Source organism: Polynucleobacter sp. HIN7 (assembly GCF_030297595.1).
In the GTDB taxonomy this organism is placed as follows: Bacteria; Pseudomonadota; Gammaproteobacteria; order Burkholderiales; family Burkholderiaceae; genus Polynucleobacter.
The window spans coordinates 1542627-1597363 of sequence record NZ_AP028138.1; the positions used below are offsets into that span (position 1 = coordinate 1542627).

At 46.7% G+C, this 54737-nt stretch carries 67 protein-coding genes and 1 tRNA gene (2 of these 68 cut by a window edge); 24 read left to right on the forward strand and 44 right to left on the reverse strand.

The genetic code is table 11. The features are described from left to right. Window positions 1-210 carry the final stretch of a response regulator gene (locus QUE64_RS07700; protein ID WP_286225200.1) on the forward strand. Its footprint begins 2133 nt before the window's first position, so only the last 210 of its 2343 coding nucleotides appear in the window; its start codon lies off the left edge, out of view; it ends in the stop codon at window positions 208-210. Window positions 211-254: 44 nt separating this feature from the next. On the opposite strand, the gene QUE64_RS07705 is transcribed toward QUE64_RS07700, so the two are convergent. Further along, the gene (locus QUE64_RS07705) at window positions 255-533 is read right to left on the reverse strand and encodes an HU family DNA-binding protein (protein ID WP_108509010.1); all 279 of its coding nucleotides are present in this window, start codon (window positions 531-533) and stop codon (window positions 255-257) included. 143 nt (window positions 534-676) lie between these two features. On the opposite strand from QUE64_RS07705, the gene dacB reads away from it, so the two are divergent. Beyond that, window positions 677-2245, forward strand: coding sequence for a D-alanyl-D-alanine carboxypeptidase/D-alanyl-D-alanine endopeptidase (dacB, locus tag QUE64_RS07710; RefSeq protein WP_286225201.1), 1569 nt, complete (start codon window positions 677-679; stop codon window positions 2243-2245). Here the strand turns inward: dacB and QUE64_RS07715 are convergent. From QUE64_RS07715 to QUE64_RS07750, 8 genes are all read right to left on the reverse strand, one after another. Further along, window positions 2191-3267: an L-threonylcarbamoyladenylate synthase gene (locus QUE64_RS07715; RefSeq protein WP_286225202.1), complete on the reverse strand. Its 1077-nt coding sequence runs from the start codon at window positions 3265-3267 to the stop codon at window positions 2191-2193. The genes dacB and QUE64_RS07715 overlap by 55 nt on opposite strands. A gap of 8 nt (window positions 3268-3275) precedes the next feature. Continuing rightward, the gene (locus QUE64_RS07720; protein ID WP_286225203.1) at window positions 3276-4478 is read right to left on the reverse strand and encodes a 5-(carboxyamino)imidazole ribonucleotide synthase; all 1203 of its coding nucleotides are present in this window, start codon (window positions 4476-4478) and stop codon (window positions 3276-3278) included. Between the two features lie 18 nt (window positions 4479-4496). After that, on the reverse strand, window positions 4497-4985 hold the full coding sequence (gene purE, locus QUE64_RS07725; RefSeq protein WP_286225204.1) for a 5-(carboxyamino)imidazole ribonucleotide mutase: 489 nt from the start codon (window positions 4983-4985) through the stop codon (window positions 4497-4499). A 60-nt stretch (window positions 4986-5045) separates the two neighbouring features. Further along, on the reverse strand, window positions 5046-5939 hold the full coding sequence (locus QUE64_RS07730; protein ID WP_458574683.1) for a phosphoribosylaminoimidazolesuccinocarboxamide synthase: 894 nt from the start codon (window positions 5937-5939) through the stop codon (window positions 5046-5048). A 2-nt stretch (window positions 5940-5941) separates the two neighbouring features. Further along, complete coding sequence (gene pyk / locus QUE64_RS07735) at window positions 5942-7378, reverse strand: pyruvate kinase (protein WP_286223483.1); 1437 nt, start codon at window positions 7376-7378, stop codon at window positions 5942-5944. A gap of 2 nt (window positions 7379-7380) precedes the next feature. Continuing rightward, window positions 7381-8580: a phosphoglycerate kinase gene (locus QUE64_RS07740; protein ID WP_286226206.1), complete on the reverse strand. Its 1200-nt coding sequence runs from the start codon at window positions 8578-8580 to the stop codon at window positions 7381-7383. 61 nt (window positions 8581-8641) lie between these two features. Continuing rightward, window positions 8642-8989 (reverse strand): AzlD domain-containing protein, encoded by a 348-nt coding sequence (locus tag QUE64_RS07745; protein ID WP_286223484.1) that lies wholly within the window; start codon window positions 8987-8989, stop codon window positions 8642-8644. After that, entirely contained in the window at window positions 8986-9747 is a 762-nt protein-coding gene (locus tag QUE64_RS07750; RefSeq protein WP_286225205.1) for an AzlC family ABC transporter permease, read from the reverse strand. The genes QUE64_RS07745 and QUE64_RS07750 overlap by 4 nt, the downstream gene beginning before the upstream one ends. A 130-nt stretch (window positions 9748-9877) precedes the next feature. Here QUE64_RS07750 and QUE64_RS07755 point away from each other — a divergent pair, with 130 nt between their 5' ends. From QUE64_RS07755 to QUE64_RS07770, 4 genes are read left to right on the forward strand one after another with little or no spacing between them, the layout of a single operon-like run. Continuing rightward, entirely contained in the window at window positions 9878-10798 is a 921-nt protein-coding gene (locus QUE64_RS07755) for a branched-chain amino acid transaminase (RefSeq protein WP_286224764.1), read from the forward strand. Window positions 10799-10810: 12 nt separating this feature from the next. Continuing rightward, window positions 10811-11008, forward strand: a complete 198-nt coding sequence (locus tag QUE64_RS07760) for a zinc-finger domain-containing protein (protein WP_286223486.1) — start codon at window positions 10811-10813, stop codon at window positions 11006-11008. Window positions 11009-11033: 25 nt separating this feature from the next. Continuing rightward, window positions 11034-12068: a lipopolysaccharide heptosyltransferase II gene (gene waaF / locus QUE64_RS07765; protein ID WP_286225206.1), complete on the forward strand. Its 1035-nt coding sequence runs from the start codon at window positions 11034-11036 to the stop codon at window positions 12066-12068. 7 nt (window positions 12069-12075) lie between these two features. Next, window positions 12076-12507: a nuclear transport factor 2 family protein gene (locus tag QUE64_RS07770; protein ID WP_286223488.1), complete on the forward strand. Its 432-nt coding sequence runs from the start codon at window positions 12076-12078 to the stop codon at window positions 12505-12507. On the opposite strand, the gene QUE64_RS07775 is transcribed toward QUE64_RS07770, so the two are convergent. Beyond that, window positions 12504-14156 carry a M48 family metalloprotease gene (locus QUE64_RS07775; RefSeq protein WP_286225207.1) on the reverse strand — a complete coding sequence of 551 codons (1653 nt, stop codon included), beginning with the start codon at window positions 14154-14156 and terminating at the stop codon, window positions 12504-12506. The two genes, QUE64_RS07770 and QUE64_RS07775, sit on opposite strands and share 4 nt — an antisense overlap. A 23-nt stretch (window positions 14157-14179) precedes the next feature. Between QUE64_RS07775 and moaC the strand changes: the two genes are divergently transcribed. Then, window positions 14180-14656: a cyclic pyranopterin monophosphate synthase MoaC gene (gene moaC / locus QUE64_RS07780; protein WP_286225208.1), complete on the forward strand. Its 477-nt coding sequence runs from the start codon at window positions 14180-14182 to the stop codon at window positions 14654-14656. Between the two features lie 22 nt (window positions 14657-14678). Here moaC and QUE64_RS07785 read toward each other — a convergent pair whose 3' ends face one another. From QUE64_RS07785 to QUE64_RS07855, 15 genes are all read right to left on the reverse strand, one after another. Further along, complete coding sequence (locus QUE64_RS07785) at window positions 14679-15182, reverse strand: pilin (protein ID WP_286225209.1); 504 nt, start codon at window positions 15180-15182, stop codon at window positions 14679-14681. Between the two features lie 97 nt (window positions 15183-15279). Next, window positions 15280-15987 carry a TerC family protein gene (locus QUE64_RS07790; RefSeq protein WP_286223492.1) on the reverse strand — a complete coding sequence of 236 codons (708 nt, stop codon included), beginning with the start codon at window positions 15985-15987 and terminating at the stop codon, window positions 15280-15282. 78 nt (window positions 15988-16065) lie between these two features. Then, window positions 16066-16959, reverse strand: a complete 894-nt coding sequence (sucD, locus tag QUE64_RS07795; RefSeq protein ID WP_108509027.1) for a succinate--CoA ligase subunit alpha — start codon at window positions 16957-16959, stop codon at window positions 16066-16068. A gap of 27 nt (window positions 16960-16986) precedes the next feature. Next, complete coding sequence (sucC, locus tag QUE64_RS07800; RefSeq protein ID WP_286225210.1) at window positions 16987-18153, reverse strand: ADP-forming succinate--CoA ligase subunit beta; 1167 nt, start codon at window positions 18151-18153, stop codon at window positions 16987-16989. Window positions 18154-18305: 152 nt separating this feature from the next. Further along, window positions 18306-18803 carry a recombination regulator RecX gene (recX, locus tag QUE64_RS07805; RefSeq protein ID WP_286223494.1) on the reverse strand — a complete coding sequence of 166 codons (498 nt, stop codon included), beginning with the start codon at window positions 18801-18803 and terminating at the stop codon, window positions 18306-18308. Beyond that, window positions 18803-19897 (reverse strand): recombinase RecA, encoded by a 1095-nt coding sequence (recA, locus tag QUE64_RS07810; RefSeq protein WP_234409737.1) that lies wholly within the window; start codon window positions 19895-19897, stop codon window positions 18803-18805. Before recA ends, recX begins: the two co-directional genes overlap by 1 nt. A 187-nt stretch (window positions 19898-20084) precedes the next feature. Beyond that, window positions 20085-20621 (reverse strand): DUF2878 domain-containing protein, encoded by a 537-nt coding sequence (locus tag QUE64_RS07815; RefSeq protein WP_286224765.1) that lies wholly within the window; start codon window positions 20619-20621, stop codon window positions 20085-20087. Between the two features lie 10 nt (window positions 20622-20631). Then, window positions 20632-21189 carry a DUF3833 domain-containing protein gene (locus QUE64_RS07820; protein WP_286225211.1) on the reverse strand — a complete coding sequence of 186 codons (558 nt, stop codon included), beginning with the start codon at window positions 21187-21189 and terminating at the stop codon, window positions 20632-20634. Between the two features lie 20 nt (window positions 21190-21209). Then, a complete protein-coding gene (locus QUE64_RS07825; protein ID WP_286225212.1) occupies window positions 21210-21779 on the reverse strand; it encodes a chalcone isomerase family protein in 570 nt (189 codons plus the stop codon). A gap of 109 nt (window positions 21780-21888) precedes the next feature. Then, window positions 21889-24030, reverse strand: a complete 2142-nt coding sequence (locus QUE64_RS07830; protein ID WP_286225213.1) for a sodium:solute symporter family protein — start codon at window positions 24028-24030, stop codon at window positions 21889-21891. 2 nt (window positions 24031-24032) lie between these two features. Then, window positions 24033-24296, reverse strand: a complete 264-nt coding sequence (locus QUE64_RS07835) for a DUF4212 domain-containing protein (protein WP_286223498.1) — start codon at window positions 24294-24296, stop codon at window positions 24033-24035. A 63-nt stretch (window positions 24297-24359) separates the two neighbouring features. Then, entirely contained in the window at window positions 24360-24932 is a 573-nt protein-coding gene (locus QUE64_RS07840; RefSeq protein WP_286223499.1) for a tetratricopeptide repeat protein, read from the reverse strand. Continuing rightward, entirely contained in the window at window positions 24923-25219 is a 297-nt protein-coding gene (locus QUE64_RS07845; RefSeq protein WP_108509036.1) for a hypothetical protein, read from the reverse strand. The genes QUE64_RS07840 and QUE64_RS07845 overlap by 10 nt, the downstream gene beginning before the upstream one ends. A 141-nt stretch (window positions 25220-25360) precedes the next feature. After that, window positions 25361-26008 carry a 3'-5' exonuclease gene (locus QUE64_RS07850; RefSeq protein ID WP_286225214.1) on the reverse strand — a complete coding sequence of 216 codons (648 nt, stop codon included), beginning with the start codon at window positions 26006-26008 and terminating at the stop codon, window positions 25361-25363. Beyond that, complete coding sequence (locus QUE64_RS07855) at window positions 25998-27902, reverse strand: DUF294 nucleotidyltransferase-like domain-containing protein (protein WP_286225215.1); 1905 nt, start codon at window positions 27900-27902, stop codon at window positions 25998-26000. The genes QUE64_RS07850 and QUE64_RS07855 overlap by 11 nt, the downstream gene beginning before the upstream one ends. Before the next feature lie 123 nt (window positions 27903-28025). Between QUE64_RS07855 and QUE64_RS07860 the strand changes: the two genes are divergently transcribed. Further along, the gene (locus tag QUE64_RS07860; RefSeq protein WP_286225216.1) at window positions 28026-28724 is read left to right on the forward strand and encodes a haloacid dehalogenase type II; all 699 of its coding nucleotides are present in this window, start codon (window positions 28026-28028) and stop codon (window positions 28722-28724) included. On the opposite strand, the gene QUE64_RS07865 is transcribed toward QUE64_RS07860, so the two are convergent. Continuing rightward, window positions 28714-28959: a hypothetical protein gene (locus QUE64_RS07865; RefSeq protein ID WP_286223503.1), complete on the reverse strand. Its 246-nt coding sequence runs from the start codon at window positions 28957-28959 to the stop codon at window positions 28714-28716. The two genes, QUE64_RS07860 and QUE64_RS07865, sit on opposite strands and share 11 nt — an antisense overlap. 71 nt (window positions 28960-29030) lie before the next feature. Between QUE64_RS07865 and QUE64_RS07870 the strand changes: the two genes are divergently transcribed. The 3 genes from QUE64_RS07870 to QUE64_RS07880 all read left to right on the forward strand — a co-directional run bounded on the left by QUE64_RS07870 (window position 29031) and on the right by QUE64_RS07880 (window position 32541). Then, window positions 29031-29678 carry a VTT domain-containing protein gene (locus tag QUE64_RS07870; RefSeq protein WP_458574684.1) on the forward strand — a complete coding sequence of 216 codons (648 nt, stop codon included), beginning with the start codon at window positions 29031-29033 and terminating at the stop codon, window positions 29676-29678. A 102-nt stretch (window positions 29679-29780) separates the two neighbouring features. Next, entirely contained in the window at window positions 29781-31292 is a 1512-nt protein-coding gene (locus QUE64_RS07875; RefSeq protein WP_286225217.1) for a glycosyltransferase, read from the forward strand. A gap of 79 nt (window positions 31293-31371) precedes the next feature. Next, entirely contained in the window at window positions 31372-32541 is a 1170-nt protein-coding gene (locus QUE64_RS07880; protein ID WP_286225218.1) for an FAD-dependent oxidoreductase, read from the forward strand. On the opposite strand, the gene QUE64_RS07885 is transcribed toward QUE64_RS07880, so the two are convergent. Both QUE64_RS07885 and QUE64_RS07890 read right to left on the reverse strand, forming a co-directional pair. Continuing rightward, window positions 32538-32954 (reverse strand): peptidase associated/transthyretin-like domain-containing protein, encoded by a 417-nt coding sequence (locus QUE64_RS07885; RefSeq protein ID WP_286225219.1) that lies wholly within the window; start codon window positions 32952-32954, stop codon window positions 32538-32540. The two genes, QUE64_RS07880 and QUE64_RS07885, sit on opposite strands and share 4 nt — an antisense overlap. A 25-nt stretch (window positions 32955-32979) precedes the next feature. Next, window positions 32980-33669, reverse strand: a complete 690-nt coding sequence (locus QUE64_RS07890; protein WP_286223507.1) for a DUF3313 domain-containing protein — start codon at window positions 33667-33669, stop codon at window positions 32980-32982. Window positions 33670-34075: 406 nt separating this feature from the next. On the opposite strand from QUE64_RS07890, the gene QUE64_RS07895 reads away from it, so the two are divergent. Continuing rightward, window positions 34076-34252 carry a hypothetical protein gene (locus QUE64_RS07895; protein ID WP_286225220.1) on the forward strand — a complete coding sequence of 59 codons (177 nt, stop codon included), beginning with the start codon at window positions 34076-34078 and terminating at the stop codon, window positions 34250-34252. Window positions 34253-34293: 41 nt separating this feature from the next. Then, window positions 34294-34557 carry a hypothetical protein gene (locus tag QUE64_RS07900; RefSeq protein WP_286225221.1) on the forward strand — a complete coding sequence of 88 codons (264 nt, stop codon included), beginning with the start codon at window positions 34294-34296 and terminating at the stop codon, window positions 34555-34557. Here the strand turns inward: QUE64_RS07900 and QUE64_RS07905 are convergent, their stop codons facing one another. The 4 genes from QUE64_RS07905 to QUE64_RS07920 all read right to left on the reverse strand — a co-directional run bounded on the left by QUE64_RS07905 (window position 34558) and on the right by QUE64_RS07920 (window position 37254). Continuing rightward, window positions 34558-34737 carry a hypothetical protein gene (locus tag QUE64_RS07905; RefSeq protein WP_286225222.1) on the reverse strand — a complete coding sequence of 60 codons (180 nt, stop codon included), beginning with the start codon at window positions 34735-34737 and terminating at the stop codon, window positions 34558-34560. Window positions 34738-34754: 17 nt separating this feature from the next. Next, entirely contained in the window at window positions 34755-35174 is a 420-nt protein-coding gene (locus QUE64_RS07910; RefSeq protein WP_286223510.1) for a DUF2452 domain-containing protein, read from the reverse strand. Between the two features lie 160 nt (window positions 35175-35334). Next, on the reverse strand, window positions 35335-36111 hold the full coding sequence (locus QUE64_RS07915; protein WP_286225223.1) for a ferredoxin--NADP reductase: 777 nt from the start codon (window positions 36109-36111) through the stop codon (window positions 35335-35337). Between the two features lie 54 nt (window positions 36112-36165). Beyond that, entirely contained in the window at window positions 36166-37254 is a 1089-nt protein-coding gene (locus QUE64_RS07920; RefSeq protein ID WP_286225224.1) for an alkene reductase, read from the reverse strand. Window positions 37255-37317: 63 nt separating this feature from the next. On the opposite strand from QUE64_RS07920, the gene QUE64_RS07925 reads away from it, so the two are divergent. From QUE64_RS07925 to modA, 3 genes are read left to right on the forward strand one after another with little or no spacing between them, the layout of a single operon-like run. Next, the gene (locus QUE64_RS07925) at window positions 37318-37518 is read left to right on the forward strand and encodes a DUF1653 domain-containing protein (RefSeq protein ID WP_286225225.1); all 201 of its coding nucleotides are present in this window, start codon (window positions 37318-37320) and stop codon (window positions 37516-37518) included. Window positions 37519-37525: 7 nt separating this feature from the next. Beyond that, window positions 37526-37966: a hypothetical protein gene (locus QUE64_RS07930; protein ID WP_286225226.1), complete on the forward strand. Its 441-nt coding sequence runs from the start codon at window positions 37526-37528 to the stop codon at window positions 37964-37966. Beyond that, entirely contained in the window at window positions 37963-38715 is a 753-nt protein-coding gene (gene modA / locus QUE64_RS07935; RefSeq protein ID WP_286225227.1) for a molybdate ABC transporter substrate-binding protein, read from the forward strand. The genes QUE64_RS07930 and modA overlap by 4 nt, the downstream gene beginning before the upstream one ends. A gap of 297 nt (window positions 38716-39012) precedes the next feature. Here modA and QUE64_RS07940 read toward each other — a convergent pair whose 3' ends face one another. From QUE64_RS07940 to QUE64_RS07950, 3 genes are all read right to left on the reverse strand, one after another. After that, on the reverse strand, window positions 39013-40104 hold the full coding sequence (locus tag QUE64_RS07940; RefSeq protein ID WP_286225228.1) for a sensor histidine kinase: 1092 nt from the start codon (window positions 40102-40104) through the stop codon (window positions 39013-39015). A gap of 268 nt (window positions 40105-40372) precedes the next feature. After that, window positions 40373-41035 carry a response regulator transcription factor gene (locus QUE64_RS07945; RefSeq protein ID WP_286225229.1) on the reverse strand — a complete coding sequence of 221 codons (663 nt, stop codon included), beginning with the start codon at window positions 41033-41035 and terminating at the stop codon, window positions 40373-40375. An 11-nt stretch (window positions 41036-41046) separates the two neighbouring features. Further along, complete coding sequence (locus QUE64_RS07950; RefSeq protein ID WP_286225230.1) at window positions 41047-41352, reverse strand: PepSY domain-containing protein; 306 nt, start codon at window positions 41350-41352, stop codon at window positions 41047-41049. 103 nt (window positions 41353-41455) lie between these two features. On the opposite strand from QUE64_RS07950, the gene QUE64_RS07955 reads away from it, so the two are divergent. The 3 genes from QUE64_RS07955 to QUE64_RS07965 are packed head-to-tail and all read left to right on the forward strand — an operon-like array spanning window position 41456 to window position 42890. Continuing rightward, the gene (locus QUE64_RS07955; protein ID WP_286225231.1) at window positions 41456-41854 is read left to right on the forward strand and encodes a DUF1924 domain-containing protein; all 399 of its coding nucleotides are present in this window, start codon (window positions 41456-41458) and stop codon (window positions 41852-41854) included. A gap of 46 nt (window positions 41855-41900) precedes the next feature. Beyond that, window positions 41901-42383 (forward strand): diheme cytochrome c, encoded by a 483-nt coding sequence (locus QUE64_RS07960; RefSeq protein WP_286225232.1) that lies wholly within the window; start codon window positions 41901-41903, stop codon window positions 42381-42383. 9 nt (window positions 42384-42392) lie between these two features. Further along, a complete protein-coding gene (locus tag QUE64_RS07965) occupies window positions 42393-42890 on the forward strand; it encodes a hypothetical protein (RefSeq protein WP_286225233.1) in 498 nt (165 codons plus the stop codon). 327 nt (window positions 42891-43217) lie between these two features. On the opposite strand, the gene QUE64_RS07970 is transcribed toward QUE64_RS07965, so the two are convergent. Together QUE64_RS07970 and QUE64_RS07975 are read right to left on the reverse strand one after the other, a co-directional pair. Next, window positions 43218-44045, reverse strand: a complete 828-nt coding sequence (locus QUE64_RS07970) for a class I SAM-dependent methyltransferase (protein ID WP_286225234.1) — start codon at window positions 44043-44045, stop codon at window positions 43218-43220. Window positions 44046-44205: 160 nt separating this feature from the next. Beyond that, window positions 44206-44538 carry a hypothetical protein gene (locus QUE64_RS07975; RefSeq protein WP_286225235.1) on the reverse strand — a complete coding sequence of 111 codons (333 nt, stop codon included), beginning with the start codon at window positions 44536-44538 and terminating at the stop codon, window positions 44206-44208. 294 nt (window positions 44539-44832) lie between these two features. Here QUE64_RS07975 and QUE64_RS07980 point away from each other — a divergent pair. Both QUE64_RS07980 and QUE64_RS07985 read left to right on the forward strand, forming a co-directional pair. Further along, a tRNA-Met gene (locus tag QUE64_RS07980) sits at window positions 44833-44909 on the forward strand. 62 nt (window positions 44910-44971) lie between these two features. Continuing rightward, complete coding sequence (locus QUE64_RS07985; RefSeq protein ID WP_286225236.1) at window positions 44972-45118, forward strand: hypothetical protein; 147 nt, start codon at window positions 44972-44974, stop codon at window positions 45116-45118. 99 nt (window positions 45119-45217) lie between these two features. Here the strand turns inward: QUE64_RS07985 and QUE64_RS07990 are convergent, their stop codons facing one another. From QUE64_RS07990 to QUE64_RS08005, 4 genes are read right to left on the reverse strand one after another with little or no spacing between them, the layout of a single operon-like run. After that, window positions 45218-46489, reverse strand: coding sequence for a Coenzyme F420 hydrogenase/dehydrogenase, beta subunit C-terminal domain (locus tag QUE64_RS07990; protein WP_286225237.1), 1272 nt, complete (start codon window positions 46487-46489; stop codon window positions 45218-45220). Beyond that, on the reverse strand, window positions 46479-47804 hold the full coding sequence (locus QUE64_RS07995; RefSeq protein ID WP_286225238.1) for a TRAP transporter large permease: 1326 nt from the start codon (window positions 47802-47804) through the stop codon (window positions 46479-46481). Before QUE64_RS07995 ends, QUE64_RS07990 begins: the two co-directional genes overlap by 11 nt. Next, complete coding sequence (locus QUE64_RS08000) at window positions 47797-48321, reverse strand: TRAP transporter small permease subunit (protein ID WP_286225240.1); 525 nt, start codon at window positions 48319-48321, stop codon at window positions 47797-47799. The genes QUE64_RS07995 and QUE64_RS08000 overlap by 8 nt, the downstream gene beginning before the upstream one ends. Before the next feature lie 20 nt (window positions 48322-48341). Continuing rightward, window positions 48342-49442 (reverse strand): TRAP transporter substrate-binding protein, encoded by a 1101-nt coding sequence (locus QUE64_RS08005; RefSeq protein ID WP_286225242.1) that lies wholly within the window; start codon window positions 49440-49442, stop codon window positions 48342-48344. A 212-nt stretch (window positions 49443-49654) separates the two neighbouring features. Between QUE64_RS08005 and QUE64_RS08010 the strand changes: the two genes are divergently transcribed. Next, window positions 49655-51253 (forward strand): gamma-glutamyltransferase family protein, encoded by a 1599-nt coding sequence (locus tag QUE64_RS08010; protein WP_286225243.1) that lies wholly within the window; start codon window positions 49655-49657, stop codon window positions 51251-51253. Further along, the gene (gene maiA / locus QUE64_RS08015; protein ID WP_286225244.1) at window positions 51253-51924 is read left to right on the forward strand and encodes a maleylacetoacetate isomerase; all 672 of its coding nucleotides are present in this window, start codon (window positions 51253-51255) and stop codon (window positions 51922-51924) included. Before QUE64_RS08010 ends, maiA begins: the two co-directional genes overlap by 1 nt. On the opposite strand, the gene QUE64_RS08020 is transcribed toward maiA, so the two are convergent. The 3 genes from QUE64_RS08020 to QUE64_RS08030 are packed head-to-tail and all read right to left on the reverse strand — an operon-like array spanning window position 51917 to window position 54607. Then, window positions 51917-52849 carry an AEC family transporter gene (locus tag QUE64_RS08020; RefSeq protein ID WP_286225245.1) on the reverse strand — a complete coding sequence of 311 codons (933 nt, stop codon included), beginning with the start codon at window positions 52847-52849 and terminating at the stop codon, window positions 51917-51919. The genes maiA and QUE64_RS08020 overlap by 8 nt on opposite strands. 7 nt (window positions 52850-52856) lie before the next feature. Further along, window positions 52857-53381 (reverse strand): gamma carbonic anhydrase family protein, encoded by a 525-nt coding sequence (locus QUE64_RS08025; protein WP_286225246.1) that lies wholly within the window; start codon window positions 53379-53381, stop codon window positions 52857-52859. Window positions 53382-53404: 23 nt separating this feature from the next. Beyond that, window positions 53405-54607 carry an ammonium transporter gene (locus QUE64_RS08030; protein WP_286225247.1) on the reverse strand — a complete coding sequence of 401 codons (1203 nt, stop codon included), beginning with the start codon at window positions 54605-54607 and terminating at the stop codon, window positions 53405-53407. 111 nt (window positions 54608-54718) lie between these two features. On the opposite strand from QUE64_RS08030, the gene QUE64_RS08035 reads away from it, so the two are divergent. Further along, window positions 54719-54737: the beginning of a Rap1a/Tai family immunity protein gene (locus QUE64_RS08035; protein ID WP_108509406.1), read on the forward strand. It continues 338 nt past the right edge of the window; 19 of the gene's 357 nt are visible here — the first part of the coding sequence; it begins with the start codon at window positions 54719-54721; its stop codon lies off the right edge, out of view.

The window sequence follows — 54737 nt, forward strand, 5'->3', positions numbered from 1 at the left end:
CTCAAAGAGAGAGTTGATCGTAGCTTACTCATGAGCTTGATTCATAAAATTAAAGGGGGCGCACTACTCAGCAAAGATCAATTACTCTATGACCAATGCGTTCATTTGGAAAAATCAGATGGTGAGCTGACGATACTGCAGCAATCCCTCCAAGAAAGTCTTACTGCTAGCAATCATCGCCTAGATAAACAGATCAACGCGCAGCGCTAATCCAAACAAATTCATCTGCTCATCTAGGTCTTTTTGTATCAGAGTTAGCGTTTATTCACTGCATCCTTAAAGGACTTACCAGCAGAAAATTTGACTGTTTTTGAGGCTGCAATCTTAATCGCTTCACCGGTTTTTGGGTTACGCCCCATGCGGGCTGCGCGCGAACCCAAGGAAAAGCTTCCAAAGCCCACTAATTGCATGGTATTGCCCTTGGCAACACTCGCCTTGATCGCATCGAGAGCTAAATTAAGCACCTCCTCCGCTTTGGTTTTGCTTAAATCCGCTCCATCTGCAATCACATCCACTAAGTCTGCTTTTGTCATGATCAATTTCCTTTAATAGGGTGTTGTTTATCGAGAAGCGGATTGCCATTCATTGGCTAAACTGGATCTCCACGTTTATCCTAGCAAAGATATGCAGAAAATCTGTAAATACTTTTAGACAAAGTAAAAAAATAATGAGATTTATGAACTTTAGTGGGCTAAGTTGTATTTTTTTAACTCGAAATCTAGGGTTAGTACTAGCACTTTTCTGCTTCGCCCCTTTTCTTGGTCATGATGCTGCAGCCCAATCTACCCTTCCCACTGGCGTTGAACAGGCAATTAAACGTAGTGGCATTCCGAAAGATTCGATCAGCATTGCGGTTAGCGAAATTCCATCGGCAGCCAATCCAAAGCTAAGCTCACCTTCGATTATTCGTTGGCGTGATGAAGTTGCCATGAATCCAGCCTCCACGATTAAATTACTCACCACCTTGGTTGCCCTGGATATTTTGGGGCCAAAGTACCGATGGAAAACGGAACTCTTCGCCGATGGTGCGATCAAAAATGGGACCTTAAAAGGTAATATCTATTTTGTGGGCCACGGTGATCCGAAATGGATCCCAGAAGAGCTTGATCGCCTAACAAAACAATTGCGTGCCCTTGGCATCCAACGCATTGATGGAAATTTGGTTTTTGATCGAAGCGCGTACGCTAAGCAAGTGATGGAAGAGATCACGATTGATGGTGAAACCTTGCGTGCCTATAACGTTCCCCCAGATCCTTTGTTGTATGCCTTTCGCACCCTCTCTTTTCAGATTAATCCGAATAAAAATGGTGACGGCTTTCAGATTAGTTATACCCCGAAGTTAGCCCGCCTCTCAATTCAAAATGACATTATGACGAGCTCGGCTCCATGTGATGGGGCAAGGCGTAATCTTCGGCTGGAGATGGTTCCGAATCCATTAGAGATTGCAAACTCTCAAGTGAAGAATAAATCGGCAATTCAGTGGCAAGCTATTTTTTCTGGCGAACTACCTCAGAACTGTCGCGGGGTTACATTCAATGTGGTCAAGTTCGATCCCGATACCTTCCTAACTCTAGGATTTACAGCAGCATGGGAAGAGGCGGGAGGGCTATGGGTTCGACCACCTCGTGGTCAAGCTGGATCAGTCCCTGTATATGCCCGCCCTCTATTGAGTATTGAAGGCTTAAGTCTTTTGGAGGCTGCTGAGGATATCAATAAGTTCTCAAACAATGTAATGGCCCGACAAGTTTTTTTGACCCTCGCCCTTGAAAAAATTGGGAAGCCTGCTGATATTGAATCAGCAAAAGGTGTAGTCCAAGCTTGGCTGAATCAGCGCGGATTGGATTTTCCGGAACTCGTGATTGAGAATGGTTCGGGCTTATCCCGTAACGAAGCGATCTCTGCACGCAACCTAAATAGCCTTTTGATTTCGGCTCAAAACTTACCGATTGCCGAGACCTTTGCTGCCACCTTGCCAGCCGCAGGATCCGAGGGAACCATGCGAAACCGCTTGATTACTCAATTGCGTAAATTTTTACACCTCAAGAAAAAGCCAGAGGCCCGCATCAAAACAGGTTCTCTAAACAATGTACGCACCATCTCAGGTTATGTCTATAGCAAATCAGGTCGGATCTATGCAGTGACCTCGTTCATCAATGACCCTAAAGCCAATCGAGGCCAAGAGGTTCACGATCAATTACTTACATGGTTATTGGAGGACGGCCCAGATCCAAAAGATGCGCGCTGAAGCCGATCACGTACTGCATCCCACGCCTCAGTCTTTGGAGGGCTTGGAATCAAAATACCCTGATATTGGCCTTGATCAAGATCTCTTAAGAGGCGATAGAGTTGCTTTGCAACTAATGCGGGATCCATCGCAAGTGCTATAAAAGTTAGATTATTCAAATAGGCTATAAGTAGAGCCTCATGCTGTGAATAGTCCTGCTCCCAAACAAGCACAGCAAATTTAGCATCAGGCGCTTCACGAATCAACGCATCCAGTTGCGATGCTAGATCAGAAGCTGAATATAAATACAGAGGGGTATGGGGTGCGTAGTGAGCCAGATGGGTGCCCGATACTCGGGGCTGGTTTACGGTATTTCCGGAACTCACCACATCAATCCCGATGCTTGCCTTAATCATGGATGGGCTAATTGATCCTGGGCGAAGTAATTTAGGCGACCCTTCGCCAGAGACATCCAAAATGGTTGACTCTATCCCATGCTCACAAGGGCCGCCATCCAAAATCAATAGATCTGGATTATTTGGAAACTCAGCCTCAACGTCGGCAGCCGAAGTTGGTGAGATGCGCCCATAACGATTCGCTGATGGCGCAGCAATGCCGCCTCCAAAACGATGCAATAGCTCTTGGGTCAATGGATGAGCCGGTGAACGAATCGCCACGGTGGTCTGTCCTCCGGTCACAGAATCCAAAACCGATCTACTTTTTTCAAAAACCAAGGTCAGAGGCCCCGGCCAAAAGTGCTTGATCAAAATCAGTGCGCTCTCTGGAATATGCCGAGTCCAGGGACTTAAGATGGTCAACCACTCTTGTTCAAGATCTTTACTGCCACTTGGTGGCGCCTGAACATGAACAATTAGAGGATGATCGGTAGGCCTTCCCTTGAGTTGGTAAATTTTTTGGATTGCATCGCGATTACTCGCATCAGCACCCAAACCATATACGGTCTCGGTGGGAATGGCTACGAGCTTCCCGGTCCGAATTGTATCTAGAGCACAATCGATTAAGGACGAATTTGGCTTGGTCATTACCAAATTTAAGGATCAATCCCCAAATGAGTGGCAACTTCCGCACACGCTTGCTTTGCTTCCTCAATGGTATGACCTAAGCAATTAATATGACCCATTTTGCGCCCAGGCTTGGGGCTTGCTTTGCCATACAAATGCAATTTAGCACTGGGATGATCGAGTACTCGATTCCAGGCAGGCTCTTGCGTCGCCCCAGAACTAAACCACGCATCACCCAAAATATTGAGCATGGAGACATTGGTTAGTAGACGTACATCCCCTAAGGGTAGGCGCGCCATAGCTCGCACTTGTTGTTCAAATTGACTGGTTACACAAGCGTCCATGGTGTAATGCCCCGAATTATGGGGCCTTGGCGCAATCTCGTTCGCGATCACGGTTTGATCGTCTAACACAAAGTATTCCACGCACAAAACGCCGACATAGCCCATTTCTTTAGCAATCAACTGACTCGCATGAATGATTTTGGGTACTAAGCTCGCCAGAAGAGATGGGGATGGAACGGTACTGGTATGCAAAATCCCGTTTCGATGAACGTTCTCCGAAATCGGATACGCAACGCATTGCCCATCGTGACCACGCACTACTAATGCCGAAACCTCAAATGCTAGCGGCATCCGTTTTTCAAGTACGCAAGCCACACGACCTAAATCGTGCCAAGCCTTCGTTAGATCATTGCGTTGATGAACAGTGACCTGTCCCTTGCCGTCATAACCTAAGCGCGCGGTCTTTAAGATCCCTGGAAATAAATGATCGGGCAGTTGTGCAAGATCACTTTCTGAACGAATCACTGCATGGGGAGCTGGGCCAATCCCAGAGAGGCGTTGGCATTGTTCTAAAAACTGCTTTTCCACAATTCGGTCTTGCGCAATCGAAACACAAGAGCCACGGGGAGCAACAAAGATTCCTTGTTCTTCAAAATAGTCTAAGGTCTTCGCAGGAACATTCTCAAACTCAGTGCTAATGGTTGCGCAAAGTGCTGCCATTTCTTGTAAAGCAGCTGCATCATCGTAATTAGCGCAAAGGTGCTTTTCTGCAACAGCGCCCCCCGGACTCAAGGGATCGGGATCCAAGACGCAAACCTTATAGCCTAGGGATTGCGCCTCGTGCACAAACATGCGTCCTAATTGACCGCCACCCAAAATACCAAGCCATGCCGGTGGAAGAATTGCGGATTGATGCTTCAAATTAGTACTATGCGATGAACTCATCATGCGTTCAGATTGGGCAACTTAAGGTAACTTCATTGCGCGGGCAGCTTGGGTTTGCTCCTCACGAAACGCATGCAATTTTTTTGCTAGCCCTGGATCGGAATGCGCTAGCATGCCGACAATATGTAAGGCTGCGTTTGCTGCGCCAGCCTCGCCAATCGCAAACGTTGCTACCGGAATGCCTTTAGGCATCTGCGCAATAGAATATAAGGAATCCTCTCCTCGCAAATATTTACTGGGAACAGGCACGCCCCACACCGGCACAATCGTTTTAGATGCCAGCATTCCGGGCAAATGAGCTGCACCGCCTGCTCCAGCAATGATGGCTCTCAAGCCCCGTGCCTGCGCAGATTCAGCGTAAGCGAACATTTCATCGGGCATGCGATGGGCAGACAGAACTTGTTTTTCATAGGCAATCCCAAAATGTTCAAGCATCTGGACCGCGTGTTGCATCGTATCCCAATCGGAATTGGATCCCATTACCACGCCTACGATGACCGGACTCGTCATGAATACTCCAAGAATCTTAAATTTGTATTATCGCAGTCTTTAAAGGGGTCTAGGTCCCTATCACTGGGTTAGGCGCTGCCATGCCTCACGGTATTTTTCTGCCGTTTTACGAATAATCTCATCGGGTAAATGAGGGGCTGGCGCAGTCTTATTCCAAGCTTGGCCCTCAATCCTGACAGACTCGAGCCAATCGCGCAGAAATTGCTTATCAAATGAGGGTGGATTGGAGCCAACTTGATAGGTATCTGCGGGCCAAAATCGAGAAGAGTCGGCCGTTAGGATCTCATCCATCAATACCAACTGTCCCGCAGTATCTAATCCAAACTCAAATTTTGTATCCGCAATAATGATTCCGCGCCGACGTGCATAGTCTGCAGCCTCGGTATACAAACGAATACTGGTGTCCTTAATCTTTTTGGCTAACTCACTTCCAATGCGACGCTCAACCTCTGTATAAGAGATATTTTCATCGTGGTGACCCATCTCGGCTTTCGCTGCAGGAGTAAAAATGGGCTCTGGTAGTGCCTGTGCATTTTTCATTCCCTTGGGCAAGGCAATTCCACAAACGGAACCCGTCTCCTGATAGTCTTTCCAACCACTGCCCGCCAAATACCCTCTAACAACTGCCTCAACCAAAATGGGTTTTAAGCGCTTCGTAACTACCGCTCGACCACGCACTTGATCAACTTCAGAAGCACTCACCATAGTGGCGGGGTCGATACCAGTCAAGTGATTTGGAATGACGTGGGCCAAATGAGAAAACCAAAAATTACTCATTTGATTGAGCACAACACCCTTCTCAGGGATGGCTTCTTGCATCACCACATCGAACGCGGAGATACGATCACTCGTAATCATCAATAAACGATCCTGATCAATCGCATATACATCGCGTACCTTACCTCGCGACACTAATGGCAACGAGGAAATCGAAGTGGTGTGTAAGGCATTCATGATTAACGAACTTTAATGATTTTCAAGGTATTCGTGCCACCAGGCTGATCCATGGGCTCACCAATCGTTAAAACAATCGTGTCACCTGATTTCACAACCCCTAACTTCTTTAAGCGCTCCTCAACCTGAAGCAAAGCCGCCTCTCGATCGACTCCCTTGCCGATACTAAAGGGTCTGACATTACGATACGTGCTTAAGGCCCGCTGGGTTTCCACACGACTCGTTAAGGCAAATATGGGTACCCGAATATTATGTCGACTCATCCAAATCGGCGTTGAGCCGGAGTCAGTCAAAGCTGCAATTGCTGTGGCGTTGAGATGGTGGGCTGTAAAGAGTGCGCCAAGGGCAATCGCTTGATCAATTCGTTCAAAGCGCTGGTCCAAGAAGTCCGTGTCCAAGTGGACCACTTCAGACTTCTCTGCTTCAATGCAAATCGCAGCCATCTGCTCAATCGTTTTCACCGGAAACTGACCGGTGGCTGATTCTGCTGAGAGCATCACCGCATCGGTGCCATCTAATACTGCATTCGCTACGTCGCTCACCTCAGCGCGAGTGGGTACTGGAGCACTAATCATCGACTCCATCATTTGGGTCGCAGTGATCGTAAATTTATTAGCGTCTAGAGCCATTCGAATCATACGCTTTTGCAATGCTGGCACGGCCGGATTCCCAACCTCAATTGCCAAATCACCACGCGCCACCATGATGCCATCGCTCTCATCAATAATGCTTTGCAGGGCTTCGGTAACAATCGCCTCAGCTCGCTCCACTTTAGCAATCAAGCGCGCTTTGCCTTTGCCATGCTTAGCACTTGCTGCGTCCGCTAACTTGCGGGCGTATGCCATATCGGCCCCATCCTTGGGAAAACTAATCGCCAAGAAATCAATTCCCATGGAAATCGCAGCATCTAAATCAGCAATGTCTTTCTCGGTAAGAGCCGGTGCTGTTAAGCCGCCGCCGGCACGATTAATGCCTTTGTTGTTCGATAAAGGGCCGCCGCTCTCCACGCGGGTGTAAATTTCTCCGCCCTTGACCTGGTCGACTACTAAGACAATCAACCCGTCATTTAATAAGAGTCGATCACCCGCTTGAACATCGTTTGGCAAATTTTTATAGTCCAACCCCACCCGCTCTTCATTGCCAAGCTCGCAGTTGACATCTAGGATGAAGCGGGCGCCCTCTTGAAGAATGACTTTTCCATTGGCAAACTTGCCCACCCGAATCTTCGGGCCCTGCAAATCAGCCATAATGCCCACTTCACGATCGAGCTCTTTGGATATCTGACGTACTAAGTCATAGCGCGCCCGATGATCGGCGACGGTTCCGTGTGAAAAATTAAGGCGAACCACATTGAGCCCCGCACGAATCATATCGCGCAAGACCTCGGGCTTCTCGGATGCCGGCCCTAGCGTGGCAATAATTTTGGTAGCTCGTTGCATGATTACTCCTTCGCGCGCTCTGCAAGCACAGCAAATGCAGGCAGGGTTTTGCCCTCAAGAAACTCTAAGAACGCCCCGCCTCCGGTTGAAATGTAGTCGACTTGATTCTCGATACCGTACTTCGCAATAGCTGCTAAGGTATCGCCACCACCAGCAATCGAGAATGCGGGTGAGTGGGCAATGGCTGCTGCAATCATTTTGGTGCCGCCGCCAAACTGATCGATTTCAAAAACGCCTAAGGGGCCATTCCAAACAATCGTGCCGGCATGCGCCAACATCATCGATAGTTGTGCAGCTGTTTTAGGGCCAACATCCAAAATCATGTCGTCTGGCGCCACTTCGTCGACTGGCACCCGATTGGCTCTGGCTAATGGCGATAACTCATTGGCAACCACCACGTCCTCAGGAATCGGTACTCGCGCCCCTCGCTTTTCCATGAGCGCAATAATTTCTTTCGCTTCATTGACCAAATCTGGCTCAGCCAGCGACTTACCAATATTGAAGCCTTTGGCTAATAAAAAGGTGTTAGCAATCCCACCGCCCACGATTAATTCATCAACTTTCTCGGCGAGCGACTTCAGAATGGTTAATTTGGTTGATACCTTGGAGCCCGCCACAATGGCAACTAGTGGCCTTCTTGGTTCTGCTAAGGCCCGACTCAAAGCATCGAGCTCAGCAGCCATCAAGGGGCCAGCACACGCAACCTTGGCAAACCGGGCAATACCATGCGTCGTGGCTTCAGCACGATGCGCCGTGCCAAATGCATCATTGACGTAGACATCGCATAAGGCAGCCATTTTTTTGGCTAATTCATCGGCATTCTTTTTCTCGCCTACATTGACCCGACAGTTCTCCAAAAGAACCAGATCACCTGGTGCTAGTTCAAATCCGCCATCAACCCAATTACTAATTAATGGAACTTTACGATTGAGGATCTCCGCAATGCGATGGGCAATTGGTGCCAAACTATCTTCGGCCTTAAACACTCCTTCGCTAGGCCGACCCAAATGAGAAGTCACCATCACCGCTGCTCCGCCATCCAGGCACATCTGAATCGCCGGGATCGATGCCCGAATCCGCGTATCTTCGGTAATGTTGCCAGCCTCATCTTGAGGGACGTTCAAATCAGCACGGATAAATACCCGCTTACCTTTGAGCTGACCAGATGCTGCGAGATCACTAAGGCGCTTTACATGAAGCAAGGTGGTGGACATAGACTATTAATTTTGGAGAAATTAGAGTATTTGAAGTGTGAGTTCCATTTTAGAGCCAGTAACGCACCAAACTAAACACAGTCATACCCAAAATAAGGGTTGGCAGCATCTGCCGAGTCCAGAAGTACACCACAAAACCTGCTAATCCACCCCAAAGATTGGGGGATTTCCAGTCCATTTGGCTAATTTCGACTGCTCCTGGGGGTAAAAGCAGCTCAGGCGCAACAATCCCCACAATCGCAGCCAAGGGTGCATATCGAATCGCTCGCAGAACCAACTCGGGCACTTGAACGCGCGCGCCCAAGAATACAAAGAAAGCCCGAGTTAGAAGGGTCACGAGGGCCATCCCCCCAATCACCAAGGCGATCTCCAAAGCGCCTAAGGAATCCGGCCTCATCGCATTGCCTTAGGTGAGCGGTCGGCCAAGATGCCAACTACGATCGCTGCCAAAATGGCAACTGTCAAATTCAGCTTGAGCGGCAAACTATAGGTCAGGATAGCGACAATCGCAGCAACAATCGCCGCCCAGCGGGCTGCTCGATGATCCAGCATTGGGACAATCACTGCAATTAAGGCCAAGGTCCCAGCAAATTCCATGCCCCAATCATCTGGGATTTGACTTGCGCCCAAGATGCCAAGAATTGAACCAGCTTGCCAAATACCCCAATTGCCGGTGGCAAGTCCATACATAAAGTGAGTGCGGTAATACGAATCTTTTTTACGCTCGGTCACCGCTTGCACCTCGGGAAAGCGGCTGGTGTACATCAAGTACCCAAAATCCGCTGTGAAATACCCCAAGATGGCTCTGCGCCATGCGGGTAAATGCGAAAAGTGGGCTTGCACGCCAATGCTAAAAATCACAAAACGCAAGTTCACGATGAATGCAGTAATCAGAATCGTAAAGACAGAAAAACCGGCCCCAATCAGCGGAAGGGCGGCAAGCTGAGCAGAGCCCGCAAAGACGAATAAAGTCATCGCCAGTGCCTGCTCAGTGCTTAGGACCGATTTACCCATCGCCAAGCCGGTCACCACCCCCCAACTAAAGATGGCAAGAGCCGAGCGAGACATGGTTTTCAGTCCATCACGCCACGCCGATTGCTGTTGCTGGTTCCAGCCCAAGTAAGGCAATTTAACAGTCAGGCGTGCGAAATCCATAGATGAACCGATTATAGAAAGCCTGGCTCATTGGGCTTCAGACCGGGCGATTCCTCTGCTCTACAATAAGGCTTTAGGGCTAAATTGCATAAATAATCCGCAAGCCCGCCACAACATAAAGGTGCTAATGATGTCGATGTCTGACCGCGATGGAGTTATTTGGTTCGATGGCAAGATGGTCCCCTGGCGGGATGCCAATATTCATGTGCTAACGCATAGCCTTCACTACGGCATGGGCATCTTTGAGGGTATTCGTGCCTACAAGACCGAAAATGGCACGGCAGTGTTTCGCTTGGCCGAGCATGTCAAGCGCCTCTTTAACGGCCTAAAGATTTTCCAGATGAAAATCGATTACAGCGAAGAGCAAATTGCGCAAGCGATTCTTCAAGTGGTGCGCGATAACAAGTTGGCCTCGTGCTATATCCGCCCCATTATTTTCATTGGCTCAGAAAAATTAGGTATTTCGCCAACCGGCAATAAAGTACATACGGCAATTGCAGCATGGCAATGGGGCGCTTACCTTGGCGAAGATGGCATTAACAAAGGGATACGCGTCAAAACCTCATCCTTTACCCGCCACTTCGTAAACTCCTCCTTAGTTCGTGCAAAAGCCTCTGGGTACTACATTAATTCCATCTTGGCGCATCAAGAAGTGGCTGCCAATGGCTACGATGAGGCCCTCCTATTGGATACCGAAGGCTACGTCTCTGAGGGTTCAGGCGAGAACATGTTCATGGTTCGTAATGGCATTGTGTTTACCCCTGATCTTGCCTCCTGCCTTGATGGTATTACCCGAGACTCGATCATCCGCATTGCCAAAGACTTAGGGTTTGAGGTTCGAGAAAAACGCATCACCCGTGATGAGGTGTACTCGGCAGATGAAGCCTTCTTTACTGGTACCGCCGCTGAAGTTACTCCCATTCGGGAGCTGGATGACCGAACCATTGGCGATGGTAAACGCGGTCCGATCACCAAACAAATTCAGGATGTCTTTTTCGATACGGTATACGGTCGCAATGATCGCTACCGTGCTTGGTTAACCACTGTCTAAATTTAGATTGCTATGAGTGATTTAAACGAACTGAATGCGGTCATGGTTCACGGCAATGACTTGCCGCTGCATTGTCCAACCAAAGATACTCCAGCCTGGAACTATCACCCACGTGTTTTTCTGGATATTCTTGCTACCGGTCAGGTGAAATGTCCCTATTGCGGCACTGAATATCACTTGATTCCTGGTACCGAACCCCACGGCCACTGATATTGGCTCCAAACGGGGCTTCGCTATGCCACGCATCCTCGTTATCGCCCCACATTGGATTGGGGATGCGGTTATGTCCTTGCCGCTCATCACCCTCATTCATTCTAGATTTCCCAATTCCAGTGTTGATGTCCTGTGCACCCCATGGGTAGGCCCTATCTACCGCGCCTGTCCTGCAGTTGAAACAATTATTGAGCGTGATTTTCAGCACGGCGCTCTGCAGTGGAGCCTACGACAATCAACCGCGCGTGAGCTCAAGAAACAAGGTTATGAGATGGCATTTGTGCTACCAAATAGCATGAAGTCAGCACTGATCCCGTGGCTCGCGGGCATCCCAAAACGGATTGGCTACCAAGGTGAGTTTCGCTTTGGCTTGATCAATGTTTCATTGCCCAATCCATCACGCCAAGCGCGTACGCCCATGATGGAGCACTATGCAAAATTATTAGGTAGCGCGCTAGACCAAACAAGCAATCTTCAAAATCTGCCATTACCAAAATTAAGCATTGATCCAACTCTTGCCCAATGGGGCAAGGGCAAGATCGAAGAGATCGGCGGCGTACCTCTTTATGTATTTGCTCCTGGCGCCGAATACGGCTCTGCAAAACGATGGCCAACAAGTCACTTTGCGCAATTGGCGAACCAGATTTTGGAAGGCAACCCCGACGCGAAGATTATTATTTTGGGAAGCCAAGCGGATCATGTACTTGGTCAAGAAATTGTGCAAGCTGCCAATCGATCTGATCGCATCCACAATTGGTGCGGCGCGATTCGCTTAGACCAATCGATGGCACTCATCGCACAATGCACATCCCTCATCAGTAACGACTCGGGTCTTATGCATATTGGCGCGGCTCTTTCGATTCCACAAATTGCTATTTTTGGTTCGAGCAATCCCAAGCACACGCCACCCTTATCCCCAAAAGCCCAAGTCATCTGGCTCGGATTAGACTGCAGCCCCTGCTATCAACGCACTTGCCCTCTTGGGCATCTCAATTGTTTAAATCAGATCGATTCGCAACGCGTCTACAGTATGCTTACACCATTAAAGGCTCAATAAATTTCTTATGCCGCGCTTTGCACGACTTTTTCAGAATCCCGATGCAGTGATTGACGCCTGGCGCGAGACCTTGCGCCAAGGGGACGTCGAAGGAGCCCTTGCCTTATGGCTCGATGACGACTCAATTACTTGTGTGCTACCAGAAGGTAATCGCTTAAGCGGTCATGCAGAGATTCGTGCGGGGCTGGAGCGCATGCTCGCCAGGCCTCTCTATTTAGAACCGATCGCTTGCATTGAACACATTACTGTGAGCGCTGCAGTATTTGATTCAACCGAGGCGGTCTATTTTAAGAATAACCAAATTGAAGCCGACTTCATGATTAATATCACCCTGGTCCTCATGCAAGACGGCAAAGGCTGGCGCATTGCCCATTTACATGCCAGTCGCTCTCACGATGATGACTTTGAGTTTCCGAGCGATCAGCACGAGCTGCACTAACTCTTTTTTTGCTCTTTTTGCTCTTCGCGGTATTGATTCTGAAACACGCGCAATCGCGCATCAATCACGGATCCCAGATAAAAATCATTGCCGGCGGCCGAGCGTGCAATTTTGAGCTGCTCAATCGCCGATGGCCAAGCTCCTTCGGTGGCGAACTTCTCAGCAAGTGCGTAATGCCGTAAACCAATCTTTTTATCTTGGTCATACGCACGCGCCAATAAATCCCACCAGATGGTCTCATTCGGCTGTGCTTTAGTCTTCGCTCGCAATAGAGCAATAGCCTCATTAGCTCGACCCAAACGCAGTTCTGCATTGACCGTCGCCACGGCCGCAGAGAATGAGAACGGATCTGCCTTGGCCGCATTTTGGGCATACTGCAAGGCCTCCTCGGGCCTACCTCGCGCAAGCGCTAACTCAGATGCCGTGTAATCAAAGGATAAACTCTGACGCTGCACAGGCGAACCTGGTGCCAAAACATTTTGTGCTACGGCCCGAGCTTTTTGTAAAAAACCTTCAGCTTGATCAAAGCGCCCCTGACGCTGGGCAATCAAAGCTAAACCATAGAAACCTTCCATTTGCTTTTCTGGCGCAGTCTGCTTACTCAAACTCTCAAATAAATTACGCAGATCAAATAATCCACTGGTACTCCCACTCTGCTCGACGCGCGCTCTAGCTTTAATGAGATAGAACTCGAGCGCACTGGGTACCCGATTTTGTGCAACCGTCCTTGCCCGGTCTTGCATATCGGCAATTCGATCGGTGGTTAAGGGATGGGTGCGCAAATACCCAGGTACACCACTATCCATGATTCCATAAGCCTTTTGCAATCGTTGAAAGAATGCGGGTGCCCCATTCACATCGTAACCACTCGCTTGCAAGATCTGAAAACCAATTCGATCGGCCTCGCGCTCTGCATCCCGTGAATACGAGAGTTGATTTTGAATCGCAAGTGCTTGGCCACCCGTGATTAGGCCGGCAGCAGCGCCAGGATTACTAGCGGCTGCCAACGCACCCAGCACAATGCCGGCCAAGGCGATGATGGAATTAGTACCTTGACGCTCTAAAGAGCGCGCCAAGTGACGTTGCAATACATGGCCAATCTCGTGACCCATTACCGAAGCAACCTCTGAATCGGTCTCCGCAGTAATTAAGAGCCCCGTATGAAAACCGATAAATCCACCGGGCAATGCAAACGCATTAATCGATGGGTCCTTTACCGCAAATACCTCATAGTCGTATGCGGCACTGCCTTGGGCATTTGCTCCACCCAGTTGCAAGCGTCGCGCAGCTTGCATGAGGCGTCGCTCCATCGAGTTGAGGTAATCGTAGATGGGCCAATCATTGGAAAAATCCCGATCCCTACGAATCTCACGCATGATCTGCTCACCAATCTTGCGTTCATCTAAGGGGCTTAGAGCATCCCCACCAGGATCACCCATATCGGGCAACACCAAGACGGGTTGCGATTGCAAAGTATTTCGGGAGGGTAAATTGGCTGAGCGCGCTTCCGGTGACTGAATCACCCGCCCAAGGTTCTCCTTGGCTGCGTTGTCTTGGGTAACTGACACCCCTGGCTGCTGGGCGAAGGAGGAGACACTTAAGACCCCGCTCAAGTACAAAGCAACGATTCGTTTTACTTGCTTCCCCATGTCTATATGGTAAAACCTCTTGTATGAACAAACTAACGCATTTTGATTCCAGTGGCCAAGCGCATATGGTCGATGTTGGCGATAAAGCATCTACCCACCGGGTAGCCATTGCCACTGGCTGTATTCAAATGAATCCTAACACCTATGAACTGATCGAGTCGGGTGGTCATAAAAAGGGGGATGTACTTGGCATTGCCCGAATCGCCGGAATACAGGCAGCCAAGAAAACAGCTGATCTTATCCCCCTCTGCCACCCAATTGCACTCACCCATGTGAGCATTGAGTTCCGATCCGATCAATCCAGCCACACAATTTATTGTCAAGCCAGAGCCGAGACCACGGGGCCTACTGGTGTTGAAATGGAAGCACTCACCGCCACCCAAATCGCCCTACTCACAATCTATGACATGTGTAAAGCCGTGGACCGTGGCATGGTGATGAGCGATATCAAATTACTTGAAAAGAGCGGTGGCAAATCGGGGGGTTGGAAGGCGAACTAAACGCTCGCCCCAATCGAATAACTTACTTGCCTACGCGGCACTCTGCCGGTAAGAGCTTAGCGGGTAGATTGGTTTGCTCCGAACGGCACGACCAGCCACCCGACCAAGTCACTAAATTACTTTGTGAGAGATCGATTGCTCGGGGCGCAGCGACATCCGGCTCATTGGTCGGAATCAAAATCAAACTGTTTTTACCATCGGGCGCTACCGATGTTTGGTAATCAATGGCAATCGCCCCGCTTGGCAAAATCTCAATTTCTTTCACGCTGCGCGTTGGGGTAAATGAAAAAGACTCTTGGGTCACTCGATCCATTGGGCTTGGTCCTTTGCTAGCGTATGCCTCGGTTACTGCCAATTTGGCGCTAGATGCCAGATTTAATCCTTCGACAACTCGCCCACGAGCTATGTAATCCTGATACTGTGGCACCGCAACGGCAACTAAGATGCCAATAATGGCCACAACGACCATGACTTCAATTAATGTGAATCCCCGTTGATCGTCTTTTACTTCTTGATGTGTATACATAAAAAATCCCCTCCTTGATGGACCTCTATCTTCGGACAGAAATCCATCGCAGAGGGGTTTATTGGTTGTCAGTAATCCTTGATTTTAATATCAGTGCTTAGGCAGCTTTGGATTTACTTTTAGCACGACGCTTCATCAACTCACCAAAAGCCATCACAGCAACTGCACCTGTGATACCAGCAATGGTGGAGTATCCGGCCATGCCCTCGCCAAACTGCTTGACAATGGCAGGATCGGTCACCATCATGCCGCCAGCAATCCAGCCCAAGAGGCCGGCACCCGCTGTCACAATCAATGGGAAGCGATCAATCAAGAACAGAACCACCTTACTACCAGCGATGATGATCGGCACAGAAACGATCAAGCCGAACACGACATAACCAATTTGATGGGATGCATCATCCACCTGTCCTGCGGCGCCAGCAATCGCCAATACGTTATCCAAGCTCATCACGATGTCGGCAACGATGATGGTCTTAATTGCAGCAAACAATTTGTCTGGCGCATCTAAGTTGTGCTCTTCCTCATCGTGCTGAACCATCAACTTGTAACCAATCCACAAGAGTAATGCGCCACCAACGAGTTTTAAGAACGGGATTTGCAGTAAGGTCACTGCAAACGCGACTAAGATGACGCGCAAAATAATCGCGCCAGCGGTACCGTAAATGATGCCCTTCTTACGTTGATTTGGATGCAAATTACGGCAAGCCAATGCAATCACGACCGCATTATCACCACCTAATAAAAGGTCGATGATGATGATTTGAATCACGACCGACCAGTCAATCATTGCTAAAAGTTCCATGTCTTCCTCTAATTGTTATAACTACTTACCCAAACATTTCATTTCAACATCGCCTGCCATTACAACTGAATTCACAAACTAAATCATTGCTTTTAGTAAAGTCGCCATCTCAGAAGGGTTTTTGGTGACCTTAAAGCCACACTCTTCCATCACTGCTAATTTGGCATCCGCGGTATCAGCACCACCGGAAATCAACGCGCCCGCATGACCCATGCGCTTGCCTGGAGGCGCTGTCACGCCTGCAATGAATCCCACAACGGGTTTTTTCATATTGGTCTTGCACCAACGCGCCGCCTCAACCTCGTCTGGACCGCCAATTTCGCCGATCATAATGACCGCATCTGTCTCAGGGTCTTCATTAAACATTTTCATCACATCGATGTGCTTCAAACCATTGATGGGATCTCCGCCAATGCCAACCGCGGTTGACTGGCCAAGCCCAATCGCAGATAACTGCCCCACGGCTTCATACGTTAGGGTGCCAGAGCGACTCACAACCCCAATGCGACCTTTGCGGTGAATGTGACCGGGCATGATGCCGATCTTGATTTCCTCAGGAGTAATCAAACCAGGGCAATTCGGGCCTAATAACAAAGTTTTCTTACCGCCCTTGGCTTCTTTTTGTAGCATCTTGTTGCGAACTTCGAGCATGTCGCGCACCGGAATTCCTTCAGTGATGCAAATAACCAAATCGAGATCGGCCTCAACCGCTTCCCAAATCGCTGCAGCAGCGCCTGGAGGTGGAACGTAGATCACCGAAACCGTAGCACCGGTTTCTTTGGCTGCATCTTTCACGGTTCCAAAAATCGGAATCCCAAAAATCGATTCGCCAGCTTTTTTAGGATTGACGCCAGCCACAAAGCAGTTCTTACCGTTCGCGTATTCTTGGCACTTCTCCGTATGGAACTGTCCGGTCTTGCCAGTAATCCCTTGGGTAATAACGCGTGTGTTTTTATTTATCAAAATTGACATAGTGATTTCCTCAAATTAGATGGTCGCTTACTTACCTTGCACAGCTGCAACAACTTTCGTTGCCGCCTCAGCCATGGAATCAGCACTGATGATGGGTAATCCCGAGTCAGCCAAAATCTTTTTACCTAACTCTTCGTTGGTACCCTTCATCCGAACCACCAAAGGAACAGATAAATTGACTGCTTTACACGCAGTCACTACGCCATCGGCAATCACATCGCAACGCATGATGCCGCCAAAAATATTAACCAAAATGGCTTTCACGCTCTTGTTTTTGAGCATGATCTTGAACGCTTCAGTCACTTTCTCTGCTGTTGCGCCACCGCCTACATCTAAAAAGTTCGCTGGCTGACCACCAAATAATTTAATGGTGTCCATCGTTGCCATCGCCAAGCCTGCGCCGTTGACTAAACAACCAATATTGCCATCAAGGGAAATGTAGGCAAGATCAAATTTAGATGCTTCAATTTCAGCAGGATCCTCTTCATCCACATCACGGTAGGCCACGATTTCAGGATGGCGATAGAGCGCATTTGAATCAAAGTTAAATTTCGCATCAAGAGCCTTGATATTTCCATTGCCCTCCAGAATGAGTGGATTAATTTCCACCAAAGATGCGTCGGTATCCCAATAGGTTTTGTAGAGGTTCTTCAATACCCCACGAGCTTGGGCTTGTGAGCCCTCAGGAACGCCAATGCCTTTACTGAGTTGATCGCACTGCGCATCGGTTAAACCAACTAATGGATCAACAAATACTTTAATAATTTTCTCAGGAGTCTTTTCAGCAACCTCTTCGATATCCATACCGCCCTCGCTTGAGGCCATTACGACTACTTTTTGCGTAGCACGGTCGGTCAAAATTCCGAGGTAGTACTCTTTCTTAATATCAGCGCCGTCTTCAACCAATAAACGACGTACTTTTTGTCCTTCGGGGCCAGTCTGATGGGTTTTTAATTGCATGCCCAAAATTGCGCTGGCGTATTGCTTCACTTCATCCATGCTCTTGGCGACTTTCACGCCACCGCCTTTGCCACGGCCACCTGCATGAATTTGTGCTTTCACAACCCAAACTGGACCGCCTAACTTCTTCGCGGCTTCGATTGCCTCATCAACGCTAAACGCTGGAATACCATTGGGTACCGGTACATTAAATTGGCGCAGAATCTCTTTGCCTTGGTACTCATGAATTTTCATAACAGCTCCTGGAATGATTAAATTTCAACGCCAGCGTGAAAAGCTATTTTCCTTGATGGGGCCCTTGGGTCATTGACCCAAATCAAGGCAAAAAAGGCTTAATACGCCCTCAAAAGACCCATAAGTCTAACATTTTCACTGCACCAAATTGGCTATTTGGAGGGGGTGCGACCGCTGATCAATCGGCTGACAAGCTCTGGATTAAAGCCTTTTGAAACCAAGAAGCGATACTGCTTGGCACGCTCCTTTGGGTCCAAGGAAATCTCACCAAACTTACGAGCCCACAAGGCCTGGGCACGCTCAAATTCCGAGGTGCTTAGCTCATGACTTAGCTCTGCAATCATGCCGGGCTCTATGCCGGCCCGCTGCAACTCATCAGCCACACGGCGCAAACCGTAGCGCTGACTGCGCCGTCGCACGAGGGCCTGAGCATACCGTTCATCGGATAGCCAGCCCCGGGCCTCAAAGTCATTCAAGACCTGGGTAATTTGCTCTTCAAGGTCAGCCGGTGGACTGTCATCTGCCTGACTGGATAAACGCGCTAACTTTTGCGCCAACTCATGACGGCTATATTCGCGTCGCGATAAAAGGCGCAAAGCCCGAGCTTTGAGACTCGGGCTTTGTTTAGAAGCGTGATCTGATCCTGGCATTAAGCGCTCGCGGATTCGATCTCCTCATCGTCTAGGGTCTCACTAATGAGAGTGCCGCCACTCTTAACGCCGAGCTTTTGCCGAATCTTCGCTTCGATCTCCTTCGCAATCTCAGGATTCTCTTTTAAGAACTCGCGCACATTATCTTTACCCTGACCGATACGATCGCCGTTATAGCTATACCAGGCACCGGATTTTTCAACGATCTCAGCCTCAACGCCCATATCGATGATTTCACCTTCACGAGAAATGCCCGAGCCATACATGATGTCAAAGATCGCTTCGCGGAATGGTGGGGATACTTTGTTCTTCACAACCTTCACACGGGTCTCGTTACCGATCACATCATCACCCTTTTTAATGCTACCGATTCTACGAATATCAAGACGCATTGAGGCATAGAACTTAAGGGCATTACCGCCAGTGGTAGTTTCGGGGGAGCCGAACATCACACCAATCTTCATCCGAATTTGGTTAATGAATATCACCATGGAATTGGTGCGCTTGATCGTGCCCGTTAACTTACGCAAGGCTTGGCTCATCAGTCGTGCCTGCAGGCCTGGCAATGAATCTCCCATGTCGCCTTCAATCTCAGCCTTTGGAACTAAGGCTGCGACCGAGTCGATCACAATTAAATCAATTGAACCTGAGCGTACTAGCGCATCGGCAATTTCCAATGCCTGCTCACCGGTATCGGGTTGAGAGATTAATAGATTGTTGACATCCACGCCCAGCTTAGCGGCATATTGCACATCCAATGCATGCTCGGCATCAATAAATGCGCAGGTGCCGCCGAGCTTTTGCATTTCAGCTACGGCATGCAGTGTTAATGTAGTTTTGCCAGAGGACTCTGGGCCGTAGATTTCAATCACACGCCCACGTGCCAAGCCGCCGACGCCCAGAGCAATATCAAGCCCCAAGGAGCCACTCGATACCACCTGAATATCCTGATTAATTTCTGCATCGCCAAGACGCATGATCGAGCCTTTACCAAACTGCTTTTCAATTTGGGCCAAGGCAGCCGTCAGTGCTTTTTGCTTCTCGCCACTCATCCCTGCAAACTCTGATGAGGCTGATTTTTTCTTGTCGTCCATGGCCATCCTTTTCTAGATATCGGTTCGGTTTTGCTTGCTTAATTCCTGAAATTCATACTGTACGCTTACTGTATATAAAAACAGTATTGTTTGCAAGTAGGCATTTCTGATTTATTGGTACGATTGGCTTTATATTCAGTTAAGTAAGTACTTATTTACTTATAAGTATTTGATTTATATATAAATATTACTTTTCTTTAGCGAAGTATAGAAATACCGGCATCGCAATCGCCCAAACAACGGCCAAGTAGACCAGAGCAAAAACCTGTGTCTCCGAGTTTGGCCAAGTTGCTGCCCCAAGGCGTACCCCCGCCTCATAGCATAGAGGCCCAGCAATTGCGCCCAATACAGCGGCTAAGCTATTTTTTCCCTGTAGCCAAGACATCGACTCTTTTAGGGTGGTGGCAAAGACCAGCCATAGCGCCCACATCCAAACCGGTGAAATTGCCGCAAATGGAAAATCGGATTCGAACTGAATCCAGCCCAGTTGAACCAAAATCGTGTCAGCAATTAGGCCATAAATGAATACTTTGAGCAGTAGCTCGTGTTCACTCCGGGCATTTCGATGTAACCACAGATAAACCCCGATACAAAGGAGTGCGATCGCGAGTGCTAAACCCAATTGATGGTGAGCAGCACCCAAGATGCAAGCAAACCAACCAAGCTGGAACAAAACAAAGTTCCAGATCTTGCGCCAAGTACCCCGAGTAATTGCTAGATTCACAATCTTCAATCTAGCGCTTATAGAAAGCTAAGGTGACCTCACCCAAATAAATCCCGAACTTACTCATTTCAGCTTTATTGAGCATCACCTTATCGTCCATCAAATACATCCAATCATTAAATTGCACGTGATAGGTTTTACCGTCCACTGGCAGGGCCAAGGTATAGCGCCAATTGAGCGCATTGCCCGCTAACTCGCCCACCGCCTCGCCAATCACATCACTGGCTGTTCCACTGTAACGGCCAGGGGCCACCTCAGTAAGCGTCCAAATACGCTTTTGCTTAGTACCATCGGAGTAAACAAAATCTTCATCCAAAACACCAACCTTTTTGCCATCCTTGACTTCCCATTTGGCTTTAATGAGGACTTTAAAGCGTTTAACAACCTCGCCACTGCGATTGGTAAAGATTCCGTAGGCATCAATCTCGCCATCAAAGTAGCTTGCCAAATCCAACTTGGGGACCTCTTTGCTATACATCTGCACACTTGGGCTTGAACAAGAAACCAAACCAAGAGTTAGAACAGAAATCAAAGAAATGGTTAGTAGACGCTTGAGTCTAGTGAACATAATGAGCACCAAGTGAAGAATTAAGGATTCGGGCAGTTTGCAGCAATTAAAGCAGGAGGGCAACGAGTCGCAATCAGTGCGGAACGTAACTTCGGTACGCTGGTGCGCTCATCAAGCCAGATTCCAAAAAAGGCTTTGGCAAATGCATCGCCAGGAATATCACCAATTGGTTTGCCATTGTGCAGGAATAAAGTACCACGATCGGGAAGATGAATGCCAACTAAGGTGTCACCCGAGGCAATATCTGGAAAGAGTTTCTCGAGGCTTTGCAACCAAATCGTGCGCTGCTTTTCAGAAACACCTAAGCGGGTCATTTCATCGATCGTGCGCTTGGCTAAATCAGCACCTTTAAAGGATCGAATGTAATGAATTTCCAAGGCAAAGCCATTTTGGCCTTTGGGATCAGCCACATAGTAGCGGGCGTCGTAGACGTCAAAACCCCAAAATGTGAGTCGGCCCTGACCCTGGAGGCTAGCGCTCTCAATGTAGCGATAAACCGGGGATTTGGTACTGGACGCATTCGCAAATACCCAGCTTGGCCCCAAAAGGGCAAGCGCAAGACAAAGGGTTGGATAAAGAGACCATTTCATGCCACCAAGCATAGAGGAGTTTTATGACCCTTGCACAAACCCCATTTTTCACAAGGAGGAATAAAAAAACCCGCTCCAAAGAGCGGGTTTCAGACTACATCAAACTTGATTAGTTGGCTTGTGTATTTAACGTATCGCCACGCAGCGTTGGGTAACGCACGTGATCGACTAACTCCTGAATATCTTTGCGTGGAGCTGGGGTTACCAAGCTCACCAAGATAATCACTGCAAAGCCAACCGGTACACCAAAGAGGCCGGCAGAGATTGGCTGAATACCCCACCAGAGTTCAACTGGGGAAGTAACGCCAAAAATTCCGCGCATCCATGGTTGTGTGGTTGCCATGTAGTAGAAGGTAATTGCAAGACCAGCCACCATACCAATACAAGCACCTGCTTTAGTTGCACGCTTCCAGAAAATACCCAAGGTAAGTGCTGGGAAGAATGAGGCTGCAGCAAAGGAGAACGCCGCACCTACTAAGAACAGAATGTCTGCTGGTTTTTGGGCAGCCACATAGGCAGCCGCTAAGGCCACGACCAACAACAAGGCTTTCGAAATCGCTACGCGCCGTGAAGCAGGTGCGTTTGGATCGATCATCTTGTAGTACAAATCATGGGACAAAGCGTTTGCAATGGTCAACAGCAAGCCGTCAGCAGTTGAGAGCGCAGCAGCTAAACCACCCGCTGCCACCATTCCGGAAATCACGTATGGTAAGCCCGCAATTTCTGGGGTCGCCAACACGATGATGTCACCACCAATGGTCATCTCAGCCAATTGGAAGATACCGTCCTTATTGATATCAGCAACGGAGAGCAAGGATGGGTCAACTTTCGACCACGCTGCAATCCAGGCTGGTAGCTTATCAAACGGCGTTCCCACCAAGACCGTGAAGACCTCGTATTTCACCAAGACTGCCAAGGCAGGTGCAGTGAAGTAGAGCAAGAAAATGAAGAACAGCGACCAGGTCACAGACTCACGCGCCGCTTTCACCGATGGTGTGGTGTAAAAGCGCATCAGGATGTGTGGCAATGCCGCAGTACCTAACATCAAACAGAAGATCAACGCTAAGAAATTACGACGCGATGTATCAAATGCGGTGCGAGCCTTCTCATCACCATTCGGATCGCCAGCAAACTGCTGTGCATGCCGTGGCATGTTCGCTAATGGGTTCGAACGATTATTCGCGCTGGTGCGTTGCGCTGTCCAAGCCTTCTTTGCAGCTTCCGCATCTTTTGGAACGGCAGCTAACGCTTTTTCAGCAGCAGCAATTTCTTCGGCAGGCGCATTCGCTGCTTTCAGATCAGCCACTTTCTTCTCCGCAGCAGCCTTGTCGGCAGCTAAGGCAGCAGGCACATCCTTTAATTTCTCAGCAAGTGCATCAGCACGTGCTTTGAAAATTGCACGGACTTCCAGCTCTTTCGGATCCTTGATGAGCTCAGCTTCTTTAGCGGTCACTTTTTCCAATTGCTGACCATAGATCAGTTGTGGAATTGGGAAGCTAGTTTGCTTCATGGATAACCAGAGCACTGGAATCATGTAAGCAATGATCAAGATGATGTACTGTGCAACCTGTGTCCAGGTCACGGCACGCATACCACCCAAGAACGAGCAAACCAAAATACCAGCCAAGCCTAAGAAAATACCAATCTCAAATGGTACGCCAGCCAAACGGGTGGTAATCAAACCAACACCGTAAATCTGCGCAACCACGTATACGAACGAGACCAGAATCGCTGCCAAAATACCAATGAAGCGAGGTAAGTTACCGTCATAACGAGCGCCCAAAAAGTCAGGGATCGTAAATTGACCGAACTTACGCAGGTATGGTGCCAAGAACAATGCCACTAAGCAGTAGCCACCAGTCCAACCCATAATGAAGGCTAAGCCGCCGTAACCAGTGAGGTACAAAGTACCTGCCATACCGATAAACGACGCTGCCGACATCCAGTCCGAGCCTGTTGCCATACCGTTGTAAACCGCGGGCACTCGTCGACCAGCTACATAGTATTCTGCAGCATCATTTGTTCGACTCATTACGCCGATACCGGCATAAAGCAACACGGTTGCGCCAAGGAAAACGTAACCAATGGTGGCGCGAGCCATTCCCATTGCTTCAGCAATTCCAAGAATAACTACAAATGCAAGGAAGCCGAGGGTATAAAAACCATAGACTTTGTTTAGCTTCTTTTTAAAGTCGGCATTACTGCCGCCGCCGCCAAAAACACTACCATCACCAGGTGTCATTCCAGCCATGATTAATCTTCCTCCACTTCAGCACAGTCATATTCTTTATCAAGATTATTCATGTAGTGTGCGTAGTAAGCAATGATCAGCACATAAATTACCAATGCTCCTTGGGCTCCAACCCAAAAACTAAAGGGCCAACCAAAGAAATTGAAATTTAAGTCCCGCGCGTTATAGCCAACAACAAAGGTCACAATAAACCAAATCGCCAACAGCAGAGCTGATATGCGTAGGTTCTTTGACCAATATTGTTTATGCGATTCTGTTAATTGCATAACAGTTTCTCCTTAGGTTATTAAAAACATCTACATCAAACTTCGTACTTCTACTTCATTGTGCTAAGCAGTTAGACCAGTCTCCCGCTCCAACTGCTTAGCAAATTTCGGCTCAAATTCTTTTAAATGCCTGATGATTTTTACTGCTTCTTCGGGTTCTTGGCGATCCACATAAACCCTTGCTAATTGGTACCAACCATAGGGACTCATGGGCTGAAGCTGAGTATTTTTCTTCAAAGCCTTGATGGCTTCATCAAAACGACGCTGCTGAATTAGGGTTAGCCCTAATCCGTACCAGGCTAGATCCATCTTCTCGTCTAGCTTGAGCGCTTTACGAAAACTGAACTCGGCATCCTCCACTTGACCCAATTCTTCTTGTAAGTAAGCAAGGTTGTACCAAGAGTAGGCTGGGGCATCTGAGCGCTGTACAACCCTTTTATAAAAAGCGATTGCGCCCTCTTTATCCCCTGCTTGAGTTTTTAAATAAGCAAGGCTCGAGAGTACATAGGGATCATTTGGGTATTCACGCAGCATTTCTTCAAACACCATCATTGCTTGCTGCTGCAAGCCAAATAGGATGAATGCAGAGGCTCGCCACTTAAAGAGATACCAGCGTAAATTGTGGCTTACTGACATAGCTCAACCCCAATCGTGACGCAATGCTCAATTTTGGCCAGGGTCACAGCAATGTATAAGACCGCGACAATACAGAAGGCAACAAACGGAATTTGATGGTCCGCAATTTGCTTTGGCGAGATAAAACGCGCCACACTTGTCCATGGCTTATTCACGATTTGGAATAGCTGATAAAAGAGATTGGTTTCCCGCTTTACTCCAGTTAAAACATACAACAACCCTTGGCCAATGAGAGCTAGGCCGCCAATATATAAAAGTAATTGAGCGATGTTCAGAAATAAAAGCACGGAAAGCCTTATAGAGCTTAGTGAAAAAACCAATGGGGATTATGGTTGGGGTGCAAAAACACCCAAATCGGTGCTTACCCTAGGTCGTGATAAATAAATCCCTTGGGATCTAGTACTTACCCTAGGTATGTCAATCTAAGCTTACGTTCTAGGAATCCAAGCCCCGTGCTTGGCCAGGGTTTTAAGCGCTTTAAGGCTATTCGCCTCGCGTGTAATTGAGCTCCATAGGCAAAGCAGTAACTCACAGGTTGCCAAAGTATCGGCCGCTGCTTGATGGCGAACTGCGCACTCAATTCCAAAGTGTGACAGCCAATCGTCTAAAGCACGTGCCTTTGGCTTTAATCCTGATAAAGCAGCTAAAGGCTCAATATCAATCCAATCATTACTCAATGGTGGTAAGTGAAGTTGCTGATATGCACGATTAATCATGGCGTGATCAAAAGGCGCATGAAATGCCAACAAGGGAGAATCACCAACCCAGTGACGAAACTCCTCTAACACCTCAACGGCTGGTCTACCTTGCTTTTGAGCCCCTGCGCCAATGTGATGCACCAATATATTGTCCTTATCGGATGCAAACTCTTGGCGGAGAACGGCTTCGTAACTATCTCCCAAAATAATCGCGGGCCGAGTAAAGCCTGGCCCCACCTCGACAGCAATCGCCGCAATCGCTAATAGTCGATCGCGATGGGGATCAAGGCCAGTTGTTTCAACGTCGAGTACAACCCAGCGATTGGGTTCAGGCACTGGTGATGAAAAACCAAAACGCGCCAATAAACTAGCGAACATAATCAAGCTCTAAACGCTGTTGCAGATTGCGCACTTCAGATAATGACTCCCGCAGAATAGTCTTATCAACCGAATTTAATTGCTCCACATCCACTGCATTGGGATTGCCGCCGATCGCATGACCATCAATTTGCGCAGCTAAGCGTAAGGTTTGTAAATACTCAAAGGCTGCAATCCATGCAATGCTCTCTGATTCATTGAGCTTTAATGCACGGCCAATTGCAGCGAGTCGCTCACGTGTATTGACGGCACTAATACCATGAGCTAATGAATAAATCCGTGCGCAGTCAACCATAATCGCTGTGCCCTGTAACTTAATATCGATGGTTTTCTTCCCATCAAGCTCTTTGGTTTCTAGGCTACCAAACCAATTAAATGGCACTTTCCACTGTAAGGAATTTTCAACCAATAATTTAATAAATCGTGGGGTAGCCTCTGCGTGCTTCACAACATAATTGCGTAATGGCTCAAGCAAAGACTCATTACCAGCAAGCGCTCTAAAGTCAAAGAAGATGCTGGCATTAAGAAGATCCTCTGGATTACCTTGTTCAATCCAACGTGCAAAGCGTTGCAACCACTCCTGTTGGCTAATGCAAAGCTCAGGGTTGCTCGCCATGATATTGCCCTTACATAAAGGGTAACCACACGCGTCAAGAGCATGATTAACGTCTTTGGCAAAGGCAAGATAGCGCGCTTTGTGGGAAATCTCAGAATCCATCAAAATAAGTGCGTTATCTTGATCAGTCGCAATCGTTTGTTCGCTACGACCCTCCGAACCAAGCGAGATCCATGCAAATCGGTCCATACTCAAATCATGTTGCTTGGCAAAGATAGCAATCAGTTGAGCTGTTAATACATCATTGAGATGACTAATTAGGGCGGTTAACTGGCGCGCTTGCACACCCTGACCTAAAAGATTGCGCGCAAATTTACGTATATTACTAGCGCATTCTTTTAAGCTATCCACATCTTCGGCCGACCGGATTGAACTGCTGATATTGTTAAGTGATAAACGCTGCAAAGAAAATAAATCACGCTCCGAAATAATGCCAACCAGTTCCTTGCCGCGCAACACTGGTAAGTGACGAATGTGATAACGCGACATCGTTAGGCCAGCGGTCTCAGCAGTATCGTCAATGGATACAGTTTTAACATCACGCGACATGACTTGAGATATCGGTATTTCGAGGGAAACTTGGGCAAGCGTTACCCGACTCAAGATATCGTAGCGGGTCAAGATGCCGACAATAGTTCCGCCCTCATCCACCACCAAAACAGAGCCCACTTTTTTATCATGAATTAATTGCAATGCAACCTTCAATGGGGTGTCAGGGCGAACTGAAATCGGCTTTTTGAGCGCCAGATCGCGCATTGGACTTTCAAGAGACTGCTCAGTTAAGGCTTGAGAAGCAAAACTATTACGCAAAGCCGTTCTAGATTCCTCAAGTAGCTTCAAGATACGGTTATTTAAAAAGTCACTGAAGGGCTTGGATCGCTTAGCGAGCTCATGCATACGCTCTATCGGTAAGGCTAAGCAAAAACAGTCATCGATTGCCACGTACTTCACTGTGCTTGGAAGCCCTCCATAACATGCGCTAACTGCCAACAGATCGCCCGGGTCCAGCTCAAATCCAGTCTCTTCAAAGCCAGGAATCAAACGGCGACCCGATACCCTCCCTTGTCGAATCAGATAAAGCATCTTTGGTACACCGTCTGCTGGAGAAAGAATAATTTCTTCGGGAGCAAAGTACGATTCAACAGAATGGCGCAAGAAGAAATCGACGTCCTGCTCTGCCATTTTTGAAAAAGGTAGTACGCGCATTAACTGCTGACGTAGGTTTTGTACAAGGCTGTACGATATGGGAGTCACTTTTTGTAGATCTGTGGATTCCATTGAGTGAATACCTCGCTTACGTTATGTATCGGTACCATTTCATTATGAACACGATGTACTCTTGAATCAATACAATAAGATTATTCGCTTATTTACCTTGATTTCTAGTCAACTACTCCGCCCATGAAATACCAACTAATTGCGTTTGATGCCTATGGAACCCTGCTGGATGTGTTTGCGGTTACGGCGAGTGCTGAGCAATTGTTTCCGGGGCATGGAAAATCCTTATCGCAGCTCTGGCGGGATAAACAGCTCGAATACACACGCCTGATCTCCCTAGCAGATCCAAATGCAGAGGGTAGTCAACACTATCAGTCGTTTTGGGATATCACCATTGCAGCATTGCGTTTTAGTTGTAAGCAACTCAAGCTCAATCTTACGAGGGAAAATGAGGCTCAGTTACTTCAGCAATACGCCCATTTAGATCCATTTACAGAATCTAAGCAGGTGCTTGGGGAAGTAAAAAGAATGGGTTTAAAAACCTGTGTACTATCAAACGGCAACACCGAAATGCTATCGACAGCCCTTGGCCATAGTCAGCTCAAGGAATATTTTGATGCAGTGATCTCAGTTGACGAAGCACGGCAGTTCAAAATTACACCTGCCAGTTATCAATTGGTTCTCAAGCACTTCTCCGTGGCAAAAGATCAGGTGTTATTTATATCCTGTAATGCCTGGGACATTATTGGTGCCAACTGGTTTGGATTTGATACCTTTTGGGTCAATCGTTATTTGCTACCTTTTGAAGAAATTGGTCTTAAACCACGGTATAGCGGAGAAAACTTAAATGCCCTACTACCAAATATCAAAACTACTCCATGAGCATTGCAATAAATTCGTAGATTAAATAGCCAGCACCGATCGCCAGTATTGTGTAGACAAAGGTGTGCACAAAAGTATTTCCTAGAGCCCCTAAACGCTCCTGCAAAAAGATTAAAAAGGTGTAATCTGGATTCGGGTCATTACGCCATCGATAGAAACTCACCACGAGTTGGTAAAGATTAAAGACCACCCACAAACCAAAAGTGATTTGGATAAAAGTAAATATGTATTGCATGGCTGCATTCTAGAGCTTTTTCATCATTAGCCAATATCATTACAATGCCAGCAATACATTAAAGGCAAATCTTGGACTTTTCTTACCTCATCGATTTATTTCTCAATCTTGATAAGAACTTGGCACTCATTGCCAATCAATGGGGCACCTGGATCTATGTTCTGCTCTTTACGATCATCTTTGTTGAAACTGGGCTTGTCATCATGCCCTTTCTGCCCGGCGACTCCTTGCTCTTTGTCGCGGGCGCACTCACTGCAGCGGGTGATCTAAGTCTTCCGGTACTCATGGTCTTACTGACCAGTGCGGCCATTTTGGGTGATGCCGTGAACTACTCAGTTGGGCGTTTTGTGGGCAATAAAGTCTTCTCTTGGGAAAACTCACGCTGGTTTAATAAGAAAGCCTTTGATCAAGCACATGCCTTTTATGAAAAATACGGCCCCATCACCATTGTGATTGGTCGATTTTTGCCATTTGTCAGAACGTTTGCCCCCTTTGTAGCCGGCGTGGCCCAGATGCGCTACCCCGTATTTGTTTTCTATAACATTATTGGCGGCATCATCTGGGTCTGCAGCCTAACAGGCCTTGGTTTTTTGATCGGCGAGCATCCGTGGGTGAAGAGTAATTTCTCAATCGTTGCACTCGCAATGATCATTATTCCTGGCTTACCTGCGCTTTGGATTTTTCTGAAAGAACTTTGGAAGAAATTTAAATCCAAGTAAATTCATTTACTTAGGAATGCATCTCATGTTTTGCTTGGGTGTCAAGCAAAATTGACAGGAGATGTCGGTATACTGACCATCCAAAAATCAGCAGGAGAAAATATGTTTATTTTCCTAATGCGGCTATGGAAACGGTTCAAGCATTATCTTCGCGTTCAAAGTGAACGTTTGTTTCCAGCAAAACTAATCCAGCCTGATCGCAAGAAAGAGTCGAGTAAACCTCAAGCAATCTCATTGAGTGTCATCATTCCAGCGCTCAATGAAGAGAGGCAAATATCCTCGGTGATTGCCTTTGCGCTTAAAGATAAGTTGACCAAAGAAGTCATTGTGGTTGACGATAGTTCGATTGATCGAACTGCTGAACTAGCCAAGCAGTCAGGAGCCCGAGTAATACGGAGTTCCATGCTAGGCAAAGGGGCGTCCATGCATGATGGCCTAATGGTTGCCCAGCATGAGTACATTCTTTATTTGGATGGTGACTTAAAAGACCTCAATGAGAACCTAGTCGCAGCCATGCTTGAGCCATTGCAAAAAGATCGGGCCGATTTTGTGAAAGCCAAATTTGGCCGAGGTGGGGGTCGGGTAACAGAACTAACGGCAAAACCCATGTTGAAAGTTTTCTTTCCGGAACTTGCCCACATTAACCAACCCCTCGGTGGAATCATTGCTGCCAAGGCAAGTCTCCTCAAAAACCTGCACTTTGAAAATGGCTACGGGGTTGATATTGGACTTTTATTGGGCGCATTCCAGAAAGGTGCGCGTATCGCAGAAGTGGATATTGGCTCCCTAGAGCATGAGAGTCAGCCACTCCATGATCTAACGTATATGGCCAATGAAGTGGCCAGAGTCATTCATTTCTATTCGAAAGAGGCTGGGCGTCTGCACGTTGAGCAAATTAGTGAAATGTATGAAATGCAACGCCAAGCATCAGCTTCCTTTGATTTCATCATCTCGCGCCAAAAAAATCGTGACAAAGTCCTACTGCTGGATATGGATGGCACGATTACACCCAACCGATTTGTTGTCGATTTAGCCAAATTTACCAATACCCACGAAACCTTAAACGCTTTATTAGACAACCCCCAAGATGATTCGGGTACCCGTAGTCAAAAAATAGCGGAGATTTTTAAGTTCACCCATCGCAATCAATTTGAAAAAGTGGCAATGGGATTACCGATTCGTCTAGGGGTCATTGAGTTAGTCAATGAGATGAAACGCCGGGGCTTCATGGTTGGGATTGTTTCTGATAGCTACTTTATTGCCGCTGAAATTATGAGGCGTCGGATCTTTGCAGATTTTGCGATTGCACATGTCCTCCACTTCCAAAATGATATCTGCACGGGCCAACTTCGCATTAATTCTGATTTTCTGCCCGACGGGTCTAGCGATCGATCGCTGGCGTGCAAAAGCCATGTCGCAAATCGCTTTCTGACCAAGAAATCAAGGCCTAGCTTTAAAGAGGTTTGGGCCATTGGGGATAATCTCAATGATCTCCATATGCTAAAGCTGGTAGATAAAGCATTTGTGATTGATCCCAAATCACCCCAACTGACGCAGATCAAAGGCATTACAAGCATTGATTCCTTTCAGGAATTGCTTGCCATCACACCATAAAGCATGTCTAGTCTTGGGCAGTCATGTGATTGGGTTCACAATACTGTCTTTTACAGAACATTAGAAATTTTTAGATCGCATGATTAAACCAATTGTTATTATCGGAAGCGGCCTCGCAGCCTATACCCTGATTCGTGAATACCGCAAGCTCAATTCAGAGCATCCCATTACCGTAATTACCCAAGAGTCGGGTGATTTTTATTCCAAGCCAATGCTATCGACTGCGATTGCTGGTCAAAAATCTGCCGAGCAACTTGTCACCAGCTCGGGAGCCAAAATGGCTGAGCAATTCAATCTCACTTTGCATGCCCATGCAACTGTTAAGAGGATTGAGCCGAAGCATCAAATGATTTCTGTAGTCCTTAGCGATGATCAATCAATTGATATTGGATATAGCCAATTAGTCTTAGCGCTTGGTGCTGATCAAATCCGCATTTCGATCGATGGGGACGCTAGCGATGCGATTCAATCGGTCAATGATTTGCACGATTACGCCAACTTCCGCACACAACTCGATGGCAAGAAAAAAGTGGTGATTCTTGGCGCGGGTTTGATTGGTTGTGAATTTGCAAACGATTTGGCACTCGGTGGTTATCAGGTTGAAGTAATTGATCTTGTAGACCAGGTCTTGAGTCGCCTATTGCCAAAACCCATTGCGCAAGCACTTGAGCAGCAGCTATCCAGTCTTGGTGTCCTTTGGCATTTAGGAACCAGTATTCAATCGATTTCTCACGATGGCGATCATCTACAAATTTCATTAAGAAATGGTCAATCAATCAGTGCCGATCTGGTGCTATCAGCACTGGGGCTAGCCCCCAGGGTTCAATTGGCCAAAGAAGCGGGCATCACCATTAATCGCGGGATTGTTGTAAATCGTCAGTTAGAAACCAGCGTCCAGAACATCTATAGCCTGGGTGATTGTGCAGAGGTTGAGGGTCAGGTTCTTCCGTACGTAATGCCAATCATGCAAGCTGCTCGCACCTTGGCCATGGTTTTGGCTGGACAAAACGCATCTTTAGTCTATCCAGCGATGCCGGTAATGATTAAAACGCCCTCATTGCCCTTGATTGTTTCGCCTCCACCGATAGGAAGCTCTGGCTCATGGTCAATCAAGCATTTAGACGGCGGGATTGAGGGGCTCTTTCATAACGATCAATCTGAACTCATCGGCTTTGCCCTAGCGGGATCAGCAACGAGTCAGCGCGCCGCTCTCACTAAACTCCTCCCCCCAATTTTAGGAACTTCTTAAGGGCGCCAGAATAAGGTCAGCTTTTGTGGATCGCCTTCTTTGAGGACCACATTGCGCTTAAGTAATTTGCCCTGATAACTTGCCTCAACAGTGTATTGTCCTGGCGGGGCATTGAGAAGCATTAAGGGTCCATCGCATACGGTCTCTAGGATGGATTGTTGTTTGGCGTTCTGCACACGAATATCAATACCCGCAATCCAAACGCCACGGCCACTTCCATCAATCTCCGACATCTCAATAAGTAGTGACCACTTTTTAGCAGCCGCAAACATGGCACTAGACTCATCACTGCCAATGCCGCCAGTAATAAAGGTTGTATCCCCTTGCGTCTTACTGGGCGGTAATTGAGCAAGGCTTGCACCGGATAAGAATCCGGTACAAACCATCAGACACTGAATCACAAAATGACGCATGGATGATTTCCTAACTAGGTCTCAATTATTTCATCGCAGAGCCAGGTAACGGCTTTAAGGGCGACTCCATTGCAAACACTACGATACGCCGCGTCATATCCTGAAAGGCGCCAACGGAGCTTGAACCCAGACGGAAGGGCTCACCCTGCACAGCGACCATACCGCCCGCAATAAATTCTTTGGTTTGGCTGTCGGTCACGCGATTTTCAACGACCAAAGCAGGCGTTTTTGAATTGTTGCCCGTTGCAAATGCAGCCGCATTCGCAGCCAATCCAATCGGAGTAAAGTTCCAAGGCTTAAGACCATCAGCCGATAACTCAGCACCAGTGATACCAACAGCTACCCTTGCTACGCCAGGGCCAGGCTTATCGACCAACTTAATATCAGAGCGTCTTTGAACAGCTTGGCGCATCGCCTCTTCTAAAATTTTCTTGGTCTGCGCAATCACCTCAGGGGTAATTTCTTTGGTGTACTCGGTCTGATTTAAGTAAACAGGATCAATCATGACCGCGGTATAACTCGATGCTTGAATGCCTGGCTTGATATAGCGCCAAGCCCGTATATCTTTAGGCGTATTACCTACCACCTGCAGCACGTTGTAATTTGGCAGAAATCCAGACTCGGGCATACGCTCGGTCATGACCTTAGGACCGCCACCACAGGCCGTTAAACCCAAAACGACTGCACTCACACCAATAGCCAATTTAATCTTCATATTCTTTCCTAGGAGGTTAATTACGAACGAAGTGAATTCAAGCATTTGCATTTGATGCTTGACGATAAAGCGATCAGGAAATAACTAATGATCCCGATGGTAAATACAGTTGCATCTTGCGAATCAAAGAACATTAACAATCCAATGATGGTGATTCCGACAGCAAGGCAACTGAGTATGGTTTTTAAGAACATGGCTCCTCCAATATTTGACAAATAAGTATAAGAGTGATTTAGGAATTCGAATAGTACCCACGAATAAAGAGAGATCGTTCAAGGAGAGCGGTCTAATCGGACGGTTCTCGGAGGGAAAGACGCCTTTGGGCAAGCAAAACCAACTGATTTTTTGATCTAGCGCAAATTATCAGATCTACCTCTTGCTAGACTAAGATCAACTCGAGGTAAAAATGCGACTTATATTATTTTGTGAACAAACCGGTGCCCGCTTAGACCCCAAGCAATCGGCCGCCGTTTGCGCTGCCGAGCATGGCTGTGACTCTCATCAAAACTGCCCGTTGATACCCAAACCATCAGAGCCAAATCAACAGGTAAGTACTCTAGCCCCGGTCGAAATTTCCTCATAAGATAAAACTGTTTACACTCTTCCCAAAAGGAGTGGCCTGCAATGCGAATGGTTTTGTATCTATTGATTGCGTTAATACCCATCGGCATGGTGTATTCACGCTTTTTGGATCGATCAAAATTACGAGATTTTTTTATTGCCATCTCGTATCTGAGCATGATGGCATGGGCATTTTTCTTTGCCCTACTCTTAGAGATGCTCTTTCGGATTCCCCTCAAGTACTCCGTCGCTGTTTTAGCTGTTGTGATGGCATATGCCCACTTTCGGGCCATTGCCTATCTGCACAAAAAGCGTCAAGGGAACTAATTAGGCCTGATCGTTTTTGCTTTCAAGCTTGACTTGCATGGCCTCGTCTTGGGGTTCACCAAGATTTAATGGCATATGAACCATTTTTTCACCATCCCATTTTTGGCCACACCAGCACTCACCAGCGTCATTGATGATGCAAACACCGGATCCACAACAACGGCTATCCGACTTTTTCATATCTTCACCTCGTTGATTTAGTCTTCCACCACTTCCCAGGTACTGTCGCCTAACTTACGAACCACCTGGCAAAAAGACCAGCCTGCTGGAATACCGCAACTCCATTCACTGGGAGCGTTTTGAACCAAACGATAAGAGCCGACGCTCTCATCTTGATACAAATAATATTTTTTGCCATAGACTGGGCTGAAACTAAACTTGGCCGCATGAACCATTTCGGTTGCATCTAAGCGCGCTTGCAGCGCTTTCGCTTGACGCATCAATACTGCGGCCTGCTCCATGATGCGCTCATATTCTTGATTGGCATGCGCCCTAGCAATATTGATCGCTTTATCTTTTTCCTCGCGAATCGGAACCGGCGCAAATTTCGGTGCGCCTACCTCCATGGGGTACTCAATGGCGTTGTGACGGGCTGGATCGGTATCTTCAATGCGCATGATCATTGAATTCTAGTGGTTTATCACCAAAATCACAGGGCCCAACCTAGGGTTTTTAATTACTGATAAATCTGTATAGTGAAATTGACAGCCTTGCTCTTAAATGAAGGCTGATTTATTTCCTTTGAATTTAAGCCCCGCAAGGGGCTTCTTTTTTAGATTACTTCTCGACAAAAGCCCGCTCGAAGACGTAGTCGCCCAGCTCTCCGGAGGATGGAGAGACCTTAAAGCCCCGTTGATCCAATAACTCACTGGTTTCTTTCAGCATTGCAGGGCTGCCACAGATCATGGCGCGATCCACTGCAGGATCGAGCGGTGGCAATCCAATATCAGTAAACAGTTTTCCGGATTCAATTGCGGTAGTTAAGCGGCCAGTATGGGAATAGGCTTCACGAGTTACTGTGGGGTAATAAATGAGTTGATTACGTACCAACTCTCCCAAAAACTCATCATTGGGCAATTCGTTTGTAAGGTAGTCCTGATAGGCAAGCTCACTCACTACGCGCACACCATGAACTAAAACGATTTTCTCAAACCGCTCATAGGTATCTGGGTCGCGAATAATACTCAGAAATGGAGCTAAGCCGGTTCCAGTGCTAAATAGATATAAATGCTTTCCTGGATTCAGATCATCAATCACCAAGGTGCCAACGGATTTCTCGCTCACAAGAATGGAATCGCCCACCTGAATATGCTGAAGCCGCGAGGTTAATGGACCATTGGGTACTTTGATACTAAAGAACTCCAAATGCTCCTCATAGTTCGGACTCACTACACTATAGGCACGAGCTAATGGCTTACCATCCACCTCAAGGCCGATCATTAAAAAATGGCCGTTACGAAAACGTAGCCCACGATTGCGGGTCGTTGTAAAGCTAAATAAACTTTCGTTCCAGTGTTTGACAGAGAGCACGCGCTCTGTTTGATAGGTGGCCATAACTATTCGGGGGTTCGCATATAAGAATCAATCCCTCCATTGTAATGAATGGACTTATAGCGCCGGATAATCGGTGTAACCCTTTTCATTGCCGCCATAAAAGGTGGCGCGCTGATAGGGGTTTAATGGGGCTTTTAACTCAAAGCGTTTTGGCAAATCGGGATTAGCAATAAACAGTCTGCCAAATGCAATCGCATCGGCCTCGCCATCAGCAATCGCTTTCTCAGCACTGGCTTGGTCAAAACCACCAGCCAATACCACCTTCCCAGTAAATAAAGAACGAAACAGTTGGCCTGTTCGTGGCGCATCAGCCACCAATTGATCACTGCCGCCCGCTGTGGTTGCGCGTGGCTCAATCAAATGCAGATAAGAAAGATTGAATCGATTGAGTGCGTTGATCAAATGGGCAAATAAAGCTTTCGGATCGGAATCGGCAATGTCGTTGAATGTGCCATAAGGCGATAAACGGATTCCGACGCGACCACTACCCCATACCGGAATAATCGCCTCTAGTATTTCCAAGACTAATTTGCACCGATTGGCAATCGATCCGCCATATGCATCCGTGCGCTGATTCGTGCGATCTTGTAAAAACTGGTCTAACAAGTAACCATTCGCTGCGTGCAACTCGACGCCATCAAACCCAGCGGCTTTAGCCTGATGGGCAGCATGCACATAATCAGCCTTCAACTGCCCAATCTCTTCAAGGGTTAATGCTCTTGGAGTTTCGTACTCGGCCAAGGACCAAGATGCGGTATATACCTTGCCTGCGGGTTGAATGGCTGAGGGAGCAACTGGCAAGCCTTCATCTGGATGAAGTGAGGAGTGAGAAATGCGCCCAACATGCCATAACTGCAAAACGATTTTGCCACCCCGCGCATGCACTGCATCAGTCACTGTCCGCCACGCAGCCACTTGAGAGTCGCTGTAAATACCGGGGGTTGCTGGATAGCCTTTACCCAATGGTGAGATCTGTGTTGCTTCACTAATAATGAGACCAGCGGAAGCACGCTGTGCATAGTACTCTGCTGCCAATGGTCCTGGGACGCCATCATCACCCGCACGCATCCGGGTTAGTGGTGCCATCAAGATTCGGTTTTCAAGAGAGAGTAAGCCAAGCGTAACGGGAGTGAATAAATTCATTACCAACCTTTGTTAAGTTCCATGTAAAGTGTGGATTTTATAGGCTATCCATATAAATTTCTGATGACATCAACAGCAAAATTTCAGGCAGGCGACCAATTAATTCATCTCAAGTCAGGTGGACACTATCGCGTAATTGGCTTAGGGAAGATAGAGGCTAATTTAGAAGATGTATACATCTATGAAGCGCTTCGTAACCAGACCTTGTGGGTTCGACCCAAAGCCGAGATGGAAGATGGCCGCTTTGTAAAGCAACTTGGATAACGATTCGATGTTTTTAGAAGAGCATGATTTAAAAACGTCCACCAAGATCGATGCCTTAGAAGCAAGGTATCGAGAGATTGAAGCATTTACGAGTCTGCTATTTACTGATATGGATGAGGTTGAACGAACTCGTCATGAAGCTATCAAGCAACGCTTTGAAGAACTTAAAGTGACTCTTTTTAAAAACTCAGACCACATCTTGAGCCAAGCCAAACATCCCGATTCAGGGTCTGCCCAAAAGGCATTACGCGAGGCGCAACTCAATATGATGTTCGATTGGGAACAATTTGGGCTTACAGAGGATATGTTTTTCAAGTTGTATCAATGCCACCGCAATCAATTGATTGGCAATGCTGATCTGAAAATGCGAGCTGCTTTAATCGAACAAATCTTAGCGATTGAGACCAACCTCACTTTGCTCTTCAAAATTCGGCAACTGACTTCATGATTCCAAAATTCCTACTAGTTCTTTTTTGTTCATTCTTTGCAGGGCTTGTTCACGCTCAAGCAAGCTTTGTCGTCGTGGCAGCCAATATGAAAGAGGCATTTATTGAGATCCAGAATCAGTTCCAGAAGGAAAACAAGGGGGAATTAAAGGTCATCTATGGCTCCTCCGGAAACTTTGCCTCACAAATCATGAACGGCGCCCCGTTTCACTTATTTATCTCTGCAGACGAGCAATATCCTCTTGAGCTTTTTAAAAAGGGGAAAACGGTCAATGAGGGCACTGTTTATGCGATTGGAAAATTAGCGCTGATTGCTAATAAAGGCAAAGGAATTACTCTGGATGACTCTAAAGACAAAATTGCAGATGTCATTAGGAAAGCCAACAAGATTGCTCTAGCAAAGCCCGAACTTGCCCCTTATGGACGTGCCAGTGTTGAGTATTTAAAAGCTAGTAATTTATGGGGGTTGGCAAACTCGAAGATTGTGTATGCCGACAATGTTGCCATGGCAGCGATGTTTGTAACGACTGGCTCTGCTGATATTGGCTTTACCGCCCTCTCCATTGCGAAATCTCCCTCAGTTGCTAAACAGATCTCCTCTACTGAACTAACCGAAGGCTATCAGTCCATTAAACAACGGATGGTGCTCATTAAAAATCCCACCCCTGATGCAATACGGCTCTATGAGTTTATGCAATCCCCTAAAGCCAAAGAGATATTGAAAGCCCATGGTTACCAAATTCCACCCTAATCTTTAGGGATAACTTGGTTTTCCATCATTCACAGCTGCGAATGGGTACAGGTGGTTAGAGCAACGGAATCATAAGCTCGAAGTTTCAGAAAAATCCTCAATCGTTTCAAAGACATAACAGCACCACAAAAACGGGTGCTTTACACACTGTGCTGAACACTTCACCATACAAAGCTCGGAAGCTTTATGGCTAAAGGCTGGCGGGTTAGGCGCACGGAGTCCACGAGAAAATGTGTGGTGATTGCGTGAAAAAATTTAGGTGGCTTGAGTTTGGAAGTGTCGTTTAAAACGACGCATTCACGAATTGATTGAAAGTACACTTGGTAACACGAGCGTTATAGACAGCCCCCCAAAAGACGATTGATTCAAGCTTACTTTGCCACCATAGAGCTCAACTAGCTCACTCACAATGGATAGTCCCAACCCAGAACCTGGAGTAATCTCATCAAGCTTCATTCCTCTTTTGAGAGCCAAATCAAATTTCGCAGGATTCAAACCAACCCCATCGTCCTCAATACAAATTTCCACAAAATTTTCTTTGTTTGAAATGTGGATATTGACGATTGATTTAGCCCATTTACAAGCATTGTCTAATACATTGCCAATGATTTCCTGCAAATCATGAGCTTCGCCATTAAAAATTAAATTTGGCTCACTACATTCAATCTTTATAAGTAGGCTCTTATCACTATGTAATTTATCCATCACCCGAACAACTGATTGAATAGTACTTAAAATCGGAGTTCGAGTCGTTACGATAGGATTAAGCGCCAACGTTTTTGTCTTCGCCAAACTCCTCTCGACCTGCTCTTTAGCTGATTGTGTCTGCTGTAGAACCAATTCCTTAAAGGCCTCTTTAGATAGATTGTTGTCGTTGACAGCGTTTTGAATCACAGCTAGCGGCGTTTTAATAGCATGCGCCAAATTACCAGCTTGCGCTCTTGCTCGAGCAATGATCTGTTGATTTTGCTCCAAAACAGTATTGAAGTCCTTCACCAAAATATTGAACTCGGTAGGATACTCACCCTCAATCATTGAGCTTTTGCCACTCTTTAATCGAATCATTGCTTTTTTTAATGCTTCAAGAGGCTGTAATCCAATCGTAATTTGCATGATTAATATCATGAGGAGCGCAAGCGCAAGAATGAATAAGTAACGTCTAATTTCACTTGAAAATAATGTAATTTCAGCGTCAAGCGGTGAGCGATCGACAGCTACTGTTAGCGTAAATGGAGTTGACTGAGCATCCTCCAAGGAAACGGTTTTGGAGTAAGCCAGTAATGAATGCTGACCAACGCCAGTGATTTCGTAAAAAAAAGGTTGATCAGACTGATTTTTGGAGCCGCGGATGGCGAGTGTTTGGTCCCAAAGGGAACGCGAGCGTAACACGGTCCCATCTGATGCATTGATCTGCCAATAGAGTCCAGATAGGGGCTTAGCCCATCTGGGCTCTCCCACTGGCGATACTAACTGGGGCTGCTGAGACCGCAAATCAATCGAGACAAGACTCGCTAACTGATTAAATTGATTCTTTATATTGAGTTCAAACTGCTTTGTGGCATATTGGGTAAATAACTCCGTAATGACCCGATTAGCAACAAATAATGCGATAAGAATTGCTAAGGTTGAGGTGACTGCGATCCGAAATCGCAGGGACTTAAGCATGATCGTTGAGTCGATACCCAAGGCCACGGACTGTCTCGATCAAACCTTCGGGTAGTTTTTTTCGCAAACGCGCGATAAAGACCTCAATCGTATTGGAGTCCTTGTCTTCATCATAGGCGTAAAGATGTTCACTCAGGGTTGTTTTATCAATCACTTTATTAGGGTGATGCATTAGGTAACTTAGCAAGCGCAACTCATAACTCGTTAAATTGATGGTATTGCCGTCAAGACTCACTCGATTACTAGCAAGATCTAAGGTTAATCCTTGGATACTAATTACTGAAGAAGAGTGACCGGTTGAGCGACGAATAACGCTTCGCACCCTTGCTAAAAGCTCCTCCATATGAAATGGCTTTGTGAGGTAATCATCGGCTCCGGCATCAATTCCGGCTACTTTCTCGCCCCAGTTATCCCGTGCGGTCAGAATAATGACTGGAAATGTTTTCTTAACAGCTCGCCATCCCTTTAAGACCGAAATCCCATCAAGCTTGGGAAGGCCCAAGTCCAAAATGGCCGCATCAATCGCTTCTTCTTTTCCAAAATGAAGCGCATCCTCACCATTACTGGCAGTATCCACCACATAACCTTGCTCTTGGAGCGCCAGTTTTAATTGCTCAAGTAGAGTTGGCTCATCCTCAACCACGAGTAAACGCATCAATTGGCCTTTTAGTCTTTCTTAATCTTTTGCTTTAAAACCTGACCAGTTTTAGCATCCACCTCTAACTTCACAATCGAGCCTGCCGAAGTCAATTGCTTGATTTCGTAAACCCAGCCACCCTTCTCCTGATCAAGCTCCACTTCGAGCACTTGACCGGGATGATCTTTAGAAACCTTTTGCAAGATTTCTTGTAGGGGAAGGATTTGACCGGATTGGACGGCTTTTCTGGCTCGCTCATGATCTGAATCGGCAAAACTTGTCATCGGCATCACGATGAGTGCTATTACCAGAAGAAACTGTGGGAGTTTTCGCATACGGAAATTGTAGATCGGCAAGATGAACGGAATCTGAACAACGCCTTCAGCCTGGGTCTAGGAACACTATTGAATACTGGGGTCCAAACAATAAAGGACTCAAATGAAATACTCCTTCAGCCTCATCTTGATTATTGGCATAGGCATGGTAAATGCCGCCATTGCCGGTGATACTAGCCCCACTGAACAGCTGAAATACTGGACAGATAAAGCAGGTGCGGCGGCAAACCCGATTGCTGGAAAGCTTTTTTTCACCCAAACGCATGGCAAAGAATGGTCTTGTGCCTCATGTCACGGCAATCCTCCAATCTCCACTGGTAAACATGCAAGCACGAATAAAGCTATTCCACCCTTAGCGCCTAGTAGTAATCCAGAAGCATTTACGGAAACCACAAAGATTGAAAAGTGGTTTCGACGTAACTGCAATGATGTTCTTGCTAGGGAATGCGCCCCTCAAGAAAAAGCCAATGTGCTGGCTTATTTAATTTCATTAACCAAATAAATGGATAAGTGAGATGGCTCAAAAAAAACACCGTCAGGAGATCAACATGAAAGAGTTTTTTGGACTAATTTTATTGACCTTGGTTCTCTTGGCCGCCATTGCTTTGGCTAGCAAGCATGCCAATGCCGGTAGCAAGGATATGCAGCCAGCACAACCGCTTCCTGTATATCAAACCGAATGTGGCTCGTGCCACTTAGCCTACCCTCCCGCATTCCTCCCAAAATCCTCATGGGAGCAATTGATGTCCACCCTTTCCAAACACTATGGAACGGATGCCTCAATCGATGCCAAATCCAACCATCAAATCAATCAGTGGCTAACCCAATATGGGGGCAGCTATAAACGGGTTAAAGAATCGCCACCTGAGAATCGCATTACTAAATCGGCATGGTTTGAACGCAAACACCGCAAAGTGAAACCGAGTGACTTTATGAAGCCTTCCGTGAAAAGTCCTGCCAATTGTGCCGCCTGCCATCAGCGGGCTGAGCAAGGTCTATTTGACGATGATGATGTTCGGATCCCAGACTAAGGCCATTCGATGAAGACACTCAAGCAAATCCTTCACCTAGCAGGCGCCATCACTTTTATTGGGGCATACCTTACCGCCGATAGTGAATCCTGGCGATTGATTCATGTGTATTTAGGATATGGTTTTGGGATTATCTTTTCCCTTCGACTCTTGATTGGCTTAGTTCTAAGAACATCGATGGCATTTCAAACAATTTGGATGCGTGCCAATCTTTTTAAAACGATTGTGCAGGATCTGAAGGATCTAAAACTTGAGCGTCTTTGCAAATGGCAAATTTGGTATGGCTCCGGTATGGGGATTTTGGTATTTCTAATGTACCTTTTATCCATCCCACTTGTTTTGTTCGGAATCATGACTTATGAGGAATTTGGCGGGAAATGGTTTATTAAATTCTCTGAAAATAGCCACGAATTTATTGGTGAATTTTATCTCTCGATTGTTTTAATTCATTTGGTACTTATTTTTGGAAAATACCTTTTGCTGAATTGGAAAAATCAACCTATATAGCTCGTGCTCATGTGCTAAAAATTTTTGGATTCTCTAATGGTGTCAAATACCAAATAGATACTTTTTATTTGCCACAAATTTGTCCTTTAAAAAGACGCTTTGTAACACACCACGTTTTTGGTGTATTTAGATACTTGAAATTACAGTGGGATTTCCGTCAAACGGATTGGTAGTCCTCTGCTCTACCGACTGAGCTACCAGGCCACGAAAGAATGTTCATTATACGCAAACTGATGTAGAGCTTGAGAAATGTGCGCTAGTGCGCATGAGTTGTCTTTTAAAAGGACGATATGTTTTAAATGGTTTATTTCTCATCTTTGAAAAAAATTAATTTTTCTCAAACACCCCCAATATCGATGTCCCCCACGGAAACGATAAGTGGTGACCCAATGGCGTTTCTGCATAAAACACAGCTTTAAGGGCATTATTAATAATGGGATGAGGCGTCTTGTACTCTTCTTTATAGAGTTTTGCCATTTGCTCCTCATTAAGCTCTTTGGGGCGGGTTTTGCGCGATAGCCAGTACAGCGGACTAAGCAAGAACATAAAGTAGCGCGCATCTTTAAGGATTAGTCCGCTACTCTTTGCGAGCTCCTGATACTTTCGTTTGTCGTAGCGACGCACGTGCTTTACGAACTCATCGTTGTATGACCAAAAGAAGTCAAGCGCTGGGGTCGCCACAAATAGCTTGCCACCCGGCTTCACGGCTTTGGCTGCCTCCCGCATCACGGTGACATCATCCGGACAATGCTCAATTACATCCAATAAGTAAGCGGTATCCCACTGCTCCTGCATTTGTAAATCCATGAGATCAACGTGATACAGGTCCACATCCTCATCTAATACCCCTTTGGCATTGAGGAGCGCTACCCGGGAGGAATCCGCCAGCGCCAAATCGGTTAATCGATTAGGGATTGTTTGAGTAAGGTATTGCACCCAGCCGCCACATCCCCCACCCAAATCAATGGCTGAGAAGTTTTCTGATGCTTGATGACGCTTTAATGACTCTAATAAAAAACGATGGCGCCCTAGATACCAAAAATGCTTGGATTGCATTTCAAATAAATGGGCAAACTGATCTTCAACAAATTCATCATTACGGTGCGTGACTGGTTTTTGTGGCACATAAATGCCAACGCTATCTTGGTAATACATAAACATCCCCATACCGATTTCGCACCCTATTAGGTGCAGAACTTGGTTTCGTGAGAAACCGCCCAGAATGGAGGCGAACAACCCGCTAAGGGTTTAAAGCAATGAAATGTACTTTTTAGGGATTGCCACCAACCATTGGCTTACCTAACGCGGTAAGCGCTTAGATGAAGTGGCGTTGGGGTGGCGCTAAGGCCGGGGGTGGAAACTTGGGGTTAAGAAATGAAAACGGGACCAATAAGGTCTTGGCAAACGAAACGCGCCGAATAAAGGGTCGATCTTTTAAGACTAAAAGGACGACTGCAACAAAAGCAACCACAAAAGTGGTGTCGAGAAAATGCTTACGCGCATCTGGAACAGTCACTGCATATGAATCCGGGGTTGGCTCAGGACTGCCATCATCTAAGAGTCGCGCACTATCAAAAGAACTCAAACCCGACATATGAAATCCTGAATCGTTATCTCCAGCGATATGCGCATGTAAGAACGGAGACATGCACTTGAGAAAAATTCCCAAGAACAAGAAAGCTATCAAAAAAGATCGATTGAATTTAAAGCGCATGCTTACATTCTAAGTGGATCTGAAAATTTTCAATAACCACTAAAAATAATGGGTTTTGATTTGATCAATTAATTTATGGCTTTAGAGATACCGAGGCATTGTCTTTTTAAACGACAATATTTTAGTTAGGGCATCCCGTAGCCACAACGGTTTGAACTATTTGACAGAGTTAGCCACAGTCGTCACATTCACACAGCACCACAGTCAATTTGCTACAATTCTCAGTTCGGCGAATTAGCTCAGCTGGTTAGAGCGACGGAATCATAATCCGCAGGTCCGGGGTTCAAATCCCTGATTCGCCACCAAATTCTGCCCTCAGCCTGTCTGGGGGCTTTGTTTTTGGATCGTTTATTGGTAAGGTATATCGATGATTTCTAGAACGTGGTGGATGATCTTTGGGTTTATTGCCCTTGGTTTAGGGTTTTACATGTATATACGGGATAAAGACCTCATTGGTATTGTGATTGCCGTCTTAATTTTATTTGGTGCTTTTTCAGCAAAACCAAAAAAATAATCTGCTATGGATCCAAAAACACAACGAGAGCGGGATGAAGCGGTTAAGCGTAAATATATTTATAAACCCGTCTTCATTATTTTCGGCATCCTGAATCTCTTAATCATTGCTCTGTTTGTTATTTCTCTTTAGCTGTACCTTCACTTCATCTTTGATTTCACTGGTATTTGCAACTAGCCCGTAAGGTTTGACTAGTTGCCAAACATGATTGGGCACCATGTTTTTCATCTTCTTTGGTAGCTCTCTGCGAAGATGCAATACCGTTTCAATGGCTTTCATCTCAACTCGCGCTCTTGCAAACTCTAATCCCCTGGGTCCAATCTTTGGCATGAGCCACCCGACGATCGGTCGTAACCAATTGGGCATCTGACGCAGTGGTAAACCACCAGCAGCTAACTCCACGTTTTTCATAAATCCTTTCACTGGACCCACACGATTACCAGCACTCTCTGGTTCGCTTAGTTTGATTTGATTACCTAATAGATTCAGTAGCTCCTCTCCCTGTTGATTGCGCACAATTAACCATTGCTCGCCAGAGCCACCCATATAGCCAACCGTGATATCGGAGAGAGCATTGGTGTAATCCACGCAAGTTCTGCACGTCAATGGGAAAAAATCGGGTCTAAGTTTTGATAATGGCAGCATCAAAAATGGGATTGTTCGTTGTTTTCCGTCTTGATAACGAACTTCTACATGGTAGTCGGCCCTAAACTCTAAATAGGTAATCTTTTCTGGACTCTCATCAATCAGTTGCAAAAACTCATGAAAGTTCTTGGTACTGGTGTTATCCGAGCACGGCGTACCAATCACATAGAGTTTTTTTAGATCCAACTCTTTTTCTAAAGCTCGTAATGCATAAACCTGGCAAGGAATGCCAATCACTCCAAGCCGTTGGTAATTTCTCTCTTTTGCAATATCTAGGAGAGCCAGGAGCGGAGCGTAGCCCATCCGCATCCCGCGTGCTTGATGAAGCTCTTGAGGATCGGTGATCAAGACAGGCATGGGTCGCCAACGATCATCTGGATCTGGCGCCATCGTTAATACGGCATCTACTAAATTGTTATTGAGAAGTTGGCTAGCAATCGAGGTGGTAATTCCGGTCCACTGGGCACCCACGAGCGGCTCACGCATACTGGCTCGGTACATCTTGCGATAAACCCCAAAGAAGAGTTGATCCCCTTCTAATGCTCGGGCTTTTCCGTGGATTGATTGCTCAAGAGACTCGTATTGGGGGTCAATAAACTGGCAAGCTCGACCACAGCGTTTGGGATCTGAAGATCTAGAAATCCCGCAGTCAGTACAAAGCCCTCGCTCGGGCACAGGGCCCGAGTACGAGAGTGATTCAATACTAATTACTTTTTTACCATCCAATTAACTTAGGCAACCATAGCGAGATTTGAGGGAACTGGAACACTAAGTATAGTGTCACGCCCTGCATAACGATGAATGGTACAACGCCCTTGTAAAGATGCTTAATTAATACTTCTGGCGGAGCAACTCCTTTGAGATAAAAGAGAGCCCAACCAAATGGTGGAGTCAAGAATGAGGATTGCAAGCAAACCGTGACCATCATGGCAACCCAAACTGGATCTGCACCTTGGGATAACAAAATAGGCATAAAGAGTGGAACGGCAATATAGCTAATCTCAATCCATTCCAAGAAAAATCCCAGCACGAAAATAAGAAGCAACATAAGCCAAATATCACTATTAAGTCCACCGGGCACTGCATTAAATAGCTTGGCAATCAGCTCCTCACCATTGAGCCCTCTAAAGGCCAATGAAAATACCTGGGCACAAATCAAGATGAACATCATCAGAGCGCTGATTTTGGTGGTATCAATCATCGTAGCCTTTAAACGCTCCCAGGTCAGACGACCCGAAAACGCGGTCACCAAGATAGCGCCAAATGAACCCATTGCAGCTGCTTCAGTAGGCGCGGCAACACCGCCCACAATCGATCCCAAGACGGCGACCACCAACATAATGGGTGGTACAACCACTTTCCAAAACCGAATCCAAAGCTCTTTACCCGAGACCTTACTACGCTCCTCGATCGGGATGGGCGGCATCAGTTCAGGTTGTAGCCATCCTCGAATCAATAAATAAACCACATATACTGTTGTAAGCAATAAACCCGGCATCACTGCCGCTGCAAACAAAGTGCCAACTGATAATTGCAAGATATCAGAGAGCAAGATCAAGATCAGACTGGGAGGAATAATTTGACCTAAGGTTCCAGATGCGCAAATTGTGCCGCACGCAATCCCTTTGTCATAACCTCGTTTGAGTAAGGTTGGCAGTGTTAAGAGTCCCAAGGTAATAATGGTTGCACCCACAATTCCGGTGGTCGCACCCATTAAGGCGCCAAAGAGAACGATGCCAACGGCCATACCTCCTTTCACACCCCCTGCTAAATGACCAATCACATCGAGCAAATCATCGGCAAGCCTTGATTTCTCTAACATGATGCCCATAAAGATAAAGAGCGGAATCGCAAGCCATTGATAGCCACCAACCACCCCAAAGACGCGGGCTGGCAACAAATTAAAAAGCGTGTCACCAAAGCCAATAAAGCCAAATACGAATCCAACAGTTGCCAGTGAGATCGCAACGGGTATGCCAATCATGAGCATGACAAAAAACCCGCCCAACATCAAAAATGCAATGATCTCGGGGTTAAACATGATCCGCCCCCTTATTTCCAGGACGGTTGAGATAAACCCGTATTGCTTCTGCTGCTCCCTGAAGTGCAAGTAAGGCAAAGCCAACTGGTATCAGGCCTTTAACTACCCAACGCGCTGGTATACCGCCAGGATCGGGCGACTTCTCGCCAATTGAGAACGATTGTCCGACGTAATTAATTGATACTTTAATAAAGATCAAAGCGATCAGTACTGTCAGTATTGCTGAAACCAGGTCGACAATGTATTTCTTTTGGGGGGAATAATTTGCATAGAACAAATCAACCCGAACGTTCTCACCACGCAATAGGGCATAACTCATACCAAACAAAATCATGGCCGCTAATAGATGCCACTCCAATTCCTGAGCCCAAACACTTCCAAGACTCATTGAATAACGTAAGACCACATTGATAACGATCAATAGAACAATTGACAAGGTGAGCCAAGAGGCCACCTTGCCAAATAGATCAATCAAGGCCTCAATGCGCGACGCAATTACTGCCGATGCTTTTTGCACTGAATCTCCCGATTTGTTAATTAACCACGAACCTTGCTGTGATAGGCTGCTTCACTATAGACTGCCCAGGCATCATATTTTTTCTTGTAGGCAAAATAGGAGTCATGAACCTTCTTGGTCATCGGATCCTTTGCAGCTTCCTCGTTCAGAATCTTCATGGTTTCATCACGCATTGCTTTGACTACAGAGTCTGGTAATTGCAAGGCTTGAACACCTTGCTTCTTAACCAAATCCTCCATAGCGTCTGCGTTATTTTTCTGACACCATGCTTCACCAATCACATTACAGGCCGCTGCAGCATTGGTAACAACTTCCTGCAGATCTTTTGGTAGCTTCATCCAAGCTGCTTTATTGATGAGTAGCTCAGACGTAGTTGCGGGCTCATGCCAGCCAGTGGTGTAGTAAAACTTGGCGGCTTTTTGCAAACCTAAGCGACGATCTTGGAATGGTCCTACAAATTCAGCAGCATCAATTACGCCGCGCTCAAGTGCGGGGAAGATTTCACCGGCGGGTAGCACCTTCACATCAACACCTAATTTGGCATAGACTTTGCCAGCTAATCCAGGAATACGCATCTTCAAACCCTTGAGATCGGCTACAGAATTAATTTTTTTCTTAAACCAACCCGTCATTTGAACGCCAGTATTACCGCAAGCCATGGCCACCATTCCAAACGGTGCATAGACTTCGTTCCACAGGTCATTGCCACCGCCGTCATAGAGCCAGCCATTCATACCCTGAAAGTTAAGACCAAATGGCACTGCCGTGAAATATTGGGCAGCTGCTGTTTTACCAGTCCAGAAATAAGCATTTGCGTGATTCATCTCAACTGTACCCGCACGCACTGCATCAAAACCCTCAAACGCTGGGATCAGCTCGCCTGCACCGAATACCTGAATACGTAAACGACCACCAGACATTTCCAGAATGCGCTTCGCTAAATCAGTAGCGCTACCTGGACCATCCATATAAAAGGGTGCGCCTTTTGGATAGGCGCTGGTCATCTTCCAATTAAAGGTTTGTGCAGACTGAGCCTTTACAATTGCAGGCGCAGCAAGTGCGGCGCCAGCAACACCGGCACCTAAACTTTTGGTTAAAAACTTACGACGGCTTGAACTCATTTATTTTCTCCTTAGTTATAAAATTCCAAATAATGTGTTGCGATGACATGAAGTACTTAATTCAAGCAAGACACCAGAATTTAGTAATTTCTTGCAAAGTAAAATGTATCGAGAAAAATTAGGTGTGCACTAGACCTATTCCCTAAAGTAGTGCGTTAATTCTTTAATTTGGGGAATCTATTCCTCGTTTTAGTTCAAAGGAAAGTATTGCTATGCAACCAAAATGGGGTATCCGTGGAATGGCCGTTGCGCCTCACTCACTCGCTTCTCAATCAGCGCTTGCAGTTCTTAGGGAGGGCGGCAATGCTTTAGAGGCCATGATTTCGGCAGCCGCCACCATTGCAGTGGTTTATCCGCATATGAATTCGATTGGCGGAGATTCTTTTTGGGTAATTCATGCGCCTGGTAAGGCCATGGGAGGCATTGATGCTTGCGGAGGCGCCGCTGGATTAGCAACTCGCTCGTGGTATCAGGAGCACGGAATCAAAGGTGCAATTCCATTTCGTGGGCCTGTTGCAGCCAATACGGTTGCAGGCACCATTTCAGGATGGGGGGCGGCTTTTGAACTCTCTAAAAAGAGTTTAGGCGGCAGATTACCCTTATCTCGATTGCTCGAAGATGCGATTCACTACGCCGAGCATGGTGTTCCAGTAACGCATAGTCAGTCTGCCCTCACTGAGAAAAAACGGCTTGAGCTTAGTCCGCAACCTGGATTCTCAGAGACGTTTTTAGTAAAAGGTAAGTCTCCAGCAACTGGCAGTGTGTTTTATCAAAAGCGCCTTGCAAATACTTTGCGTCAGATCGCCAAAAAAGGTACGAATGATTATTACCGCGGTGAACTCGCTGAGTTGATTGCAAAAGAACTCAAACAATTGGGTAGTCCACTGCGCCTCGATGATCTACAACGCCACCATGCAAAATTGATCAACCCCTTGCACCTAGCTCATAGTTTGGCAGATGTATACAACATGACGCCCCCAACTCAAGGGGTGGTATCGCTGATGATTCTGGGTATTTTGGATCAACTCAAACTCAAACAATTTGCAGTCGATAGTCCAGAGTATGTACATCACTGTGTAGAGGCCACTAAACAAGCCTTCAAGATTCGTGATCAACACATTACGGATCCTGCATATATGCAAAAGCATGCTCAAGAATTTTTATCGCCTAGCTTTTTAAAAACACTCGCCAACAAAGTCGATCGTCAACGCGCCCTACCCTGGGGTGCCGGTAGAGGGCCTGCGGACACGATTTGGATGGGCGTGATTGATGGTGAGGGCCGTTGCGTTTCGTTTATCCAAAGTATTTATCATGAGTTTGGCTCCGGAATTGTTTTACCGAAAACAGGCATTAACTGGCAAAACCGTGGTTGCAGCTTTTCACTAGACCCTAAAGCGCTCAATGCCCTAGAGCCTTACCGCAAACCATTTCATACTTTGAATCCTGCCCTAGCATTATTTAGAGATGGTCGGTCTATGGTTTACGGAACCATGGGAGGTGATGGCCAACCACAAACCCAGTGCGCAGTATTTACCCGAACTGCCATCTATGGGCTTGATCCACAAGATGCGATTAGCCGTCCTCGCTGGCTATTAGGACGCACTTGGGGACAAACCAGTGATACGCTGAAATTGGAATCTCGTTTTGATCCGGCACTAGTTCAACAGCTTCGCGACATGGGGCATGACATTGAGATCCTGGCTGAGCTTGACGAAACGGTGGGACACGCGGGTTGCATTATTCGTGAGCCATCGGGCATCCTCAAGGGTGGCTGGGATCCAAGAAGTGATGGTGCGGTAGCATCGTTCTGATGAAACCAACTCTGTATAGCTTCTGGCGCAGCTCTGCCGCCTTTCGGGTGCGGATTGCACTCAATCTAAAAGGGATTGAATATGATGTGATTCCAGTCCACCTTCGCAAGGGCGGCGGAGAACAGCTCAAAGATGTTTATCAAGTATTGAACCCAAATGGCTTAGTGCCACTGTATATCGATGCAGGCCTTACCTTGCATCAATCAGCAGCAATCATAGAATTTCTCGAAGAAAAGTACCCCACTCCAACTTTGTTGCCAACTAGGGTCGAAGATCGAGCCTGGGTACGAGGTTTGGCACAGGATATCGCCGCTGATATTCATCCACTGAATAATCTTCGAGTTCTGCGCTATCTCGTTGGCAAACTTGGGGTTAGCGATGAAGCCCGCTTGGGTTGGTACAACCATTGGCTTGAAAAGGGTCTCATTGCTCTAGAAAAACGTCTTTCGAATGATCCACGCGTTGGTCAATTCTGCTATGGCGATCAGCCAGGTATGGCTGATGCATTTTTAGTTCCGCAAGTGTTTAATGCATATGATGCCAAGATAAGTTTTAGTAACTATCCAACTTTGCAGCGTATTACGTATAACTGCATGCAACTCCCCGCATTTTTGAATGCCTCTTGGGAACATCAAATTGATGCGGAAGGAAAAAATCCAGAGCCTAGCTAGGCGTCATCCACCACACTAGGATTGATAGGGTAAATAAAGAACCAAGGGTAGTAATGAGTACGACCCGCGAGATCAAAGAACCATCGGCTCGGTAATACTGAGCCAACATGAATGGGCCCGTACCCGTTGGCAAAGCGCTGACTAATACTGCCGCATAAACCCAAAATGTCGGTAATCCCAAGATAGGATCAGCTACCACCCAAACGACGAATGGCTGCAAGATCAGTTTTACAAACACAAGGCTCCAAGTGGTCTTTGCGGGCGCAGCAGTTTTTTGAACCAAAAATAATCCAATCGATACTAAGGCACAGGGGCTAGCTGCAGCCCCTAAAAAACTGACAAACTGGCGCAGAGGTGCATAAAGCTCTAAGCCGGTAGTCGCCCATAGCGCTCCACAAAATGGGGCAACCAATAAAGGATTGGTGGCTAAGGATTTTCCAACCGTTTGAATAATTTCACCAAACGGCTTTTTAGCATGCACCCCGAGCTCAATAAAGATAATCGCTACTGCAAACAGTGCGCACACCACAATCAAGGTGGCAATCACGGCAGGCCCGAGGCCGCTTTCACCAAATGCGAGGAGTAGCAGCGGAATGCCCATGTAACCAGTGTTCGCATACGAACCACTCAAGCTTTGAAAACTAGCAACGGTCCAATCTTTAGTTTGAATCCGATAATAAATTAAGAGGGCCAAATAAACCAAAATGGCGCCCGAGCTAAACGCAATAATGAACCCTGGTTGCCATAACTCCTGCCAGTTACTATGGGCAGTGAAGTCAAACATTTGGGCTGGCAGTGCGAGCCACACCACAAAGCGATTGATTTCGGTTGATGCGTTTGGACTTAACTTACCGGTTTTGCCACAAATGTATCCCGCCAAAATTAAGGCGAAGATGGGAATGATGACGTTAAGAACGTGCAGCAATGAAAACCTAGGAAATTTTCTTGAGGGTTTTGCGATAACGGGCAGCGTTCTCGACGTAATGTGAGGAGATGCGATTCATCTCAGCAATCTGCTCCGGACTCAGCGTTTTCACCGCTTTCGCTGGCGTTCCAATAATCAGAGAGCCATCTGGAAATTCTTTGCCTTCGGTAACTAAGGCTCCCGCACCGACTAAGCAATTTTTACCAATCTTGGCGCCATTGAGGACGATGGCATTAATTCCAATGAGACTACCATCACCAATCGTGCAGCCATGCACCATCGCCTGATGACCAATGGATACATTCTCACCTAAGGTGAGTGGCCAACCATAGTCAGAGTGCAAAACCGCAGAATCTTGAATATTGGTACCAGCTCCAATCCGAATCGGCTCGTTATCGCCCCGGATCACCACGCGCGGCCAGACATTGGCATTTTTTCCAAGATGAACTCGGCCAATGACCTCAGCCGAGTCTGCAACCCATGCCCCTTCTGCTAACTCCGGGGAAATACCATCCAATTCATATATCGCCATGCTTTCATTATAGTGAGGCCAAATTACCAGTTTGACTCCCGATCTGGAGTGGCGGAAATTTTATGAATACTAAGATCGGCCCCATCAAATTCATCCTCTTGAGACATTCGAATCCCAACCGATGCTTTAAGAATTCCATAAACTATAAAACCGCCGATTAGAGCAACCGCTACCCCTAATAAGCTACCGATTAACTGAGCAATAACATTGACTCCGCCAAGTCCACCTAAGGCTGTGAGACCAAATATACCTGCAGCGATACCGCCCCACAAACCGCATAAGCCGTGTAATGGCCAAACACCAAGCACGTCGTCGATCTTCCAACGATTCTGTACTTTGGTAAACATATAGACAAATAAAGCGCCCGCAACTAATCCCACGATAAGTGCCCCTAGAGGATGCATCAAATCGGAGCCAGCACACACTGCCACTAAACCAGCTAAAGGCCCGTTATAAGAGAACCCTGGATCATTGCGCCCTACAAACCACGCTGCAATGGTTCCACCAACCATAGCCATTAGAGAATTAAGAGCAACTAAACCACTGACCTTATCAATCGTCTGTGCGCTCATGACGTTAAACCCAAACCATCCCACTGTCAAAATCCATGCCCCAAGAGCTAAGAATGGGATGCTTGAAGGTGGATGCGCTGCAATTTGACCTTCCTTAGAATATCGCCCACGTCGAGCACCCAGCAAAATGACTGCTGGTAAAGCGAGCCAACCACCAACTGCATGAACCACAATCGAGCCGGCAAAATCATGAAACTCATCACCTGTGAGATTTTTAATCCAACCTTGTATTCCATAATGTTGGTTCCAAACAATGCCCTCAAAGAAAGGATATATAAAACCAACAATCACAAAGGTAGCAATCAATTGCGGATTAAACTTGGCACGCTCGGCAATGCCGCCAGAAATAATTGCTGGAATCGCTGCGGCAAAAGTTAATAAGAAGAAAAACTTTACAAGCTCAAAGCCGCTTTTTTGAGAGAGTAACTCTGCACTTGAAAAAAAGTTGACTCCGTAAGCAATGCTGTAGCCAATAAAAAAATAAGCAATGGTGGAGATCGAAAAATCAATAAGGATTTTGATCAGTGCATTGACTTGATTTTTCTTACGCACAGTTCCAAGTTCCAAAAATGCAAACCCCGCATGCATTGCCAAAACCATAATTGCGCCCATCAAAATGAAAAGGACATCGGCCCCAGATTTCATCGCATCCATTAATACCCCTATTTTTGTAAGTGAATTTTCGGTATTATGTTTTGAAGTGGGGCAATATGATCAAAATTTTGCACCCTTTCGGTGCAAATTATGTTTTTTAAGGGACTAACAATGAAAAAACTGTTTCTAT

Excerpts from the sequence above, each read along its gene's own strand:
- QUE64_RS08005 (WP_286225242.1), bottom strand. The coding sequence starts at position 49,442 with ATGAGTTCAAGCCGTCGTAAGTTTTTAACCAAAAGTTTAGGTGCCGGT.
- QUE64_RS07705 (WP_108509010.1), bottom strand. The coding sequence starts at position 533 with ATGACAAAAGCAGACTTAGTGGATGTGATTGCAGATGGAGCGGATTTA.
- QUE64_RS07945 (WP_286225229.1), bottom strand. The coding sequence starts at position 41,035 with ATGCGTTTACTCGTGGTTGAGGATGAGCCAACTCTACTTGAGCAATTA.
- QUE64_RS07920 (WP_286225224.1), bottom strand. The coding sequence starts at position 37,254 with ATGAATTTATTCACTCCCGTTACGCTTGGCTTACTCTCTCTTGAAAAC.
- QUE64_RS07790 (WP_286223492.1), bottom strand. The coding sequence starts at position 15,987 with ATGGAACTTTTAGCAATGATTGACTGGTCGGTCGTGATTCAAATCATC.
- recA (WP_234409737.1), bottom strand. The coding sequence starts at position 19,897 with ATGGACGACAAGAAAAAATCAGCCTCATCAGAGTTTGCAGGGATGAGT.
- QUE64_RS07895 (WP_286225220.1), top strand. The coding sequence starts at position 34,076 with ATGCGACTTATATTATTTTGTGAACAAACCGGTGCCCGCTTAGACCCC.
- sucC (WP_286225210.1), bottom strand. The coding sequence starts at position 18,153 with ATGAAAATTCATGAGTACCAAGGCAAAGAGATTCTGCGCCAATTTAAT.
- QUE64_RS07960 (WP_286225232.1), top strand. The coding sequence starts at position 41,901 with ATGAAAGAGTTTTTTGGACTAATTTTATTGACCTTGGTTCTCTTGGCC.
- QUE64_RS07890 (WP_286223507.1), bottom strand. The coding sequence starts at position 33,669 with ATGAAGATTAAATTGGCTATTGGTGTGAGTGCAGTCGTTTTGGGTTTA.
- QUE64_RS07970 (WP_286225234.1), bottom strand. The coding sequence starts at position 44,045 with ATGTATTACCAAGATAGCGTTGGCATTTATGTGCCACAAAAACCAGTC.
- QUE64_RS07855 (WP_286225215.1), bottom strand. The coding sequence starts at position 27,902 with ATGGAATCCACAGATCTACAAAAAGTGACTCCCATATCGTACAGCCTT.
- QUE64_RS07915 (WP_286225223.1), bottom strand. The coding sequence starts at position 36,111 with ATGGCCACCTATCAAACAGAGCGCGTGCTCTCTGTCAAACACTGGAAC.
- QUE64_RS07835 (WP_286223498.1), bottom strand. The coding sequence starts at position 24,296 with ATGCAATTAACAGAATCGCATAAACAATATTGGTCAAAGAACCTACGC.
- recX (WP_286223494.1), bottom strand. The coding sequence starts at position 18,803 with ATGCCAGGATCAGATCACGCTTCTAAACAAAGCCCGAGTCTCAAAGCT.
- QUE64_RS07785 (WP_286225209.1), bottom strand. The coding sequence starts at position 15,182 with ATGTATACACATCAAGAAGTAAAAGACGATCAACGGGGATTCACATTA.
- QUE64_RS07820 (WP_286225211.1), bottom strand. The coding sequence starts at position 21,189 with ATGTTCACTAGACTCAAGCGTCTACTAACCATTTCTTTGATTTCTGTT.
- QUE64_RS07840 (WP_286223499.1), bottom strand. The coding sequence starts at position 24,932 with ATGTCAGTAAGCCACAATTTACGCTGGTATCTCTTTAAGTGGCGAGCC.
- QUE64_RS07910 (WP_286223510.1), bottom strand. The coding sequence starts at position 35,174 with ATGCGCATTGAAGATACCGATCCAGCCCGTCACAACGCCATTGAGTAC.
- QUE64_RS07760 (WP_286223486.1), top strand. The coding sequence starts at position 10,811 with ATGAGTGATTTAAACGAACTGAATGCGGTCATGGTTCACGGCAATGAC.
- QUE64_RS07930 (WP_286225226.1), top strand. The coding sequence starts at position 37,526 with ATGTTTTTAGAAGAGCATGATTTAAAAACGTCCACCAAGATCGATGCC.
- QUE64_RS07775 (WP_286225207.1), bottom strand. The coding sequence starts at position 14,156 with ATGGGGAAGCAAGTAAAACGAATCGTTGCTTTGTACTTGAGCGGGGTC.
- QUE64_RS07925 (WP_286225225.1), top strand. The coding sequence starts at position 37,318 with ATGACATCAACAGCAAAATTTCAGGCAGGCGACCAATTAATTCATCTC.
- QUE64_RS07745 (WP_286223484.1), bottom strand. The coding sequence starts at position 8,989 with ATGAGGCCGGATTCCTTAGGCGCTTTGGAGATCGCCTTGGTGATTGGG.
- QUE64_RS07955 (WP_286225231.1), top strand. The coding sequence starts at position 41,456 with ATGAAATACTCCTTCAGCCTCATCTTGATTATTGGCATAGGCATGGTA.
- pyk (WP_286223483.1), bottom strand. The coding sequence starts at position 7,378 with ATGCAACGAGCTACCAAAATTATTGCCACGCTAGGGCCGGCATCCGAG.
- QUE64_RS07860 (WP_286225216.1), top strand. The coding sequence starts at position 28,026 with ATGAAATACCAACTAATTGCGTTTGATGCCTATGGAACCCTGCTGGAT.
- purE (WP_286225204.1), bottom strand. The coding sequence starts at position 4,985 with ATGACGAGTCCGGTCATCGTAGGCGTGGTAATGGGATCCAATTCCGAT.
- QUE64_RS07825 (WP_286225212.1), bottom strand. The coding sequence starts at position 21,779 with ATGAAATGGTCTCTTTATCCAACCCTTTGTCTTGCGCTTGCCCTTTTG.
- QUE64_RS08025 (WP_286225246.1), bottom strand. The coding sequence starts at position 53,381 with ATGGCGATATATGAATTGGATGGTATTTCCCCGGAGTTAGCAGAAGGG.
- QUE64_RS07830 (WP_286225213.1), bottom strand. The coding sequence starts at position 24,030 with ATGGCTGGAATGACACCTGGTGATGGTAGTGTTTTTGGCGGCGGCGGC.
- QUE64_RS07880 (WP_286225218.1), top strand. The coding sequence starts at position 31,372 with ATGATTAAACCAATTGTTATTATCGGAAGCGGCCTCGCAGCCTATACC.
- dacB (WP_286225201.1), top strand. The coding sequence starts at position 677 with ATGAACTTTAGTGGGCTAAGTTGTATTTTTTTAACTCGAAATCTAGGG.
- moaC (WP_286225208.1), top strand. The coding sequence starts at position 14,180 with ATGAACAAACTAACGCATTTTGATTCCAGTGGCCAAGCGCATATGGTC.
- QUE64_RS07770 (WP_286223488.1), top strand. The coding sequence starts at position 12,076 with ATGCCGCGCTTTGCACGACTTTTTCAGAATCCCGATGCAGTGATTGAC.
- QUE64_RS07755 (WP_286224764.1), top strand. The coding sequence starts at position 9,878 with ATGTCGATGTCTGACCGCGATGGAGTTATTTGGTTCGATGGCAAGATG.
- QUE64_RS07885 (WP_286225219.1), bottom strand. The coding sequence starts at position 32,954 with ATGCGTCATTTTGTGATTCAGTGTCTGATGGTTTGTACCGGATTCTTA.
- QUE64_RS07750 (WP_286225205.1), bottom strand. The coding sequence starts at position 9,747 with ATGGATTTCGCACGCCTGACTGTTAAATTGCCTTACTTGGGCTGGAAC.
- QUE64_RS07865 (WP_286223503.1), bottom strand. The coding sequence starts at position 28,959 with ATGCAATACATATTTACTTTTATCCAAATCACTTTTGGTTTGTGGGTG.
- maiA (WP_286225244.1), top strand. The coding sequence starts at position 51,253 with ATGAAACCAACTCTGTATAGCTTCTGGCGCAGCTCTGCCGCCTTTCGG.
- QUE64_RS07950 (WP_286225230.1), bottom strand. The coding sequence starts at position 41,352 with ATGCGAAAACTCCCACAGTTTCTTCTGGTAATAGCACTCATCGTGATG.
- QUE64_RS07900 (WP_286225221.1), top strand. The coding sequence starts at position 34,294 with ATGCGAATGGTTTTGTATCTATTGATTGCGTTAATACCCATCGGCATG.
- QUE64_RS07850 (WP_286225214.1), bottom strand. The coding sequence starts at position 26,008 with ATGTTCGCTAGTTTATTGGCGCGTTTTGGTTTTTCATCACCAGTGCCT.
- QUE64_RS07875 (WP_286225217.1), top strand. The coding sequence starts at position 29,781 with ATGTTTATTTTCCTAATGCGGCTATGGAAACGGTTCAAGCATTATCTT.
- QUE64_RS07715 (WP_286225202.1), bottom strand. The coding sequence starts at position 3,267 with ATGACCAAGCCAAATTCGTCCTTAATCGATTGTGCTCTAGATACAATT.
- sucD (WP_108509027.1), bottom strand. The coding sequence starts at position 16,959 with ATGTCAATTTTGATAAATAAAAACACACGCGTTATTACCCAAGGGATT.
- QUE64_RS07985 (WP_286225236.1), top strand. The coding sequence starts at position 44,972 with ATGATTTCTAGAACGTGGTGGATGATCTTTGGGTTTATTGCCCTTGGT.
- QUE64_RS08030 (WP_286225247.1), bottom strand. The coding sequence starts at position 54,607 with ATGGATGCGATGAAATCTGGGGCCGATGTCCTTTTCATTTTGATGGGC.
- QUE64_RS07720 (WP_286225203.1), bottom strand. The coding sequence starts at position 4,478 with ATGATGAGTTCATCGCATAGTACTAATTTGAAGCATCAATCCGCAATT.
- QUE64_RS07995 (WP_286225238.1), bottom strand. The coding sequence starts at position 47,804 with ATGTTTAACCCCGAGATCATTGCATTTTTGATGTTGGGCGGGTTTTTT.
- QUE64_RS08010 (WP_286225243.1), top strand. The coding sequence starts at position 49,655 with ATGCAACCAAAATGGGGTATCCGTGGAATGGCCGTTGCGCCTCACTCA.
- modA (WP_286225227.1), top strand. The coding sequence starts at position 37,963 with ATGATTCCAAAATTCCTACTAGTTCTTTTTTGTTCATTCTTTGCAGGG.
- QUE64_RS07905 (WP_286225222.1), bottom strand. The coding sequence starts at position 34,737 with ATGAAAAAGTCGGATAGCCGTTGTTGTGGATCCGGTGTTTGCATCATC.
- QUE64_RS07975 (WP_286225235.1), bottom strand. The coding sequence starts at position 44,538 with ATGTCTCCGTTCTTACATGCGCATATCGCTGGAGATAACGATTCAGGA.
- QUE64_RS07730 (WP_458574683.1), bottom strand. The coding sequence starts at position 5,939 with ATGAATGCCTTACACACCACTTCGATTTCCTCGTTGCCATTAGTGTCG.
- waaF (WP_286225206.1), top strand. The coding sequence starts at position 11,034 with ATGCCACGCATCCTCGTTATCGCCCCACATTGGATTGGGGATGCGGTT.
- QUE64_RS07965 (WP_286225233.1), top strand. The coding sequence starts at position 42,393 with ATGAAGACACTCAAGCAAATCCTTCACCTAGCAGGCGCCATCACTTTT.